At 46.2% G+C, this 57671-nt stretch carries 49 protein-coding genes, 1 tRNA gene, 1 CRISPR repeat array and 1 riboswitch (2 of these 52 cut by a window edge); of the genes, 24 read left to right on the top strand and 26 right to left on the bottom strand.

What is annotated here, in order from left to right; translation table 11 throughout:
- The 7 genes from uca to QUB13_RS14190 form a co-directional block, all read right to left on the bottom strand.
- A protein-coding gene (gene uca / locus QUB13_RS14220) for an urea carboxylase (RefSeq protein WP_333381818.1) crosses the window boundary here: on the bottom strand, positions 1-2623 show its 5' portion. 995 nt of this gene lie to the left of the window's left edge; the window shows 2623 of its 3618 coding nt (coding positions 1-2623); it begins with the start codon at positions 2621-2623; its stop codon lies beyond the left edge, outside the window.
- 145 nt (positions 2624-2768) lie between these two features.
- Positions 2769-3410 (bottom strand): urea amidolyase associated protein UAAP2, encoded by a 642-nt coding sequence (locus tag QUB13_RS14215; protein ID WP_333381816.1) that lies wholly within the window; start codon positions 3408-3410, stop codon positions 2769-2771.
- A 77-nt stretch (positions 3411-3487) separates the two neighbouring features.
- Positions 3488-4219, bottom strand: a complete 732-nt coding sequence (locus QUB13_RS14210; protein WP_333381814.1) for an urea amidolyase associated protein UAAP1 — start codon at positions 4217-4219, stop codon at positions 3488-3490.
- Positions 4220-4433: 214 nt separating this feature from the next.
- A complete protein-coding gene (locus tag QUB13_RS14205) occupies positions 4434-5210 on the bottom strand; it encodes an ABC transporter ATP-binding protein (protein WP_333381812.1) in 777 nt (258 codons plus the stop codon).
- A 59-nt stretch (positions 5211-5269) separates the two neighbouring features.
- Positions 5270-6121 (bottom strand): ABC transporter permease, encoded by an 852-nt coding sequence (locus QUB13_RS14200; RefSeq protein ID WP_333381810.1) that lies wholly within the window; start codon positions 6119-6121, stop codon positions 5270-5272.
- A gap of 107 nt (positions 6122-6228) precedes the next feature.
- The gene (locus tag QUB13_RS14195) at positions 6229-7296 is read right to left on the bottom strand and encodes an ABC transporter substrate-binding protein (RefSeq protein WP_333381808.1); all 1068 of its coding nucleotides are present in this window, start codon (positions 7294-7296) and stop codon (positions 6229-6231) included.
- A gap of 142 nt (positions 7297-7438) precedes the next feature.
- Positions 7439-7593: riboswitch (guanidine-I (ykkC/yxkD leader) on the bottom strand.
- A 126-nt stretch (positions 7594-7719) separates the two neighbouring features.
- Positions 7720-7968, bottom strand: a complete 249-nt coding sequence (locus tag QUB13_RS14190) for a hypothetical protein (protein WP_333381806.1) — start codon at positions 7966-7968, stop codon at positions 7720-7722.
- Positions 7969-8170: 202 nt separating this feature from the next.
- On the opposite strand from QUB13_RS14190, the gene atzF reads away from it, so the two are divergent.
- The 7 genes from atzF (at position 8171) to QUB13_RS14155 (ending at position 24106) form a co-directional block, all read left to right on the top strand.
- Positions 8171-10006 carry an allophanate hydrolase gene (atzF, locus tag QUB13_RS14185; RefSeq protein WP_333381804.1) on the top strand — a complete coding sequence of 612 codons (1836 nt, stop codon included), beginning with the start codon at positions 8171-8173 and terminating at the stop codon, positions 10004-10006.
- 402 nt (positions 10007-10408) lie between these two features.
- Positions 10409-16886: direct repeats of the CRISPR family, unit length 37 nt; unit sequence GTTTCAATCCCTAGAAGGGAGTGTGGTTTATTGCGGC.
- A 1083-nt stretch (positions 16887-17969) separates the two neighbouring features.
- Positions 17970-18707, top strand: a complete 738-nt coding sequence (locus QUB13_RS14180; protein ID WP_333088392.1) for a calcium-binding protein — start codon at positions 17970-17972, stop codon at positions 18705-18707.
- 589 nt (positions 18708-19296) lie between these two features.
- Positions 19297-20232, top strand: a complete 936-nt coding sequence (gene truB, locus QUB13_RS14175; protein ID WP_333381801.1) for a tRNA pseudouridine(55) synthase TruB — start codon at positions 19297-19299, stop codon at positions 20230-20232.
- Between the two features lie 16 nt (positions 20233-20248).
- A complete protein-coding gene (locus QUB13_RS14170) occupies positions 20249-20890 on the top strand; it encodes an NADPH-dependent F420 reductase (protein ID WP_333381799.1) in 642 nt (213 codons plus the stop codon).
- Positions 20891-20900: 10 nt separating this feature from the next.
- The gene (gene yidD / locus QUB13_RS14165) at positions 20901-21131 is read left to right on the top strand and encodes a membrane protein insertion efficiency factor YidD (protein ID WP_333381797.1); all 231 of its coding nucleotides are present in this window, start codon (positions 20901-20903) and stop codon (positions 21129-21131) included.
- Between the two features lie 491 nt (positions 21132-21622).
- Complete coding sequence (locus tag QUB13_RS14160) at positions 21623-22837, top strand: response regulator (RefSeq protein ID WP_228050060.1); 1215 nt, start codon at positions 21623-21625, stop codon at positions 22835-22837.
- 288 nt (positions 22838-23125) lie between these two features.
- The gene (locus QUB13_RS14155; protein WP_333381795.1) at positions 23126-24106 is read left to right on the top strand and encodes a glycosyltransferase family 2 protein; all 981 of its coding nucleotides are present in this window, start codon (positions 23126-23128) and stop codon (positions 24104-24106) included.
- 174 nt (positions 24107-24280) lie between these two features.
- Here the strand turns inward: QUB13_RS14155 and QUB13_RS14150 are convergent, their stop codons facing one another.
- From QUB13_RS14150 to QUB13_RS14135, 4 genes are all read right to left on the bottom strand, one after another.
- Positions 24281-24949 carry a hypothetical protein gene (locus tag QUB13_RS14150; protein WP_333381793.1) on the bottom strand — a complete coding sequence of 223 codons (669 nt, stop codon included), beginning with the start codon at positions 24947-24949 and terminating at the stop codon, positions 24281-24283.
- Between the two features lie 23 nt (positions 24950-24972).
- Positions 24973-25923, bottom strand: coding sequence for a PIN domain-containing protein (locus tag QUB13_RS14145; RefSeq protein WP_333381790.1), 951 nt, complete (start codon positions 25921-25923; stop codon positions 24973-24975).
- A 236-nt stretch (positions 25924-26159) separates the two neighbouring features.
- On the bottom strand, positions 26160-27686 hold the full coding sequence (locus QUB13_RS14140) for a site-2 protease family protein (protein WP_333381825.1): 1527 nt from the start codon (positions 27684-27686) through the stop codon (positions 26160-26162).
- Between the two features lie 443 nt (positions 27687-28129).
- Positions 28130-28203: transfer RNA gene (locus tag QUB13_RS14135), tRNA-Arg, on the bottom strand.
- Positions 28204-28289: 86 nt separating this feature from the next.
- Between QUB13_RS14135 and QUB13_RS14130 the strand changes: the two genes are divergently transcribed.
- From QUB13_RS14130 to QUB13_RS14110, 5 genes are all read left to right on the top strand, one after another.
- The gene (locus QUB13_RS14130) at positions 28290-28418 is read left to right on the top strand and encodes a hypothetical protein (protein WP_333381787.1); all 129 of its coding nucleotides are present in this window, start codon (positions 28290-28292) and stop codon (positions 28416-28418) included.
- Positions 28419-28509: 91 nt separating this feature from the next.
- On the top strand, positions 28510-28698 hold the full coding sequence (locus QUB13_RS14125) for a hypothetical protein (RefSeq protein WP_194009504.1): 189 nt from the start codon (positions 28510-28512) through the stop codon (positions 28696-28698).
- 164 nt (positions 28699-28862) lie between these two features.
- Entirely contained in the window at positions 28863-29537 is a 675-nt protein-coding gene (locus QUB13_RS14120; RefSeq protein WP_333088376.1) for an Npun_F0813 family protein, read from the top strand.
- Positions 29538-30091: 554 nt separating this feature from the next.
- On the top strand, positions 30092-31147 hold the full coding sequence (locus QUB13_RS14115) for a hypothetical protein (protein ID WP_333381782.1): 1056 nt from the start codon (positions 30092-30094) through the stop codon (positions 31145-31147).
- Positions 31148-31302: 155 nt separating this feature from the next.
- Complete coding sequence (locus tag QUB13_RS14110; RefSeq protein WP_333381780.1) at positions 31303-32262, top strand: hypothetical protein; 960 nt, start codon at positions 31303-31305, stop codon at positions 32260-32262.
- Positions 32263-32279: 17 nt separating this feature from the next.
- Here QUB13_RS14110 and QUB13_RS14105 read toward each other — a convergent pair whose 3' ends face one another.
- From QUB13_RS14105 to QUB13_RS14095, 3 genes are all read right to left on the bottom strand, one after another.
- Positions 32280-32555 (bottom strand): LapA family protein, encoded by a 276-nt coding sequence (locus tag QUB13_RS14105; RefSeq protein ID WP_333381776.1) that lies wholly within the window; start codon positions 32553-32555, stop codon positions 32280-32282.
- Positions 32556-32961: 406 nt separating this feature from the next.
- Positions 32962-34392 carry a phosphoglucomutase/phosphomannomutase family protein gene (locus QUB13_RS14100; protein ID WP_333381773.1) on the bottom strand — a complete coding sequence of 477 codons (1431 nt, stop codon included), beginning with the start codon at positions 34390-34392 and terminating at the stop codon, positions 32962-32964.
- Position 34393: 1 nt separating this feature from the next.
- Positions 34394-34744: a hypothetical protein gene (locus QUB13_RS14095; RefSeq protein ID WP_333381770.1), complete on the bottom strand. Its 351-nt coding sequence runs from the start codon at positions 34742-34744 to the stop codon at positions 34394-34396.
- A 541-nt stretch (positions 34745-35285) separates the two neighbouring features.
- Here QUB13_RS14095 and QUB13_RS14090 point away from each other — a divergent pair.
- Positions 35286-36380: a hypothetical protein gene (locus QUB13_RS14090; protein WP_333381767.1), complete on the top strand. Its 1095-nt coding sequence runs from the start codon at positions 35286-35288 to the stop codon at positions 36378-36380.
- Positions 36381-36457: 77 nt separating this feature from the next.
- Here the strand turns inward: QUB13_RS14090 and QUB13_RS14085 are convergent, their stop codons facing one another.
- The 8 genes from QUB13_RS14085 to QUB13_RS14050 form a co-directional block, all read right to left on the bottom strand.
- Entirely contained in the window at positions 36458-36850 is a 393-nt protein-coding gene (locus QUB13_RS14085) for a DUF423 domain-containing protein (RefSeq protein ID WP_333381764.1), read from the bottom strand.
- Between the two features lie 369 nt (positions 36851-37219).
- Positions 37220-37462, bottom strand: coding sequence for a DUF4926 domain-containing protein (locus QUB13_RS14080; protein WP_333381761.1), 243 nt, complete (start codon positions 37460-37462; stop codon positions 37220-37222).
- 1 nt (position 37463) lies between these two features.
- Complete coding sequence (locus QUB13_RS14075) at positions 37464-37793, bottom strand: DUF6883 domain-containing protein (RefSeq protein WP_333381759.1); 330 nt, start codon at positions 37791-37793, stop codon at positions 37464-37466.
- A gap of 605 nt (positions 37794-38398) precedes the next feature.
- Complete coding sequence (locus QUB13_RS14070) at positions 38399-39808, bottom strand: hypothetical protein (protein WP_333381756.1); 1410 nt, start codon at positions 39806-39808, stop codon at positions 38399-38401.
- A 134-nt stretch (positions 39809-39942) separates the two neighbouring features.
- Entirely contained in the window at positions 39943-40842 is a 900-nt protein-coding gene (locus tag QUB13_RS14065; RefSeq protein ID WP_333381753.1) for a S1 family peptidase, read from the bottom strand.
- A 121-nt stretch (positions 40843-40963) separates the two neighbouring features.
- Positions 40964-41815, bottom strand: a complete 852-nt coding sequence (locus QUB13_RS14060; RefSeq protein WP_333381750.1) for a S1 family peptidase — start codon at positions 41813-41815, stop codon at positions 40964-40966.
- Between the two features lies 1 nt (position 41816).
- Positions 41817-42254 (bottom strand): COP23 domain-containing protein, encoded by a 438-nt coding sequence (locus QUB13_RS14055; RefSeq protein ID WP_333381823.1) that lies wholly within the window; start codon positions 42252-42254, stop codon positions 41817-41819.
- Positions 42255-42284: 30 nt separating this feature from the next.
- Entirely contained in the window at positions 42285-42551 is a 267-nt protein-coding gene (locus QUB13_RS14050; protein ID WP_333381747.1) for a hypothetical protein, read from the bottom strand.
- A 578-nt stretch (positions 42552-43129) separates the two neighbouring features.
- Here QUB13_RS14050 and QUB13_RS14045 point away from each other — a divergent pair.
- Genes QUB13_RS14045 through QUB13_RS14035 form a run of 4 tightly spaced genes read left to right on the top strand, consistent with a single transcriptional unit; the run spans position 43130 to position 45862 of the window.
- Positions 43130-43621: a hypothetical protein gene (locus QUB13_RS14045; protein WP_333381744.1), complete on the top strand. Its 492-nt coding sequence runs from the start codon at positions 43130-43132 to the stop codon at positions 43619-43621.
- 4 nt (positions 43622-43625) lie between these two features.
- The gene (locus QUB13_RS14040) at positions 43626-45437 is read left to right on the top strand and encodes a tetratricopeptide repeat protein (protein WP_333381741.1); all 1812 of its coding nucleotides are present in this window, start codon (positions 43626-43628) and stop codon (positions 45435-45437) included.
- 24 nt (positions 45438-45461) lie between these two features.
- Positions 45462-45641, top strand: a complete 180-nt coding sequence (locus QUB13_RS30465) for a DUF6888 family protein (protein WP_442922167.1) — start codon at positions 45462-45464, stop codon at positions 45639-45641.
- A gap of 2 nt (positions 45642-45643) precedes the next feature.
- The gene (locus QUB13_RS14035) at positions 45644-45862 is read left to right on the top strand and encodes a DUF6887 family protein (RefSeq protein WP_194068052.1); all 219 of its coding nucleotides are present in this window, start codon (positions 45644-45646) and stop codon (positions 45860-45862) included.
- Between the two features lie 116 nt (positions 45863-45978).
- Here the strand turns inward: QUB13_RS14035 and bchM are convergent, their stop codons facing one another.
- From bchM to nagA, 3 genes are all read right to left on the bottom strand, one after another.
- The gene (gene bchM, locus QUB13_RS14030) at positions 45979-46665 is read right to left on the bottom strand and encodes a magnesium protoporphyrin IX methyltransferase (RefSeq protein WP_333381739.1); all 687 of its coding nucleotides are present in this window, start codon (positions 46663-46665) and stop codon (positions 45979-45981) included.
- Positions 46666-46761: 96 nt separating this feature from the next.
- Positions 46762-46911, bottom strand: coding sequence for a hypothetical protein (locus QUB13_RS14025; RefSeq protein WP_333381736.1), 150 nt, complete (start codon positions 46909-46911; stop codon positions 46762-46764).
- A 13-nt stretch (positions 46912-46924) separates the two neighbouring features.
- Positions 46925-48154, bottom strand: a complete 1230-nt coding sequence (gene nagA / locus QUB13_RS14020) for an N-acetylglucosamine-6-phosphate deacetylase (RefSeq protein WP_333381734.1) — start codon at positions 48152-48154, stop codon at positions 46925-46927.
- Positions 48155-48477: 323 nt separating this feature from the next.
- Between nagA and purE the strand changes: the two genes are divergently transcribed.
- From purE to QUB13_RS14000, 4 genes are all read left to right on the top strand, one after another.
- Positions 48478-49005: a 5-(carboxyamino)imidazole ribonucleotide mutase gene (purE, locus tag QUB13_RS14015; RefSeq protein WP_333381731.1), complete on the top strand. Its 528-nt coding sequence runs from the start codon at positions 48478-48480 to the stop codon at positions 49003-49005.
- Positions 49006-49081: 76 nt separating this feature from the next.
- Positions 49082-50680, top strand: coding sequence for an ammonium transporter (locus QUB13_RS14010; RefSeq protein ID WP_442922166.1), 1599 nt, complete (start codon positions 49082-49084; stop codon positions 50678-50680).
- Positions 50681-51097: 417 nt separating this feature from the next.
- Positions 51098-52012: an SGNH/GDSL hydrolase family protein gene (locus QUB13_RS14005; protein WP_333381726.1), complete on the top strand. Its 915-nt coding sequence runs from the start codon at positions 51098-51100 to the stop codon at positions 52010-52012.
- Positions 52013-52604: 592 nt separating this feature from the next.
- Positions 52605-54053, top strand: coding sequence for an ammonium transporter (locus QUB13_RS14000; RefSeq protein ID WP_333381723.1), 1449 nt, complete (start codon positions 52605-52607; stop codon positions 54051-54053).
- Positions 54054-54162: 109 nt separating this feature from the next.
- On the opposite strand, the gene QUB13_RS13995 is transcribed toward QUB13_RS14000, so the two are convergent.
- A complete protein-coding gene (locus tag QUB13_RS13995; protein WP_333381720.1) occupies positions 54163-54552 on the bottom strand; it encodes a GxxExxY protein in 390 nt (129 codons plus the stop codon).
- Between the two features lie 202 nt (positions 54553-54754).
- Here QUB13_RS13995 and QUB13_RS13990 point away from each other — a divergent pair, with 202 nt between their 5' ends.
- From QUB13_RS13990 to QUB13_RS13980, 3 genes are all read left to right on the top strand, one after another.
- The gene (locus QUB13_RS13990; protein WP_333381717.1) at positions 54755-55960 is read left to right on the top strand and encodes a 4-hydroxy-3-methylbut-2-enyl diphosphate reductase; all 1206 of its coding nucleotides are present in this window, start codon (positions 54755-54757) and stop codon (positions 55958-55960) included.
- A 591-nt stretch (positions 55961-56551) separates the two neighbouring features.
- Positions 56552-57133 carry a hypothetical protein gene (locus QUB13_RS13985; protein ID WP_333381714.1) on the top strand — a complete coding sequence of 194 codons (582 nt, stop codon included), beginning with the start codon at positions 56552-56554 and terminating at the stop codon, positions 57131-57133.
- A 203-nt stretch (positions 57134-57336) separates the two neighbouring features.
- Positions 57337-57671, top strand: partial view of an IS66 family transposase gene (locus tag QUB13_RS13980; protein WP_333381712.1) — the 5' portion only. 487 nt of this gene lie beyond the right edge of the window; only the first 335 of its 822 coding nucleotides appear in the window; it begins with the start codon at positions 57337-57339; the stop codon falls past the right edge of the window.

Below are 57671 nucleotides of genomic sequence, written 5' to 3'. Positions count from 1 at the left end.
GTTCCGCCTCCGCCGCAATCAGCGCCTGCATTAGCTGCTGTTGCGAAATCTGGCGGCCCTCAAAGTGAATTTGAAGCGATCGCATTCCCGGCACTAATTCGATAACACCCGGCAACGGATTTGCTTTCAAATGTTCCATCAATGCGTGCGCCCGAAAACGCAAATTTAAATCCAGCACCAACGGGCCGTATTCAACTAGAATATATTTATCCCCAGCTTGACGGTAAGTAACAGCAACCTGTCCCGGAGATTCGGGAATTTCGTGCAAAATTGGAGACGCGGGAACTGCGGGCAATTCCTCCGCATTTTCCCCAAAAACAGCCAAACAAAAAGTAGCAATTTGCAGATTTTGTGCTAATTCCCGCTGCAAAGCTTCAGCAAAACTCAAACAGTGAAAGCGAATGCTGTCCCCCGGTTTCAGTTGCCCAATTTTCCACAATTCCGACTGCACAATAGTAGCAGGACACACAAAACCTCCCAAACTCGGGCCGTCCAGACCGAGAATTACAGGCATATCGCCCGTAAAATCGATCGTGCCGATCGCGTAAGCATTATCGTGAATGTTAGACGGGTGCAAACCCGCTTCTCCGCCGTCTTGACGCGCCCAGGTGGGCTTCGGGCCGATCAGCCGAATGCCCGTCCGCGTCGAGTTGTAATGCACCTGCCATTCTGTGGAGAAAAACATTTCGATGTCTGACTCAGTAAAGAAATCCGGCGCGCCGTGAGGCCCGTACAAAACGCCGATTTCCCAATTATTGCTGTAGGTGGGAATTAGTTCCGGTGGCAAAGATAATTCCGCTTCCAGAGTGGCAGTTTGAAGCAGTTTCAACACATCTCCCGGACGCAGCGTGCGGCCCGCGTGTCCGCCAAATTTGCCCAGTACAAAAGTTGATTTGCTGCCCAAATAATCGGGGACATTAAAGCCGTGCTTTACCGCTAAATAAGTGCGGTAGCCGCCGCCTTGAATGGCTTTTAACTTGAGAATGCTGCCAGCTTTTACGGGAATTGCTGTCCAAAACGGCACCGATTCGCCGTTTAGCGTTCCCTTCATAATTGCACCAGTCAAACTAATAACTGTATCGGCATTAAAGCGCAGAGTTGGGCCTGTCGCTGTGAATTCCAATCCTGCTGTCGATTCGGGATTTCCTACTAAACGATTTGCCGATCGAAATGCCAGATGATCCATCGGCCCAGAAGGCGGCACGCCAACATCCCAATAGCCAATCCGCCCCGGATAATCTTGAATGCTGCTGTAGGTTCCCCCATCCAATACATCGATCGTTAAAGGTGCGTATTCAAAATAGTTTAAAAAGCGCGTGTTCAGTTCGCCTCGGTTGAATCTGGAATCGTCCAAAATCTGGCGGAGGTAATCTAAATTAGTTTCAATTCCCGCTATTTCACTGGCATCTAAAGCAGCTTTTAGTTTTACGATCGCCTGGGTTCGATTATCCCCGCAAACGATTACTTTGGCTAGCAGCGGATCGTAAAAAGGAGTTACCTCCGTGCCGGTTTCTATCCAACTGTCGCAGCGGACGTTTTCTGGAAACGCAACTTGATTGAGCAACCCGGAACTCGGCTGAAAATTCTTGCCGGCATCTTCCGCATAAATTCGCACCTCAATTGAGTGTCCCTGCGGCCGATAGCGGTACTCTTCTAGGGGGAACAAATCTCCCGAAGCCTGTTTTACCATCCACTCAACGAGGTCGATGTTGTTGACAGCTTCAGTCACGCCGTGTTCGACTTGCAAGCGCGTGTTGACTTCCAAAAAATAAAACTGTTTCGCATCGACATCAAAGACAAATTCAACAGTACCGGCTGACTGGTAATTTACCGCTTTTCCCAGCCGCACGGCTGCACGGTACAACTGATTTCGCTGTTCGTCGCTAATAGCAGGGGCGGGGGTTTCTTCAATTACTTTTTGATTGCGCCGCTGCACCGAACAATCTCGCTCGCCCAAGGCTATGACATTTCCTTTGCCATCTCCAAAGATTTGGACTTCAATGTGTCTGGCTGTTTGAATGTATTTCTCTAAAAAAACGCCGCTTTGTTTAAAATTGCTTTGACTCAAACGCTGTACTTTTTCAAATGCTTCTGCCAAATCTCGATCGCCAAAACAAGCCTGCAAACCGATGCCGCCGCCGCCTGCGGTACTTTTGAGCATCACCGGATAGCCGATCGCCCCAGCCGCTTTTTCCGCATCCTCTAAACTTGCTAAAAGTTCGCTTCCGGGGGTTAGCGGCACTTGATTTGCAGCGGCTATTTCCCGCGCGGTGTGCTTCAATCCGAAGCAGCGCAACTGACTCGGAGTCGGGCCGATAAATGCAATATTTTCGCTTGCACAAGCTTCGGCAAATTCAGCATTTTCGCTCAAAAAGCCGTAACCCGGATGAATAGCTTGAGCTTTTGTTTGGCGCGCAACTTCGAGAATGCGATCGAACCGCAAATAACTCTCGGCTGCGGCGGCTGCACCGATACAAACGGCTTCGCTGGCGGCGAAAACGTGCTTGGCGCGGGCGTCGGCTTCAGAATATACTGCTACTGAAGCAATTCCGAGGCGATCGAGCGTGCGGATAATTCGGCAAGCTATTTCACCGCGATTTGCAATCAAAACTTTGTTAAACATTTAGGGAATTGGGAATTGGGAATTGCTAATTGATAATTGGATAATTGCTAATGGGCAATCGATTCTTCAGTCCTCTAAAGAGGACTTTAGCTATTAGCCAGGGGTTTAAACCCCTGGCGGTTTCAGATGGGTATGCAGCTACAACCTATACGGCATCCCAAACAATCAACTGAATCGGCGTAGGATTGTAAGCATTGCAAGGATTGTTCATTTGCGGGCAGTTAGAAATAGCAACCAGCGCGTTCATTTCAGCTTGCAAATCAACTGTACTTCCCGGATCGGAGATGCCGTCAACAATTTCTAGCGTGCCATCTTCGCTAACCGGAACATTCATAAAGAAGTTGATGTTGCTGACTAAATCTCGTTTACCCAAACCGTGGGGAAGAATTGCGGCGAGGAAATTTTCAACACAGGCGTGCTGGTATTTTTTATCTAGCCCAAACCGCACGGAATTGCTCTCGCAGCTACAGGCGCCGCCGGAGGTATCGTGCCGCCCGCAGGAGTCAGCAATTATGGTCATCATGGCTCGCCCTTCGTTGGATATGAGTTGGCTGTTTGTAGTGACAAAGATGTTGCCTTGATTGACGATCGTATCGGGGGCGCTGTAGCGTTCGGAAGGGTCATCGGCATTGTAAACTAAAAAATCTACTGCTTGATTGCCGCCTAAATCTACAATCCGAAGAATCTGTCCTTTTTTGATGACGCGAGACCAGGGATGTCTGGCTGGTAAAACTTCGTTATAAATTGCTGTTTTTGGATCGAGGATTTGTTGAGTGGTTGCAGTCATGGTTCACTTTTTGTGATGGAATTGCATAATTTTTCACCGCAGATTGGTGCGGACAAGATTGAGTTGTGGAATCAGGTCTATTGCACGAACAAAGCATCGGTGTTGATGAAGCCGCGCACTGCTTCCGGGTTGGCGGTGCGGCACAAGTCGTCTGGTGCGGGTGCGGGGGTTTTCACAATCTGAATTTGGATGGGTTTTGGATCGTAAATTGAAGCAGGATGCAGGATGTGGGGGCAGTTAGAGATAATTGTCAATACGTTCATTTCGGCTCGCAAATCGATAAAACTACCCGGTTTCTCGCAGCCTTCGCGATACTCCATCGTGCCGTCTGGTTTGACGGCAATGCGAGTAAATAAGTTGAGGTTCGGCATGATATCTTTTTTGCCCAATCCCCACCGAGTTAGGGCTTTAAGGAAGTTGTCGCGGGAGTTTTTCCAGTCTCCTTCGCCGTATTTTTTGGCATTGCTAATGGCGTTGCTGCATCCTCCTAGCAAATCGTGACAGCCGGAGGTGTCTTGGGTGATGGAAAATAGGATGCGTCCCATGTCTGTGTAGAGCACCATCCCTTGTTTGAGAAAGGCGTTGAATTGAATTTTGGCCGTGTCTGCTGCGTTGAAACGTTCGATCGCATTATCGGCGTTGTAGCACAGCATGGAAACGCCGCGAGAGCCTTCTAAATCGGTGATTCGCAGGGTGTTTCCCCGCTTGATGACTCCCGACCAGTACGCGCCGCCCGGTACGGTTTCTTCGACTAATACGAGGCTTGAATCAATTTCTGAGTTTGTGTCGATGGATGATAGTTGCACCATAAGTTCCTCCTGATGTATTTAGGTAGGTTAGCAAAACAAAACAATAGTATTTTGTAGTGGCAAAACTCCCCTCTCCCAAAGTAATATTTATCTCCACTGATATCTTGCACCATTCTCAAGAACAGGCAAGATGCCTGTTCCACAAAGAGTGAGTTTTCTTGTGGGGTGGGCATCCTGCCCGCCCGTAAAAGTGCAACTGCAAACCTATTTCTATTTAAGCAGCCATTGCAACTGCTTCCTGTCCGTGTTTCCGCATCAAATCCATGAGTTCGTCGCGATAATCGTGGAATTTGGCGTGCCGTTTAACGCTGGGAGTGCGATCGGGCAAATTAATCGACATTTCCTTTCTCACTGTACCGGGACGAGCGCCCAAAGCATAAATCCGATTAGAAAGAAACACCGCTTCTTCGACATCGTGGGTAATCATAAAGATTGTAATCTGAGTGCGGCGCCACAAATCCAGCATGAATTCGTGCATCGATTCTTTAGTGTGGATATCCAAGGCGCCGAAAGGTTCATCCATTAATAACACTTTAGGTTCAGAAGCGAGGGCGCGGGCGATCGCCACCCGCTGTTTCATCCCGCCCGACAATTCCTTCGGTAGCGACGAAGCAAACTGCGTCAATCCTACCACACTCAAATAATAGCTAGCTTGTTCGCGCCGCTTTTTCTTGGAAACGCCTTGAAGTTTGAGGCCAAACTCGGCATTTTCCTGCACGTTCATCCAAGGATAAAGAGTGTAATGCTGAAATACCATACCTCGATCCGGCCCAGGCGAAACAACTTCTTTGCCTTCAATTTTCACATCCCCTGTTGTCGGCTTGTCCAATCCCGCAATCTGCCTCAACAGAGTAGATTTGCCCGAACCGGATGCGCCTACCGCGCAGATAAATTCGCCTTGCTTAATGCTCATATTGATGTCCTTGAGGACAACTAATTTACCCTTTTTGGTTTCAAAGTTTTTGTGCAGATTGTTGATTTGTAGAAACATGAGTTTATCCTCTGTATTGTAAGTAAAAAAATGACACCAGTCTGCCTTTTAACATCTGCTTACTGTTTCTGACTTGACCATTTACAAGAAACCCGCAGCAGATATTGAAAAAGCAAGTCAAAAGTCAGTCCGATCGCCCCAATGACAATCAGCCCCACAAAAATTTCATCTGTTCTGAGAAATCGACCGGCGACGCTGATCCGGCGGCCTAAGCCTTCGGTGGCGGCAATCAATTCCGAGACGATTACCAATTGCCAAGCCGCAGCTAGGTTGATGCGGCTAGCATCAAGAATTCCCGGCAAAACGTGGGGAAAAATAACTTGAGTGAGGATTTCCCAGCGATTCCCACCCAACATATAAGTAGATTCGATCAAGTCTTTTGGAACAAACTTGACTGTATCCATCACCATCAGCGAATTGAAGAAAAAGACGCCGATAAATATCAGCATTATTTTGGGTTCTTCGCCGATTCCCAAGTAGAGAATTAGCAGGGGAATGAATGCTGGTGCGGGCATATATCGCATCAAGCCGAACATGGGTTCTAGCAAGGCGCGAATGCTGGGAAAACTGCCCATCAGCACGCCAATTGGTATGGAAAAAACCAAGGCGAACAGAAAGCCAACTCCTACCCGCCACAAACTCGCTACCGTGTCTTTCAAAAGTTCGCGAGTGTTCCAAAGCCGACCAAATGCCTCTAAAACTTTGCCGGGGGAAGGCAAAAATTTGGGGTCTACGTTGGCGAAGGTTGTTACTAGCCACCACACCAGCAGCGGCAGTGCGATCGATGTTACCGTTAACCCAATATTGAGGGGTTGTGGTATCTCTTCTGCAATCCGCCAGAAAACGGTGGGATTGAGGCTTTTTTGCTTGAGGTGGGATTGGATCGATCGCGGATCGGGATTTGGTGGCATGATTTAATTACAGAACGGTTTGTCGAGTAATTGGAGTAGATTTTGGGGATTATAAAAAGTATTTTTTTTAAGGTTTTTTGTGTCTGCACCATCGTAAATTATACCTTTTAGCTTTTACCTTCGGCATAAGCTTTTATAAAACGATCGTCAAATAATGTGCTGATGTCTGGTTGGGTTTTTGCTAAATTTACATCGACGAGGAATTTAGTCATTTCTGCCGCGGCAAACTGCAATGATGTCATGTCATTTCCCGGTTGAAAGGCTTTCAAGTTTTCCTCGATCGTAAATATCTTAGTGCCGTTTTCATATTCTTTGTATTCCTCAACGCTGACTCCGGCGCGGTTGGCTAAAATTTGGTAAGATTTCTCTTTATTTGATTTCATGTATTCCAATGTTGCAAACCAGGAATTGACCAGGGCTTGCACTCGATCGGGGTGTTCGCCGATAAACTTTCGGGTGAACACCAAATGGTCGGAAATCGCCCCAGGAAAATCTTTTGAACTAAACAGTTCCTTGCTGTTCGAGCGTTTTAATGCCTGCGTGGTAAACGGCGCAAATACTGCCACCGCATCGACTTGCCCTCCTACAAAAGCTGCCGCAGCTTTGCCGGTTTCCAGCGGTACAAATTGAATATCTTGCACTGATAAACCTGCTTTTCTAAGCCCTAACAGCAATAAAAAGTGATCGACTGTACCTTCCTCTGCTGCAACTTTTTTACCTTTCAAATCGGCAACGGAATTGATGCCTTCGGCGACAATAATTTTGTCATTTCCTGTCGAGTTGTCGTTGACTAAAACAATTACTTGGTCGGCGCCGCCTGATATGGAGTTTACTGTATCGCCGAGGGTTTGACTGTTAGCATCTATCTGTCCTGCTGTGAGGGTGCTGATCGATTCTAAGTAGCCGTCAAACCATTTTAAGTCTACGGCAACATTGTTGGCTTCAAATATTTTTTGTTCTTTGGAAATTTGCCACGGAAACCAGCCGGGCCACGCGCTGAATCCAAGTCGAACTGCATCAGCACTTACTGAAGAAGCTGCTTCTGTTTCTGTCGTGGTTTTGATGTAAATTGCCGGGTTGACGCAGCCAACAGCGAAAAACAAGGTAATGAAAAATAGGGCGCAGCAGGATAAGGGCGATCGCGTTATTTTGGGGGAGCAATATCGGATATTCATAGCAGATTCTCGTTGCTGGTTAAAAGTGAATATGTCGATCGAGCTTTTGCACCTTTCTTGGCTTCCTTAGCTCCCGCAAACCCTTCATATACAAGGATAAAGCCCGAGAGTTAACGAATCGAGCCTTGCTGGTCGATCGCGTTTCTCCCGGGCTTTTATCCCGCCGTGTAACTGGCTAGTGTTTCCCTCAAATTAATATAATATTGGGATGACCAGTCTGCTTCTCTCGGACCAGCACTCGAACTGTCTAAACAGAGTTAGAAACTGATTCAAATCGGAACCCTAGAAGCGGTTAAATTTTTCGATTTTTGTCTGTATAAATCCTGTTTGCAACCCAAAGAGTTATGCGAGACTGTCGGTAACAGCAGTGCGCTTAGCTTTTAAAAAGGTAAGCATACCGTAGCGTGCAGTCTTACTAGATTGCTACGTTTCAAACGGTAACAGCAAGCTTGATGATAAACTGTGTAGAATGTTACAAAAAATGGTTTTTATCGGATTTGTAAAATTAAAGTTTTTGGAGGATAAAACCCGGCGGTTGGAAATCGCGAAGTTTACGGGCACACAGACTTGCACCAGCAAGGCCAGGATTGAAGATTTTTTGAGAAATACTTCGATCGCCCTAGACTGGATGCGAATACGATCGACAATATCGACAATGCGGTAAACTAACATTCTATTTGCAATAACGATCGCCAAACACAGCCTGTGATCTCAAATCCCTTAGCATGGGAACTATTCATCTCTCTCCGATCTCCCTCTGCGTTCTCTGCGTTCTCTGCGGTTAAATCATTCCCATATAACCGGAATTGATATGAAGTCAACTCTTCAATCGAAAATCTAAAATCTAAAATCTAAAATCGACTGACGGTGCATTATGGAAAAATTTAACTACAGCAACAGTCTCGACATTCATTCGCTGCTCGATCGCTACCGCACCGGCTCGATCGCGCCTGCAGATGTCGTCGCGAGCGTGTACGATCGGATCGAACGCTATGCAGATCCGGCGGTATGGATTTATTTAGCACCGCAGGCGGAAACCCTCGAACGCGCCAAAGCATTGCAAAACCTAGACCCGCAGCAGTTACCGCTGTACGGGATACCTTTTGCGATCAAAGATAATCTCGATTGGGCGGGCGTTCCCACTACGGCGGGATGTCCGCAGTTTGCTCGCACTCCAGCACGATCGTCCGCAGTTGTAGAGCGTTTGTGTGCCGCAGGTGCGATCGCGATCGGCAAAACAAACATGGATCAATTTGCCACGGGATTGGTGGGAACCCGCACGCCCTATGGAGTTTGCCGCAATCCGTTCGATCGGCGCTACATCCCGGGCGGATCGAGTTCCGGTTCCGCCGCAGCAGTCTCCGCCGGATTGGTGAGTTTTGCTCTGGGTACCGATACCGCAGGCTCGGGGCGGGTTCCCGCTGCTTTTACCAACATTGTCGGGCTGAAGCCGAGTTGCGGGCTGGTAAGCACTCGCGGGCTGGTGCCGGCAGTGCGATCGCTCGATTGCGTTTCTGTGTTCGCTCTCACCTGCGCGGATGCGGCCTCGGTGCTGCAAGTAGCCAGCGGTTTTGACGCTGAGGATGCGTTTTCCCGCCGCCCTGAAACGAAAGTTTTGCCTGATTTATCCCGCTTGCGGGTGGGGGTTCCCGGAGACGCGGAACTGGAATTTTTCGGGAATGCAGAAGCCGAACAGCGCTACAGAGAGGCTCTGGCGCGCTTGCAATCTTTGGGCTGCACGATCGCACCTATTGACTTCAAACCCTTTGCGGATGCTGCCGAACTGCTCTACGGCGGGCCTTGGGTAGCAGAAAGGTTGGCGGCGATCGGCGATTTCCTCGACGCGCACCCAGAGGATCTCGATCCGATCGTGTACGAGATTATCAGCGGCGGCAAACGCTACGATGCAGTATCAGCCTACCGCGCGTCGTACCGGTTGGCCGAACTCCGCCAGCAGGCAGAAATTCAGTGGCAGTCAATGGATGTTTTGGCGGTGCCGACGACAGGTACGATTTATACTGTGGCTGAAGTTGCAGCAGAGCCGATCGCGCTAAACACCAATATCGGGCGCTACACGAACTTTGCGAATTTGCTCGATTTGTGTGCGATCGCAGTTCCCAGCGGGTTTCAAAGCAGCGGATTGCCCGCAGGATTGACACTGATGGCTCCTGCGTGGCACGATTTATCCCTCTGTCGCTTGGGCTCTGCTTTCGGCGTCAGCTTGGGGGGAACTTTGGGCGCAACCGGTCTACCGCTGCCCACCGTCCCGGAACCCGCCAGCCCCGCCAAATTCCCCTCAGAAGAACGAGTCAAAATAGCTGTGGTTGGCGCTCATTTGAGCGGTGAGCCGCTGAATTATCAATTAATCGAGCTCGGAGGTATTTTGGTGCGCGCCTGCCGTACTAGCCCGATTTACAAGCTGTACGCTTTGACGGGGACTGCGATCGGCAAGCCGGGATTGGTGCGTCAACCAGCGGGCGGTAGGGCGATCGAGGTGGAAGTTTGGGAGTTGTCGATCGCGGCTTTTGGCGAATTTGTCGCTAAAATTCCTCCGCCCTTGGGAATTGGTACGCTGGTGTTGGAGGATGGCTCTACGGTGCAGGGCTTTTTGTGCGAGTCTTATGCTGTGGCGGGTGCGATCGATATTTCCGATCTCGGCGGCTGGCGAGCTTATCAGAAATCCTCTGAAAACCCTGGGAATTTAGTGTAGGGATGATATCAATTCCGGTTGCACTCAAACATGATTGTTGACTGTTGACTGTTGACTGTTGACGGGCGGGTCGAAAAACTGAATGGTTGAGTGTTAACTGTTGACTCGATTTTATGATTCCGATGCAACCGGAAACGATATGAAAGGGTCTATGAGGCTTTAGTCTCCGATTTAGATATTTACCAAATCAGCGTAAAATTGATCGATGTCGGTGGCACAAAATGTATGCCGCACAACAAGATGTATGGCATTTAACTGGGTTATAAAAAAACATTGTCTAGCAACTTTTCAGATTCTCAAAAAACCTGTTTAATGTCGGTATTTACGAAATTTGGCAACTGTATTTTAACGACAAAAGTGCGGTAAAATCTCCAGAATTGTACGCAATATCCTAATTTATTCGTTTCAATCCCTAGTAGGGAGTGTGGTTTATTGCGGCCTGTCCGGTGCTGTAGTAATCTATCCGCCTTAGTCGGTTTCAATCCCTAGAAGGGAGTGTGGTTTATTGCGGCTTAACTTTTTCAGTCGTGAATTTGTCGAAATCAAACTTTTCGTTTCAATCCCTAGAAGGGAGTGTGGTTTATTGCGGCTATTTGTGGATTGTGTTAGCTTGCGATTTAGCTGGTAGTTTCAATCCCTAGAAGGGAGTGTGGTTTATTGCGGCTTGAATGTCGATCGGCTGCGACGAGATTACAGCTAGTTTCAATCCCTAGAAGGGAGTGTGGTTTATTGCGGCTCATCATCATCGTCATGAGAACGAAAAACAGAAGTTTCAATCCCTAGAAGGGAGTGTGGTTTATTGCGGCCTCCGTAATTATTCCGCCCAGACCCCAAGGAGTAAGTTTCAATCCCTAGAAGGGAGTGTGGTTTATTGCGGCGTAGAGCGATTTTCCAATTTTCGTCAGGCATTTATGTTTCAATCCCTAGAAGGGAGTGTGGTTTATTGCGGCGTTAGTTGCCATAGTATGTTACTTCCTTCCTTCTTGGTATAAGTTTCAATCCCTAGAAGGGAGTGTGGTTTATTGCGGCGTTATCATCAAAGGCCGCCGTCCTCGGTTCTGGAAAAGTTTCAATCCCTAGAAGGGAGTGTGGTTTATTGCGGCTCAACAACAATTGCCTGCTTTCTCAGTATTTGGAGCCAGTTTCAATCCCTAGAAGGGAGTGTGGTTTATTGCGGCTCGCGGCAAATCAGTGGTTCGAGATGAGTATTTCCGTTATTGTTTCAATCCCTAGAAGGGAGTGTGGTTTATTGCGGCTCCGAGTTACGGGGCTGCAACCCTGTGACTGTTTCGCGTTTCAATCCCTAGAAGGGAGTGTGGTTTATTGCGGCTTCATTATTTAATAATTTGTACAGGTAAATAAAAGGGTTTCAATCCCTAGAAGGGAGTGTGGTTTATTGCGGCTTACTTCGATGTTTATTCATTGGATTTCGGCCGCCTAGATGTTTCAATCCCTAGAAGGGAGTGTGGTTTATTGCGGCAAGCGATCGAGCGCATTTTTAATCCCGTACCTGACAGTTTCAATCCCTAGAAGGGAGTGTGGTTTATTGCGGCTTTAGCTCCTACCGCAAAGCCAGTTAGATCGACTTTGTTTCAATCCCTAGAAGGGAGTGTGGTTTATTGCGGCGCGCAATTGTCCCCTGTACCTCTGGATGGAATCGCTTCGAGTTTCAATCCCTAGAAGGGAGTGTGGTTTATTGCGGCCTTTTTCAAATTTACCTTGTATTTCAGATAAATTTGGGTTTCAATCCCTAGAAGGGAGTGTGGTTTATTGCGGCGAGAATGAATACAAGAAGTAGAAGAATCAACATGAAGTTTCAATCCCTAGAAGGGAGTGTGGTTTATTGCGGCTTTAACTGGGCAAATATCAGCTACTAGAATCAAGTTTCAATCCCTAGAAGGGAGTGTGGTTTATTGCGGCAGGAACGGCAACAGAAAGAGTATCAATATTCTCGTTTCAATCCCTAGAAGGGAGTGTGGTTTATTGCGGCCCTAGGTGCTGGCGCTCTCGCTACATCTATGGTCATCGGCACGGGTTTCAATCCCTAGAAGGGAGTGTGGTTTATTGCGGCGTGGGGTTAGCCACAAACTCAGTGCAGCACAGGAAAGTACAGTTTCAATCCCTAGAAGGGAGTGTGGTTTATTGCGGCTCAAAACAGAATTGCAGGAATTGCGATCGCAACTCAGGTTTCAATCCCTAGAAGGGAGTGTGGTTTATTGCGGCTGATTTGCACAGTTGGTATCAAGCCTTTTGCAAATGTTTCAATCCCTAGAAGGGAGTGTGGTTTATTGCGGCTTAATTAACCCAACCGGACGGGTAAAGATTCCCAAGTTTCAATCCCTAGAAGGGAGTGTGGTTTATTGCGGCTTGAGTATCGCTTCGGCTGATTGTTGGCGTTGCTTCTGCGAGTTTCAATCCCTAGAAGGGAGTGTGGTTTATTGCGGCCAAAGCTGAAAAGTTTGCCCGGTCACAGTAAAAGTAGGTTTCAATCCCTAGAAGGGAGTGTGGTTTATTGCGGCAGAAAAGCTCGTACCGATGCTGATGGTAATATTCGTTTCAATCCCTAGAAGGGAGTGTGGTTTATTGCGGCTAATGAATTTATAGGTAGCTAGAATTGCGTTCTAGCGTTTCAATCCCTAGAAGGGAGTGTGGTTTATTGCGGCGTCTGTTGTCGGGTATCGCACCCGTTATCCATGTTTCAATCCCTAGAAGGGAGTGTGGTTTATTGCGGCACGAGCAAACCTTTGGGAGCGGTTCTCACTAATGAAGTCAGTTTCAATCCCTAGAAGGGAGTGTGGTTTATTGCGGCTGTAATCGTCTGGATGACGCTCTACTGTCGTGGAGTTTCAATCCCTAGAAGGGAGTGTGGTTTATTGCGGCGCGGGATTGTTCGCGACACGCCGGGAATGACAATCGAAGTTTCAATCCCTAGAAGGGAGTGTGGTTTATTGCGGCATGGCTTTCCCGGTACTCATCGAATAATTTTGCCGTGTGCGTTTCAATCCCTAGAAGGGAGTGTGGTTTATTGCGGCACTGTAAAAATTGAGAAAGCGATCGACGCTCACGAAAAAGTTTCAATCCCTAGAAGGGAGTGTGGTTTATTGCGGCTTGCCAAGATTTTGTAAACCTTGGCAACAGGATGGACTAGAGTTTCAATCCCTAGAAGGGAGTGTGGTTTATTGCGGCTCCCCGATACTCCTTATCAATTTAGAATTGCATATCTAATTGTTTCAATCCCTAGAAGGGAGTGTGGTTTATTGCGGCGCTTTTTCCAGAATTCCCAAAATCTTACGGGATATGTTTCAATCCCTAGAAGGGAGTGTGGTTTATTGCGGCTGATCGCACTCACCACTCCCAGTACCCCATTTTTGGTTTCAATCCCTAGAAGGGAGTGTGGTTTATTGCGGCAGGAGGGAGGAAGGCAGGAGCAGGCAATGGAGGCTCGTTTCAATCCCTAGAAGGGAGTGTGGTTTATTGCGGCTGAATTATCATCATGGCAAATTTTTCTGAGTTTCAATCCCTAGAAGGGAGTGTGGTTTATTGCGGCACCCAGATTTTGATAGATTCCCAAAAGATTAGTTGTTTCAATCCCTAGAAGGGAGTGTGGTTTATTGCGGCCCAAATAAAATTTATACAAATACTCGTGAGCTTCATCGTTTCAATCCCTAGAAGGGAGTGTGGTTTATTGCGGCCGGTGGTTACTCAAGCCACTGATACTATTCCTCTTTTGTTTCAATCCCTAGAAGGGAGTGTGGTTTATTGCGGCTGTCCAGAAATCGGATGCACCGGCCCCTATAACAGGTTTCAATCCCTAGAAGGGAGTGTGGTTTATTGCGGCCATCCAAAAGCTGCTGTTCGCGATCGCAATCCATAGTTAAGTTTCAATCCCTAGAAGGGAGTGTGGTTTATTGCGGCAATATTTTTGTCGTAAATTCTAACAAAGATTTCAGTTTCAATCCCTAGAAGGGAGTGTGGTTTATTGCGGCTCGATCGGTTCAACAACCAACTCCAACACCATGTTTCAATCCCTAGAAGGGAGTGTGGTTTATTGCGGCGGGATCTTGCCTTTCGGGTAAGCGAATAATATTTAGTTTCAATCCCTAGAAGGGAGTGTGGTTTATTGCGGCTCAAACAGTACACTGTCGCCGTGTCCTTTGATAGAGCATTCGTGTTTCAATCCCTAGAAGGGAGTGTGGTTTATTGCGGCCCGTCTAACGGGTCTGATAGTGTGCCGTCTAATTTGTTTCAATCCCTAGAAGGGAGTGTGGTTTATTGCGGCTAAGCGGGGGGATTAGTAGTCCAGTGCATGGTGGTGTTTCAATCCCTAGAAGGGAGTGTGGTTTATTGCGGCTTCCCAATCTTCTATGTGGAGTTTCTGCTCACCGGGAGTATGGTTTCAATCCCTAGAAGGGAGTGTGGTTTATTGCGGCGTTTTTACGGGTTAAGATTCTTAATCCAACTTTCTGTTTCAATCCCTAGAAGGGAGTGTGGTTTATTGCGGCGCCCTAATAAGGCTGGGGAAGCTGACACCCGCGTTTCAATCCCTAGAAGGGAGTGTGGTTTATTGCGGCTTGGGTTCACTTCAGTCTCCCAAATATGCCTGCTTAGTTTCAATCCCTAGAAGGGAGTGTGGTTTATTGCGGCATCATTTGCGGGTGGCGACTCGCTAGCTGGATATGTTTCAATCCCTAGAAGGGAGTGTGGTTTATTGCGGCAGAAGTAAGCAGTAATGTCTACATTATTTTAGGTTTCAATCCCTAGAAGGGAGTGTGGTTTATTGCGGCCCAACACTCAAGACATTATTGCAGGGCCCATATTATGTTTCAATCCCTAGAAGGGAGTGTGGTTTATTGCGGCTCAAAAGCTGGGCTTCTTCCTCCTCAATGCTCAGTTTCAATCCCTAGAAGGGAGTGTGGTTTATTGCGGCCTTTGTGAACGGTCGCGTCGGCTTCTTCGATTTGTTTCAATCCCTAGAAGGGAGTGTGGTTTATTGCGGCCAATACAGCGGCCACCGATTACCCCCGTATTTAGGTCGGTTTCAATCCCTAGAAGGGAGTGTGGTTTATTGCGGCCAGCAGCAACAGGTACTTCACTGCCACTATATCGGTTTCAATCCCTAGAAGGGAGTGTGGTTTATTGCGGCCGAACCAGCCGAAAGAGTGGATACCAGAGATGCGTTTCAATCCCTAGAAGGGAGTGTGGTTTATTGCGGCTCGGGCTGTTTCATGGTCTAACGGTTGTCTAGTTGTTGTCTGTTTCAATCCCTAGAAGGGAGTGTGGTTTATTGCGGCAATTGCAAACTGTGGCTAGAAGCCGATTTAGAAGTTTCAATCCCTAGAAGGGAGTGTGGTTTATTGCGGCTTTCTGAGGAAAGGTGTCTGTCTTTGGTTAAAGGAGGTTTCAATCCCTAGAAGGGAGTGTGGTTTATTGCGGCTGTTAGTTTACCCATTAAACAATTGTGCTCTCAGTTTCAATCCCTAGAAGGGAGTGTGGTTTATTGCGGCACTGATGCGGACATTCCAGAAACGATTGCCCGCGTTTCAATCCCTAGAAGGGAGTGTGGTTTATTGCGGCTAGAAAGCCCCATCTCTGAGGCTTGCTGCTTGAGTGTTTCAATCCCTAGAAGGGAGTGTGGTTTATTGCGGCTCGGCTTTATTATTGCCTTTGATTCGGATATTAATCCCAAGTTTCAATCCCTAGAAGGGAGTGTGGTTTATTGCGGCTCTAATGCTTTTAAAGCTGCGAGCAGCCCATCTAGAAGGTTTCAATCCCTAGAAGGGAGTGTGGTTTATTGCGGCTAATAAAATACAGCTCCAGGGGTTAAAATTTTTGTTTCAATCCCTAGAAGGGAGTGTGGTTTATTGCGGCTCGAACAATGGCAGTCTGCCTTGGGTGTTGATTACGGTTTCAATCCCTAGAAGGGAGTGTGGTTTATTGCGGCGCGAGAAACAGACTGATAAAAAAGTACAGGAGTTGTTTCAATCCCTAGAAGGGAGTGTGGTTTATTGCGGCTGTATATTTTAATCGAGCTAGAGTACGCTTACCAGTTTCAATCCCTAGAAGGGAGTGTGGTTTATTGCGGCCTGAAGATTACTGGTTTTTCGCCGAGCTCGCACTTGTTTCAATCCCTAGAAGGGAGTGTGGTTTATTGCGGCTCAAATTGCAAGATTGAGAAGGAGTAAATTCTTGCGGGTTTCAATCCCTAGAAGGGAGTGTGGTTTATTGCGGCAGGCGATCGACCCAAATTAACTCGATCAACCAGTTAGTTTCAATCCCTAGAAGGGAGTGTGGTTTATTGCGGCTTGTCTCGTCGATAATCGTCGTCAGTGATGTCGGCATGTTTCAATCCCTAGAAGGGAGTGTGGTTTATTGCGGCGTGATAGCGACACCGGAAGAGGGTATACCGATGTTTCAATCCCTAGAAGGGAGTGTGGTTTATTGCGGCGTTGTTGATAAAAATAATGAATCTAGAGTTATATGTTTCAATCCCTAGAAGGGAGTGTGGTTTATTGCGGCGGCTTAGATCATAGCTCAACAATAACTTAAGTGTAGTTTCAATCCCTAGAAGGGAGTGTGGTTTATTGCGGCCAAATGATTGGGAAAGGTATAGTAGCTCAGGAGGAATAGTTTCAATCCCTAGAAGGGAGTGTGGTTTATTGCGGCCTGAAAGTTCAACCTTGTCAGCCTTTAAAATTAGTTTCAATCCCTAGAAGGGAGTGTGGTTTATTGCGGCATAATTCTTTCGGGTATTGGAAGGGGGAGAGGCAAGGTTTCAATCCCTAGAAGGGAGTGTGGTTTATTGCGGCCTTGCAGCTTGCTGAAAAACTGAGCAGTTATCACCTGGTTTCAATCCCTAGTAGGGAGTGTGGTTTATTGCGGCCGCCGGTGTGTGAAACCATTGCTCTATTTGGTTTTCAAGGTTCAGTTTCGCCAACCTCCTCAGACAATACCATTTCAGCTTTCGCTCTGTCAATACCATAGATAGCACCTTAACTTAAAATCCTTATCCAGCAACAGTTCTAGCGATTTCGCCAACCTCATTTTCGGAGAAGGAGCATCAAACCCTTACTCTATATAGATTAGAGCCTAAAAATTTGACCCCCCAAATTTTACACCTACAGGTTGGCGAATTTTTACGCAAAGAAAATAGTTCGATCGATCGGAACTACCCCACCAAGGCGCTCAATTTTACCCTGACAGCAAGCGCACAACGGAAAAAATAGGATACTGTCCTCTGGGGGCTTGATGAATTTAGCCAAGCCCGATCGCAGCGCTGAACGTGCAGGTAGCCTAAATAAGAGTCAAAACCAACTATAGCATTTCTCCGTTAGGTAAGGTAGACTCCCGCAATCGGCAATCGGGAAAAAGGTAAGCGGTAATGAGTCAGAAATCATAGCTGGTAGCTAACCAGAACTCAAATTACCAATCCGGCCATTACCTATTAGCTATTACCGCTCTTAGAGCGTGCCTCATGTTACTAAAAACCGCTATATATAGCAGTTCGATCGCGTAGTGAGGTATGCCATAAGCCCGGTTTGGCATAAGCCCTGTTTGGCCAGCGGCACCGGATATGAGAACTCGAAATGCTATATATCGATCGCACTTTGGACATCGCGACGCAGCAGACTATAACCAAAATTAATCAAAGAACTCACAGGATGGCGAATCGATGTCTCCGTTGAAAAACAAATCCTTCGGCCCGAATAAGCTGTTTGAAAACTCCGAAACAAGCCGCACTTCCAGCAGATTCCTATCCTCGCAGAGAGTTGATATTCTCAGCTTTGTTTAGTTGGGCATCCTGCCGGCAATTTGACTTATTGCTGGTTCCAGCTTGAGTTTAGAATGATTGCGCTGTGTTTGAGACAAAGTAGTCCGACAATTTTTCAACTTACCTCAGATAAAGTCCAAAACTCCGGCTTTTAAGCTAAGTTAGAATGGCAAATTTCTACCATTGTGCCAAATCATGCCATCAGCAGTACCTAACATTATCATCATCACAACTCCAACCCCCTCCAGCGGTGGTACCAGCCCCGGAGGGTCAGTGAAGGCCAAGAATGGCACCAGCGGCCCCGACTCCCTCAGCGGTACTGGGGGCGCAGACTTGATATTCGGTTTAGGCGGGGCTGACAGCATTTTTGGCTTGGGGGGAAACGATTCCCTCTACGGCGGCGACGGCGACGACTCAATTACAGGCGACGCGGGCAATGATTTGCTGTTTGGCGGTTCAGCCCGCGACAGCGTTTTCGGCAACGCGGGCGACGATACTGTCTACGGCGGCAAAGGTGCTGACTCGGCAAGCGGCGACGAGGGCAATGATTTGCTATTTGGCAACCAAGACAGCGATACTTTGTTGGGCGGCGCGGGCGATGATACCCTGTTTGGGGGTACTGGTGACGACTCGCTGTTTGGCGGTATTGGCGATGATTGTTTGTCGGGCGATCGCGGCAGAGATACTTTAACTGGTGGCGCTGGAAATGATACTTTTGCGATCGGGCGTTTTGCAGATGGCGATGTGATTACCGATTTTACTGTTGGTACTGATAAAATTCGCTTGAGTGCCGGCCTCACCTTTGGCGAACTCAATATTTTCGCTGGATCTGGAACTTCGACGAGTACAATTATTCAAATTACAAGCAGCAAGGAAATTCTGGCTACTGTATTGGGAGTTACTTCTATCCCTAGGGCGGACTTTATTTTTTAATTGGGAATCGATAATCGGGAATTGGTAATTGGGAATTGAGCTTGCGGGTACTTTTGAATCTGAAGTTTTTAATGTTGAATTTTTCAACTCAGGTAAGGCTTGGGCGTTGTCAGTAACCAAGACATCTCAAAACTTTTCAACTTCCTTCTACCTTCTTCCATCTATTCCTGAAACTTGTCAAAAAATTCGTTGCCGAACTTCCTTCTCACCGATGACTGATGAATGGTGAATAGTGAATGATGAATTAGAGGGCAGGTTTCGCCTTTTTTTCTAGTTATTTGTATCATATATCATTAGCTAATATCACCCCTAAAAAATGCTAATATATATTGATTCCTGACTAATAAATAAGGACAGTTCTTGCTTTTTTGGGTCATCTTTATCATGTATTATTAGCTAAAACTGACCGCATAAAATGCTAATAATTGATAACGATCATTCGACTTCGCTCAGGCTAAAATAACTAACAACTGACAACTGCCAACTAACAACTGCCAACTACCAACTAACAACTGCCAACTAACAACTGACAACTGCCAACTGCCAACTAACAACTAACAACTGCCAACTAACAACTGCCAACTGACAAATGACTATAGACGGTTTTCTCAATCTTAACAAACCTGCGGGCATGACATCTCACGACTGCGTGGGGCGAGTGCGCCGAATATTGCAACTCAAGCGAGTCGGACACGGAGGAACCCTCGATCCTGCAGTGACTGGCGTTTTGCCGATCGCCCTGGGTAAAGCAACCAGACTGCTGCAATTTCTCCAACACCATAAAGCTTACCGAGGTACGATTCGCTTTGGTTTAACTACCGCTACGGACGATTTAGAAGGAGAAATTATCCATTCTCAACCTGTGCCGGATTTGAGTTTAGAAAAAGTCCAAGCTGCACTGCCGAATTTTCTGGGAAAAATTGAGCAGTTTCCGCCGAATTTTAGTGCGGTTCAGGTGGGAGGAAAACGTCTTTATGAGTTAGCTAGAAAAGGTGAAACTCTGGAAGTTACTGCTAGAAATGTTGAGGTTTTTCGGCTGGAAATCTTGGATTGGCGGCCGGGGGATTTTCCTGAGTTGGATTTGTCGATCGCCTGCGGGCCCGGTACTTACATTCGGGCGATCGCGCGGGACTTGGGTGCACTGTTGAATGCAGGCGGTACTTTGGCTTGTTTGACTCGTACCGAAAGCAGCGGTTTCTCGATCGACCAAAGTCTCACTTTTGCACAATTGGAACAGCAAATACAGGAGAATACATTCAGCCCGATTTTGCCCTCGGTGGTTTTGGGACACCTAGGCGCGATCGTCCTTTCTCCTGAATATACCAAACGCTGGTTTCAAGGACAGCGCCTCCCCATTCCCGAAACAATAACACCGCAGGAAACACAGAACAATTCCCCCGCAAACTTAATACCCCAACCTCCCTATCCCTTGCAAGTTTACGATACAAATGGTAAATTCTTAGGTATCGGTCAAGTAGCTTCCTCAGAAACAAGTACCATATTGTCTCCTCAAATTGTGCTTTAGTTATCCAAGAGGTAAAATGAAAATAGGTATAATTGGCGCGGGAAATGTTGGCGGAACTCTGGGACAAATTTTAAGTCAAAAAGGTCACTCAATTGTATTTGGTGTCAGAGATCCGCAGAGCGCAAAAGTACAGTCTGCTGTAGCTTCTACAAGAGGAAATGCACGAGCCGCTAGCCTTGTAGAATCTGCCAGTCACGGTCAATTTTTGATCTTAGCAACGCCTTGGAATAGCACGCAAGAGGCGATCGCCGCTGCGGGAGATGTGACTGGCAAAATTATTATTAACGCTACAAATCCGATCGAGCTGACACCCGCTGGACTTGCTGCAGGACTGACAATCGGACACACAACTTCGGCGGCAGAAGAAATTGCCAAATGGGCGATCGGATCGCAAGTTGTGAAAGCTTTTAACAACATTGGCGCAAGCTGTTTGAAAAATTTGCACTTCTGTTCGCAAACAGCAACCGCTTTTATTTGCGGAGACAATATAGATGCCAAGAAAATTGTCACTAATCTCGCGCAAAACATCGGATTTGAAGTTGTAGATGTCGGGGAACTCAAGCAAGCTCGATTGCTGGAACCGCTGGGGATGTTGTGGATTAACCTAGCTTTCAGCGGTATGGGACAAGATTTTGCGATTAACTTAATCCAGCGCTGAGGTGAAAATTGTGAAAGCATTGCCGATCGGATTAATTCGATCCTACAAAATGGTGATTTCTCCTTACTTGCCTAACGCCTGTAGGTTTCAGCCCACTTGTTCGCAATACGCGATCGAAGCCATAGAAAAATTTGGGACACTCCGCGGCAGTTCAATGGCCGTTAAGCGGATTTTGCGCTGTCATCCTTTTCATCCTGGGGGTTACGATCCAGTACCTCCCAAGGATAACGAGGAAAATTAATTTTTAGTTATCAGCATAATTTTAGCTATTAATTAGTGCGATCGAGAGGCTTTGCACCCTCATGGCTAACACTCCCGAGGGGAATTATACCATTTGAAATACTTCGACTTCCTTGGGCTAAGCTCCTCGGACAAGTCGCCCTCCAAGTTTGAAATTGAACAATTGAAAATGGCTGATGAATTAAGGGTTTCCAACCAGGGCAAAGGAGTTGCATTATTCTAGGGGATTGATACCCCGACCCGATCCTGGGTATGGTGTATTGATAACAACAAAATTGGAGCGGTGCCGACAAGAGTACGCTCGATCGGTTGCGTACTCTTCTAGGCACATATTCGTTTTGGTTATGGTCATCGATCTGACATGATATGATGCGGTTAAATTCGCAGCACCAAGTTTTTTTAAATGAATAAAATTCAGTAATATTACTGTTATTGTTCACAACTCAGCAGCTATATAATGGTACAAACAGAGTACAGGGGATGCGAGTTGATATGTCTGCTACCGCAATCGGATACAAAATGTTGTCCCATACTATGGCCGTGCTCGGCCAAAAACAAGCAACTGGGAAACTCCTGTTAGAACAAGGGGAACAACAGTGGCAACTTTACTTTTTTCAGGGTTGTTTGGTTTATGCCACAGGAGGATCGCACAGGGCGAGGCGCTGGTACAGGGCGATCGGGCAACACTGTCGCAACTTTCAAGTAGATCTTAGAGACCTCGATGCTGGGGAACTTTGGGAATATCAACTGCTTCAACGAGGGATAGCAGACAGCGAAATGAGTCTGGAACAAGCTAAGGCGATCGTCCGCAGCAGCATTTCCGAAGTGTTCTTTGCTCTGATCGGTCAATCGGGTTTGCGCCGGGAGTGGCGTCCCTCTTCAAAATATTTTTCTAAAGTTATCTCTACTTTGATGCTGTCCGTAACGGAAGTAGAGCAAATTTTGTGTTCTACAGAACAAATTTGGCAGCAGTGGAAAGCAATGGGTCTGTGGCTGGTAGATCCAGAACAAGCACCGCTTTTAAAAGCGTCCGCCGAATTGCAGAAAAATCGATTTAGTTCTAATTCTTTGATGGCTTTGGCTAACGTCTTTAACGGCGAAAATACTCTTTGGGATATTGCATTTAAGAAAAAACAGTGCGTCACAGTGGCAACTCGCGCTTTAGTTAATTACATCAAGCAAGGTTTAGTAAATTTCCGCACAGTACCAGATTTGCCATCGCCGATCGAACAGTGGCGCCTTGCCGCAGCGATCGCCCGCCCCGGTCGCCCTTTGATTGCTTGTATCGATGACAGTCCCACAGTCTGCGAATTTTTAGAGCAAATTTTATTGCCGGCAGGGTATCGAGTCCTAAAAATTCAAGACCCGATGCAGGGAGTGGGCATTATTGCCAAACACAAGCCTGATTTAATTTTTATGGACTTAGTGATGCCGAATACAAGCGGCTTTGCTTTGTGCAATTTTTTGCGAAAAACACCGGCTTTTCGCGAAACTCCGATCGTGTTTTTGACAGGTCAAGCCAGTATAATTGACCGCACGCGAGCAAAATTAACAGGTGCTTCCGATTTTTTGAGCAAGCCGGCGAGTCCAGAACAGGTTTTGCAAATAGCTGATAAGTATTTGAAGGCAAAAGGCGATCGCAGCCCTTTAGCCACGCGCCACCACGATTTACTCAATTCGCACCAACTTACCTTAGCAAATTCTTGAACCAAAATTCTGCTTAAAAAGTATCGATGCCGATCGCGCGGATCAGCCTCGGGCGCACTCTACAAGCATTTAGGCCGCAAGCAAGCTCTCAACCGTGACAGTCATCAGTCATGAGACTTGAGTTGCACTCAATCGCAAACAAAATTGAATGTATCTGCGTCCATCAGTGTTTGTAACCTTGAAATCTGCGGTTAACATCATCAGAGATTGACGGATTGAGGGATTGAGGAATCAATACCTTATTTTTCGCTGGAATTGCTATAATCCATCAAACTTAATATTTTAACTATGAGCGATCGAACCCCGCAGGTAAGCGTGGTAATTCCGGCTTACAACTGTGCAGCTTACATCTGCCAAGCCGTAGATAGCGTGCTGCACCAAACCTATACAGACTGGGAAATTATTGTAGTAGACGACGGTTCCCGAGACGACACCAGATTAATTTTGGAGCAATATGGCGATCGAATTCGTTACATTCACCAACAAAACCAAGGAGTTTCCATCGCCCGAAATCGCGGTATTGAGCTAGCCCGAGGAGAATTCATCGCCTTTCTCGATGCAGATGACTACTTTTTACCCCACAAATTAGCAGCACAAATCGCTGTATTTGCAGCGCAACCAAATCTAGGAATAGTCCACAGCGGCTGGCGTCAAGTCAACAGTACAGGCGAACCCATAAAAGATGTAAAACCCTGGCAAAACGTCCCTAAATTAGACTTAGAAATGTGGCTGCGGTGGAAACCAGTATTACCTAGCGCGATGGTATTTCGCCGCCATTGGTTAGAGCGCGCCGGCGGATTTGACCCTCGATTTCCCCCAGCAGAAGATACAGATTTAGTGCTGCGTTTAGCCTTAATGGGATGCGAAGCAGATTGGCTGCAGCAAATAACTGTTTGCTACCGCCAGCACGAACAAAGCGCCATGTACAAAGGTTTACCGCAGGCTAAATCCCTCGCCGCCGTCACGGACAATTTTTTTGCCCGCCCCGAATTGCCCGATAAAATACGTTTGTTGGAAAAGCAAATCAAGTACAGTACCTTAGTTTGGATTGCTTGGTATTTGTACCGTACCGGGCATTCTGTTGAAATGGTAGAGTTTTTGCAGCGTTCTTGGAATTATACGCCTTATTTGCCTGTGGAAACAGTAATTAATTGGGCGGACTGTTTTGCCGAATTTTCGCGGGATGTGGGGAATGAATTCGATGCAGATTTATTAGCTCAATCTGCTGAGTGGCAGCAGTTAATGCAGTGGACAATGCTGGCGATCTAATTTGGCTTTAAATTGTCTGTCAACAATCGGAATAGTCAATTCACTGTTAACAGTTAACAGTTAACAGTTAACAGTTAACATCATGTATGAGTGTTACCGGAATTGATATGACACACTAGGGCGGGTGAAACCAAGTTTTTCAGCGTTGTTAAAGACTAAGAACCCATATTTACTTCAACTCTCAACTGTTGAAGGTTTCTGTTCGTTAGCAGCCTGGATATCCTGCCACCAAACATAAACATAAGGCCAGATTGATTTCTCATCATCTAGCTTCACTGTCACCTCATAACGGTTAATATGCGTGAGTTCCCCAGTTCTGCCATTCAAATACAATTGTTTGGGATTGTCGGTGATAATTTCTACTTTTTGATTCAACAGCGGCTGCATCTGGGTAGAAGAACCATGAAACGGATTTTTGCCTTTGAGCACATAGCCACCAATCACAGATAAGTACATTGAAGCCATAAAAAATACCGTCAACAAACCCACCATTAGCAGAGTTTTTTGTGGCAAGAAATTGGTATAAACGCTCGCAACTCCTAGTATCATAGTTCCGAAAAACAAACAACTTGGCAGTACCAGCCCATCTCCCAGAAAGACGATACCAAAAAATATCAGTACGAGCTGACAAGCAAATAATGCAGCCACCCAACTCCACCCAGCTAGCAACGATGAAGACAGCAGCCAATTCATTGCTACAATCAGGACGATCGCCATTGCCACAATCCAAACCGGTGGCGTATCATACTGTGTGAAGGGAAGAAGCACAAAAAACACTAAAGCATAGGCACAACTCGCAACAATATAGGCAAATTGACCAATTATTTCGTTCCTGTTCAACATTGTTAAAATAGTTGCACTGTCGATTACTTAGGGTCTATAGACTTAACAAATTGTTGCACGGGCTGCGGTAGAGCGGGCACAAAAGTTTTTCTAAAACCCCTAACATCAAATACTCGCCACAAAATACCCACCGCCACCGTCAAGAAAAATAACGCTCCCAAAAAATTGAACGCACCAGACAAAAAACTGCTATTTCTTTTTTTCGGTGGCGTAATATTTTTCATCCGATATACAGCCGGCTCGTAATCTCTAGACTCCTCGCGAATGCGCGGCGGCTTTTTGGCCCGCGGAGTCGCACTGCGGTTTCCAGTGAAACCCGTGTGATTAGTTTTAGTAGAAGCGATCGGCGAATTCAACTCAGAAGTGCCGCGCATCCCCGTGAACTTGCTAGCAGAAGTCCCGGTTTTACCGACAGCAACATCCTGAATTCTGCTGTTAGAGCGCTGAGTCGATTGGCGATCGGCGAGGGTACGCATCAAGCTTTGCAATTGCTGAGTCACCGCCGGCGGGCGTTCCCCTTTCCTCGCCCAATTTAACAGCATCGCCCCGGTAATCCCGCAGAGATTCGCAGCCCCGACAGAAGCCAGCCGCTTCAGTAGAGGCTGGCTGTTTGACACAAAAATCAACAAAGCCTCCGGGTGTTCCTGAGCCAAACCGTAAACGCACTGAGCCGTCGCCACCACGAGCATCGCTTGCTTGCTTTGATTTTTGATCGAAGGTTCAAGACCTCGGTGCGTCTCTTGAGCGTCAGTTGCAATCCAGCCGCTTTCGGCAAAAAAGCGCATAAATTCCTTAGCGATTTGTTCGATAGCCGGTTCCACCGCTTCGCCGGTAAGACGATCTATTTCGTCGTACACTACTTCCGGGATATAGCAAGTTCCCACCTTGGCATATTCTTGCCACACTTGGGTTCTGCCAGCCATCAAAACATCTGCATCAAAAGTTACCAATATAGGAGGAAGTTGATTAGCCATGACTTTATCCTAGATGTTCAGATAAGTTATTTAAACTCGATCGAGTTTAAACAAATTTTGGGTTGTTCAAAAATCTACTTTCGGTAAAAGATAAATTGCTAGTGGCCGCGCCCTTAATTGGAAATTAGTAGTTAGGAATACCGTCGCCTTCAGTTCCCCAGTTCGATCGCCCAATTCCTAGATTTGACTAATTTACTGCAACGCCAGAGTCTGTTACCAAAGACCGGCGGCTGCTGTTAGTTCCCGATTCCCAAACGGCCGGCCAAAGCCGGAGTCAAGGGTAAAAGCGCAGCAATCATCAAAAACAAAGCTAGCAAACCCAAAGCCGCACGAGCGTCATCAGGCTCAGTCAGTTCGTTGAGGCTCGGCCGCTCCAGATTCCGCTGTAAAATCAGAATCACGATCGCCCAATATAGAGCCAAGGGATTAACTAAAGAAGCGATCGCCAGCACTACAAACGTCGCCAAAGTCGCGCGACTGGCAATTTTGCGGCCGTAGATTGCTTGTATAATTCTACCCCCATCCAACTGTCCTGCAGGCATCAAATTAAGCGCCACGATTACCAAGCCCAACCAACCGATAACTACCAGCGGGTGAACGTCAACAATCGGCTGCTGCAAAGCCGAACCCAACACCACTTTTGCCAAAGCCCCCACCAAAACCGAGCCCTTGAAATATTCTGCAGGAATTTGAAACAAACTGCCGGGGTGAGAAAGCAGCAAACCTGTAATCAGCATTAGGAGAGAAACTATTCCGCCAGCCGCCGATCCGGCAAAAGCGATATCAAACAAAACTTTACGGTTGGGAAGTAGCGACTCAAAACGTTCGATCGCCCCAAAAGAACCAATCTGCAAAGTTGGTATAAAAAACGGCCAACTCAAGCCAACATTGTATTTATTTGCTACCACTCGGCGAGCAATTTCTCCCGATCCTAAAACCGCCCAAATTCCCGCCGCCACTGGCAGAACTTCTAGATATCGATGCGGAGAACCAAAGAAATCGAAACCTAGCAGCAAACCGCCAGTTTCCAAGCTAGTAGCAATTGTTGCCAGCAGCAGCACGACTGCTAGGATTTTTTGAGATACGGTAGTTGGCTGCGGGTCATTTGTGCTTGGCAAGATAATAACTACCGGCTTTTCGTCCTGATTGTCTACTAAAAATAGGCGGTAGCGATCGTTTAATCTTGCTTGCAAACTTGCGGTCAAACGCGAGTGTACTTGTTCGGGGTCTCCCCGGAGATTGCCTTTCAAGATTACCCCATCTTGATAGGGAATTGTTTCTGTGGCAAAAAAAGTATCAATGCCAAAAATGCCTTGAATTGCCTTGAGGTCTTCAACAGGAACGGGAATTATTTCTACTTCATTGGTTCCTGGTGGCGAGGTGACGGTTTTAATCGTTTCTTTGGCTGATGTCGGCTGCGAGTCGGGGGGCGAGAAACCATCGGTTTGGGGCTTTTCTTGGGCAGTATCGCGCGACTTTAGCACTGCATCCAAGGCAGCCTGACGCAATTGCCGGCCCAGATAAATGTATAATCCTGTGGATGCCACCAGCAGCAACAATACTGCCACTAGATTGAGGTAAATCCCGGCGGCGAACAAACCAAAGAACAGCAGCCAAGGAGTCATCAGCGCCACTGACTGCAACCAAGCCAAAATTCCTAGTTTGCCTTGATCTCTGGCGCGATAAAATCCCCAACCCAGAATTCCCACAGAAAGCAATAAGAGTGCAATTGTTGCCGTATTGTCCGATGCAATTAGTGGCATTCCGGTTGCTTGGGCTAATAGGGGCTTTAATCGATCGATCGCGGTGTCGTAGGGCAATAGCATTAAATCTTGGGGAATATACAATATATTTGCTGGGATCATTATCCAAACCTGTCGGAAACTAGCCTGAACTAAGGATAACTCTTGAGGGCTACTCGGCCCACAACAGCCGTCGCTGTTTTAACTTTGCCAGCGACAGGCTATTGACACGATGGTCTTTTTATGATAATACACCGACGGCGACCAACAGATGCGGAGATGAGTAGTGTCGATCGGGAAGCGGGAAAATGGGTAGCAGTTGGGCCTGCGGGACTTTTTTACAGATTTGACTTAGTGCGGGATGACCGAATTCGGAACAAATGCAGGACAAATAAGGTTTGAACCAGTCTCGCCATTCAAATCAAAAACGGCTGAAAGTATTGCTGTGTATAGTGTTGTTTTAACGGGTACGGCAGGACTTGAACCTGCGGCTCGCTGCTTAGAAGGCAGCTACTCTATCCAACTGAGTTACGCACCCAACTCAAAAATCGTTAACAACATTATTGTATCGGTGCAGTGTGCGATCGAGCAAGTAAATATCTGATAATTTATCCAGAAATCGGTTTGAACTACGAAAATAGGGCATCGAGGGCGATCGCCCTCAATGTCAAAAACCGAGACGATAGGAGCGATCGTATTACCAAAAAACCAGATCTAGTCTCTGGATTTGAGTCACAAGTCGATCCTCAGTGACTAACTTGTCGCTCATGAGCGATGTTTGGTAACATTCGGCTCAACTTGATATTTGATCAAAATGTGGTAGAACTAGGAGTGAAAGACTCAGGTGCAAATCCCTGATGGTACGGAGCCAATATATAAGGTTCCTCTACGACATCAAAGCAAAATAGTCGATCGCCCGATCGGTACGATCGCGAAAATCAAGCGTTGCCAGTACAGCATTCCCTGGTGCGCGGGGAATTTTTTCCTTAGTGCATTAGTTGAAACGCCAGGGTTGAGAAACAATCTCAACTGAGAAATTTGTTAGCATTAGTTAGCAAAAAAAGGATCGCAACGCTTGAGGAGGGCAATCCTGCTAATGTAAGTGGACTCATTAAATCAAGAATCCCCAAACCTAAAGGCTAGGGGAACGTCACAAGCACAGCACCTCGGCCATGACAGGAGTCAAATCGCAGTGTCATGTTTATTCTGAAACGGCAGGACGTTGAAATAACCAATTATCAACATCCAAAACGGGATCAACAAATTCCCATTCTCAATTATCAGGGGCAGACTTTTCGCCTGATCAGCGCCTTCAACGGCAAACAAGCAGAAGACGCCAGAGCCTTGTGGCGGGACTTAACCGACAATCGAGGCAAAGCCTGCGTTCTGCTAGAAGAGCCGGATAGGTATAGCGTCTGGGGAAAAGTCCGTTTAGATCAGCTTGCGGGTGAAGAACAAGCAGGTACAGAATCTGCATCATCACCGCTGTTCGCGCAGGGTTGCCTGCTGCTGCTCCAAGCTGTTTACTTCGATGTAGAAGACCTCTTAGGCGCAAGGCAAGCCGCATCGTTTCAGAAAGATATCGCCAAGATATTTCAGCAGGGCAACTTCCCCCAGGCCGACTCGGCTGATGCGATCAAAAATTGGCTGACCGTTAGTCCCTTGCAAAATCATAAGGTGCCCCCTTGGCAAGAGCAACATCTCAAAACCTTATTGCAAGAACTCCACCGTTTGGGCAAATCATATTTTGGCGATACGGGCTTCGCTGAGGGAGTGAGCGATGTACTGCAAGATATGCCAGCACCGGAGCGCACTCAATTTTTAGATTGGCTGAAACAATCAGCCCTCAACAAGTTATGGATTGCAGCATAAACAATCTTTGACAATTGCTCAGACAATTGGCAGCAGATAATTAAGCTGAGATAATTGCACTGTAGGGGGTACGGGATATACAAGTGGGAATGCCAACTTGTACGAACAACCAAATTGTTGAGTCGGTTTTGGTGCCACCTACAGTCTGGCAATTTAACTAAATTTCGATCGCAGTCCCCACTCACAATAATCGATCTGATTGGGGTAGTGCGAAACAAAAAAAACAGAGACAGCAACATTTGAGGGTATGATTTCAGAGATGGATTTGGTACTGTAAAAGCCTTAATGGTGAAGACACAGACCTTACTTCTATCATTTATTATTATTTCCGGACAAAAGATCGACTAACAACTAATTCCTCGAATTAGTAAATAGATATTATTCTTGCTTAGTCTTTCTCTTAGTGTACGAGGACAAAAATCCCGACGGCACGCTGAGGACGCCAGTTTTTCCGGGAGCGTCAGACAAAGGTTATTTGGCGAAAGAATCCTCATCTACAATCACAAATTGAGATGGGGTGGGTTCAACCGCTAGTTAGGTTTCGTGAAATCCCTATGAGTAGCACTTCAGAAAAGTCATCTACATCTGCATCTTTACTGTCAGCTCAGACCCTAGTAATTGTGGGCATTATCTGGGCTGTAATGGCACTGCTGTTCTTTTTGCTGTTCAGCGTCCCCCTCTCACCAGAAGAGGGCTTACCTCTTTGGTACTCGATCGGCACCTATGTTTTTGAATGCGGAGCATACCTAGGAGCAGCTTTAGTTTGTTTTAGAAACTGGCAAAGCCCGCACATGGTCAGCGGGCGCAACGTTTGGCTGGGCATTGGTCTAGGGATGCTCTTCTATTTTATAGGCGGAGTGCTGTTCGGGATTTGGGAACTCTATTTCGAGTTAAACCCGGACGTTTCCCCAGCCGATGCCTTTTATTTGGGCAGTTACGTGCTACTGATTGGGGGCATGGTTGCCGCCGTGACATCAAAGCGGCTGAATTTAGAAATTTGGCAGTGGGGTTTGTTAGCAGGAATTGCAGCCTTCGGAATTGCCGTAGCTATCTGGGTTGCGGCACCAGACTCTTGGAGAGCGCAGCTAGGAATGGCTCCGCCACCGAGTCTAGAAATATTGACAGAAACCGATCCAGAAACCCAACCAACAGCCTCCGCCCCTGCTTTGGATTCGTCCAAGTCAAAGACAAAAGGAGCGGCTGCGGCCGCTGCTGTAGAGGCACCGGAAGAAGCAGTAGAACCAACTAAAGCTCCAGGATGGGTTGTAGCACTTGACAAAATACTGTCGCCTTACGCCTATGCAATCAATTTGTTTTACATCGTCGGGGACGTTTTCCTGCTGATTATCGCTACTGCACTGCTGCTGGCGTTTTGGGGAGGACGTTTTTCGCAATCTTGGCGAATGATTGCGGCTGCAACTTTTTCGCTTTACGTCGCAGATATGTACTTTAAATGGCGCGATACTCAGGCTGAGGGTAGTTATCAAAGCGGTAGTTTGCTGGAAGTCTTTTTTGTTTTCAGCGCCATCCTGTTCGGAATAGGAGCTATCTTGGAACATGACATCTCAACCCGTTCTCGCCAGAGCAGGCGGAGTCGCCGCGCTGCGTAGCGATTGGAGACTGGGATGCCCGAAACAAGAGATGGGGAGGCGAAAGCTTTTTTACGCTGGCCGGCCTCTCTCAACTTGAAATCACAAATGAAAAATCACAGTTCGCCGAGCGCACTTCCTGCGTTTTTTCACATTTTTTTGCTGGAAAACTTGGCATGACGCCTACAAAACTCTCCGATTCAGACAAACGGGAACTCCTGCGGCTGTACCGACAGTCAGACGATAATACTATCACTCTAGCAAAGCGCTACGGAGTAAGTAGTTCGACAGTCAGGCGCATCATTCAGGGCGCTTTGTCGGAGTCGGAATACGAATTTCTAGTCCAGCAAAAACAAAAGCGTTCCTCCGCCAGCAGCGCTGTTTCTGAACCGACAGATATAACTGCCGAGTCGGCGGCTGAGGGCGAAACCGATCCTGCAGGTGTCCCCCTGTCGGAGTCAGTCCCTGTCCCGAAATCAGCCTCAAATTCGAGGCCGACTCCGACAAAGCGTTCTTTATCAAGTGCCCAGTCGGATTTGGTTTCGGCTTTGCCAGATACTACTTTATCAACCGATGTCGATCGCAGCGACAGCGCTGCTGTGACTGGGGGACAGCAGCCTGTGCTGCTAGAAGCAGAAAAGGTGGCGGGTGAAGATTTTAGCGATTTCGAGGAAGATGAGGACGATTTAGATGAGGACGATTTAGATGATGACGACGGGGACGATTTAGACGACTTCGACGAAGATTTAGAGGATGAAGATTCTCTGTTTGAAGCCAGCCTGCTGGGTTCGATGTCGGGGGATTCGAGCGAGTTTCGGGCTACTGGGGTGATTCAAGTTTTGCCTTTAAGCCAAGCATCTGTACCCCAAATTTGCTATTTAGTAGTCGATCGGGCGTCGGAGTTAATCACTAGACCTTTGAAAGCTTTTGGCGAACTCGGTCAAATTCCGGCGATCGAAATTCGCGAAAAAACCCTGCCAGTATTTGACAATCACCGAGTAGCGCGCCGATTTGCCACTCGCAATCAAAGAGTTTTCAAGATTCCTGACGGCCGGATGCTGCAAAAAGCTGCGCCTTACCTGCTAGCTAAGGGAATTACTCGGCTGTTGATTGACGGTCAGGTGTATTCAATCTAAGCATTCAACAAATTAACTTAATATTCTGCCGTGTCGGAGTCCTGTGAATTTGCCTGAAAGTTGGAACGCGAACCTTGGGACTCAGAAAGGTTCCACAGCGGTTGCAGCAGCGCACCGCCGATCAGTCCTGCACTAATACTCGTCGCCAATACTAATCCTACGGGCATTTGTATGGATTTAAAAAAGATAAAGTTTAAGGATACTGGGGCGGCGTTCTGTACTGAGATTATGCCGATCGCGCTAGCCAAAATTGCTACTAAAAAACTAATGGCGAGCAGAGGAATTGTTTTCATAAAAGGCTTGACAAGCTAATAAATTAAGTGATATATTTATTTCATAATCGGAATCTGTGTCAAAATATTATTTTTGCAACCAGCCGATTATTAAATAATATACAACGAAATTCCCGGAAAAGTCAAGTAGATACTGAAAAAAATTAGGTTTTTTTAAATATTTAGAAAAATAAAAATAAACTTTAACAAGTGGGACTGTATTGCAATTATATAACTGGCCGAGCAGTATCGATGATTAATTTTAGTTGTTTTAAAAGGGTGCGTCAGTCGTAAAATCTTTGCTAAACACAGATCGGATGATTGCTGACGCACCCTACGGACTCAATAATACATAAGGTGCGCGTTGGGCGCACCCTACAATCTCAAGGCTGAGGGGAAAAAACCCCGCATAGGAATAGGTGGAAAATTAAGCAGGTTCTAATTTGGCAATGACCTTTTCCATGTATTCAGCAACTTTGGTTTCTTTTTCCACAGAATTGGTTTCCATGTAAACGCGCATCAAAGGTTCAGTTCCCGAAGGCCGAAGCAGTACCCAACCACCGTCTTCTAGATAAAGTTTAATGCCGTCTTTGCGGCCGATTTCCTTAACGCCAATACCCGCTATTTCCGTGGGGGGATTCTTGGTAAAAGAATCCAAAACGGCTGCTTTGTGGGCTTCGTCTAGGTGCAAGTCCAAGCGTTTGTTGTACAGGGGGCCGTCGGCTTCTTTGATGGCTTCTTCGACTAACTGAGAAAGCGGTTTGCCTTCGTAGGCGATCGCCTCAGCAACTAGCATATCAGCCAAAATCCCGTCTTTTTCGGGGATGTGACCCAAAACGCTCAAACCGCCAGACTCTTCACCTCCGATTAGTACCGCAGTTTCCCGCATTTTTTCGCCGATGTATTTAAAACCGACTGCGGTTTCGTAGATTGTTAAACCGTATTTGGCGGCCATATTGTCGAGCAAGTGGGTAGTTGCGACGGTACGGACGATCGCCCCAGTCAAGCCTTTATTCTTAACCAAGTGACGGCCCAACAGCAACAGCACAGTGTTTGGAGTCAACACATTTCCCAACTCATCAACAATACCAAAGCGATCGGCATCGCCATCGGTAGCCAAACCTAAATCAGCCGAATCCTTTTTAACAGCTTCCACCAACTCGACTAACTGTTCGCCCTTGGGTTCGGGCATTCCGCCGCCAAACAGCACGTCGCGGTAGGTGTGAAAACTTTCGACATCGCAGCCGCAGTGTTCCAAAACATCGTCGAGATAACCGCGAGAAGTCGAATAGAGAGCGTCGTACTTGACCTTCAACTTAGCAGAGCGAATCCGCTCCACATCGATCGAGGCATAAAGAAACTTCAGATATTCGGGTTTCGGGTCAAAACTGGAGATTTTATCGTTGTGGCTGCCGATTGCTGGCGCGTCAGAAGCACCAGCAATATTTGCCACAATGGTATCGGTAATTTCTGGGGTAGCCGGGCCGGCGTAGTCGGGGATGTATTTGATGCCGCAGTAAGGTGCGGGATTGTGCGATGCGGTGAACATCAAAGCGCCTGCGGAGTTTAGATGCTTGGCGCTGTAGGCGATGACTGGTGTTGGGCAATCTCGATCGACCACAAGCACAGTCCATCCCAAATCTGCCAATATTTCCGCCGACGTGCGGGCGAACTCGTCTGCCAAAAAGCGGGTATCGTAGGAGACTAGAACTGGACGGTCTTTTGTGTAAGCGGTTTCGAGGTAACTGGCGATCGCCCTAGTGACTTTTCGCACGTTGGCAAAAGTAAAGTCATGGGCAATCAGTCCCCGCCACCCATCGGTTCCGAACTTGATTTCTGTTGAATTGCTGGCGCTCATTTTATCCACTTCCTCTCGTCCTACTAATCCTACCCGAAGCCATAGCCTTAAAAATGCACTGGCTGTCCTGTTTGTAAGGATCGATCGCCCGTGAGGCATTGAAACCCACTCCTGTCGTTGTGGGGGGAAGGTACCTCTTCCGGCCGAGGACTGGAACCAGCCAGGGTTTGTAGAGTGTGGGAACGATCGGGCAAGTCGATCGTGATTCGGGTTTGTGAAGGGTGGTTGGGCGATCGAATGGACGTTCGATCGATTGCGGGTGATTCCCTACGGGATAGCTTCGCTTCACGGGAAAGCTAAAACACCGATCGCCAAAAAACCGCGCTGACAATGGTATTAATGAAACGCACATAAATTTTCTTCTAATGTTAAATTTAATTATTTATTTATACCATCAAATCGTTTAATGTGTTAGGGTTTCTTGACAACCACAAGAATCAAAATACACTTCTAATTTAGGTAGCGAAATAAATTCATCAAAATCACCGCTCGCTCGTGCTGTAGCCTAGCTTCTTTAAGAAATTAAAGAGCTCGACAAAAGCGCTTCCAAACCAATATAAAGTATTTCAAGGAGCCGTTTTTTTGAGGCAGACTTGACTTTTATTCTCAGCTTATAAGACAAATTAAATTTATTTATAGCCCTCTTTACAGGTCAAAAGAATAAATAAGGCTGGCGATCGCACGATGATTGTGTTCTAGCGCACATCCAATAGCGTTATTAACGTGTATCTTATAAAAGTAAAAGATGCAGGTATTAGAGCAAAAAGGCTGATAGCTTTAATAAGCACAATGGCAGATGACTGTCAGCTTACAAATGCAGAAAATTGTAGTTAACAACGTTAAAAATTAGGGGAATTGATAGATTGCGAGTTTATAAAAAAACGAGGTTTCTTATGACGGATATTTCACAAATATCTTCAAAGTCTTTACCAGCCGCAGGCGAAATTCAACAGGGCGAGAGTCTTGCGTCACAGGGTATTACCGGAGCGGACACTCACAAACTCCCTGAGACTAAAGGCGTCAGCGTTTCTTCCTTAGCAGTTAGCTGGGCAAAAAAATATTACAGTACAGTGGCGGCACGAGAAAACCAAGCCCCGCGACAAATTCCCCAAAGCCCAGAGTTTACTAATTTTGAGGGAAATCGAGCCAAAATAGTTGACAAATTGACAGATACCATAAAATTAGCCAGCGAGATAGCTTGGAGTAGAGTAGAAGCTGTTTTAGGGGAACAAATAGAGGGGCACGCGATCGATCCGAGCTTAATTAATCGTGAAGAAATTGTCGCCGACACTCGCGCATTATATCGCAAAGTAATAGAGGCTTACGGCGATAGAGAACCAGCTTATCGCTTGTCAGTGCTGGTGGGAAAAGATATTGTCAAAGTGAGGCGGAAATACTCACAGAGAGATTCGTTATTGCTGGGATTTGTGACGTTGGAGTTTCAATATACTAGCAGAATCTTGTTAGGATGTCTTTCGGAGTCAGAGCGATCGGAATTTACACCCTACTTAAAAGTTGTAGATGACTACCTGCACAGTCCCTACGGAGAGATTAACGAGGCTGCAGCGAATCAGCCACCGAATTCAAAAGCTATCTTAGCGGTTCAGCATTTGTTGCAGCACGCGACTCAGATTGCTAGTGCAGTGTACGATCGGGCTAGTTCCCAGCATCAAGGATACCGCAGCAGCAGCGGTTATTTGAGCGATCGCGATGTAAAAATTTCTAGTATGCGGGATGTCGAGATTTTTCAAAGCTATTTGTGTTGGTGCGTTTTGGAAGAAAGCATTGGCCCGGTACAGCAAGAATTGTTTCCAATGTGCGTGATGCTTTACCCAAAACTTCATGTAAGTTGGGAGTTAGTGCAGGATATGCTGCTGATTTTGTTTTGGGAAATATCCGATCGGCTTCCTGCTGAAGATTTAATCGTATTTTTACCTTATTTGCGGACTGTGACAGAGATGTTTTCCAGCGATGTCTTTGATAATTAGTCAGTTGTTAGTTGGCAGTTGTTAGTTGGCAGTTGGTTGTTGGTTGTTGGCAGTTATTGTCAAAATTTAGCAACAGGTTATTTGAAAGAGAAAGCTGCGACGGCCAAACATCCCCAACCGACAATAAAAGCAACTCCGCCCAGCGGCGTAATGGCACCCAGCCATTTGATGTCAGTCAAACTCAGGGCGTACAAACTTCCTGAAAAAACGATCGTGCCGGCAATAAAAGCCCATCCAGCCACTGCAAAAAAGGTTTGAGACTCTTGGGCGCGGCTTAATAGTAAAGCTACGAGCAATAGAGCTAGGGCGTGGTACATTTGATATCGGGCTGCAGTTTCAAAAATTGCTAAAGCTCGATCGCTCAATTGACTTTTCAAAGCGTGGGAAGCAAAGGCACCGCCTGCAACGGATAAACCTCCAAAGACGGCTGCGGTTGCGAGGAAAATGCGCGTTAAGATTAGTGATGACATATTTTAACCATCGTTGAATTTTATTTAGGGCTTGCTGAATAGAACTAGAAGTTATGAATGCCAAGGGTTTCAAGCTTTTTAAACACAAAAAAGTGCTCTCGTTATGACCTTTGTTGGCTCAAAATCCTTGCATTTCGGTGGACAATTGTGGAGTTAATTTGGGAACCCATCTCCGAATCTCCCATTTTTCAAGCTGTTTGGCGCCTCGATTCGATTTGTGGACTTTTTCAGCAAGCCCTATTTAAGTTTACGTTTAGTCCTAGACGCATTGGGGCCAAAAAACCGGGTTTTTTTAGGAAAATACTTCGTTGGAACATCGCAGATTTGGTAACAAACCCGGTTTCTGACCACCCGTGCGTCCAGGACTGTTCATGCAGCCTCGGTCAAAGTCCTGACACGCAAAACTTCATTAGACATCAACGGTTCAATTTGCGACTCAGCTAAGGTAATTACAGCTATAGTTTCACCTAAAGCATTAAAAACTTCGAGACTGTAGCCATCCTCATCGGGGTGGGGATGATGCTCAACAATAGTGGCAATATCTCCTCGACAGAGTTTGTAGTTGGGTACATCTGTTCGTAATGCTACTCTTTTAAACAAGGGAAATTTCATTTTATACCTCCTTATTGGGATATAGGGTAATAAACTTGGTTTTTTGGGATGGAAACTCAGTCATCCAAATAGTTACTACTGGCAGACCTCTTCCGTTAGGGCCAGTTAATGTGCCACGAATTTCATACTTATTACCATAGCGCGTTTCTTCGGTTGGTGTAGCATCCAGAGGCAAAATTTGTTCTCTTAAGTCTTTTTCTAGTTGTTGCCAGTTGTCTTGGGTATAGTTGGCTTGTGCAAGAAACAAAGATTTATCATCTTCTACTAAGAACTTGAGCAAATACTGAGTTATTTTTGCTTCAGCAATAATGGTATCATTAGGTAGTTTCATTTACTGGTTTTTGTAAGATTAGTACGAGCGACTAAAAATTATATATTATTTTTAGCAAGACCTGAATTGGTAATTACAAAGATTATTTATTGAATTTAACGGTGAGGTGGGAATGGTCGTTCGGGGTTATCGGTTAGGTGGGGGCGGGTTTATTAAGGTGATTAGTGGGTGGCAAAATATTTCGGTGAACCCGCCCCTACAGATTTTATTCAATAAAGCGATCGCTTTTTTTTTGAAAGGGCATGAAAAGAGCGATCGCGGTTTATTTTACCCCGAATCGGCATGGCAATTGAGTCAAAAACATTTTTATTCCAGTGGCCAGGCGTAACAACTCCAATAATCCTGCGACCCAGGTTTATGTTTAACTGTGACTGGAGGACTATAAGCTGATAATGGAGGGCTAGTACCAGATACGTTGGCATTAAAAACATTTTTATATTCTCCACATCCGTAGCTATTATCCCCAATCCTTCCTACGATAAAGCTAATAGTTCCACCACACGCTGATGCTGCTGGGATTGGTTTTTCAAGTCTGGGTAATGCTAGAGACGGAGGCCAAAGCGTAACACTTGTAGCTCTACAAGCTGGATCTACAGATTTTACTTCTACGGTAGTTTTTCATTGAACGCGATAACATTTTGCCCAGTAATGGTAACAGTTATTGAGGGCTTTTGTGCAGTTTGTTGTGGTTGGGGAGTTTGTTCTACCTGCTGTGAACATTCCTTCTTTTTTTCGTAATAACCTGAATCTATAGAGTTCATTAAATCATCCTTGAGAACTGTCGATGCCAATGAAAAAGATTTATTGGCAGCTTCTTTATATGATTCATTAGTTGCTGCTCCAAGGTAATCAGGGAGAGAGTGATTTTCAATCATACTTGCTTCATCGAATTCACCTCTATTATTTACCTTTTTCAAAGACGGCAAATTAGAGATTATAGGTGTTGGTAAATTCAAGTTTTTAGAAAGTGTTTGTAAGACCTGAAAAGGTAGTGTTGAAATATCATTTGATCTTGATATAGCTTTAACTCTAACCCCTTGCCTCTTTGCCTCTAAATATCCTGTAAATGTAGAAAAACCAAGAATGGCCGTTCTCTTGGCAATGTCTTTCGGTAAATTTGCCCCAATTTCGTTAGCAAAGTAGTTACCTTGAGAGTGAGCAATAATTAAAAATTTTGATTTTGGAGACTTTTCACAACTCTTTTTAGCTTTATCACCTTCTTCTCGATCTATTTTTTGAATTATATCTGTAACTTTTTTGACCAGAGATTGACCATCAGGAGTAGCAACATTAGAAGACAGCGTTTGAACCAGAGATTCCATTAAATCTGCTACAAAACTGCGGGATTTTTCTTCCCACTCAGTTAGGATCACACCTACAGTCAACGCCTTAAATATTGGATTAGGTAGTCTGCTATTGCGCTCGCGATTGATTTTTTCCATTTTGTCGGCTGTCTCCTCCAATAATCTTCCATTAGCCTTTGAAGAAAAGTTGTACATATCTGTGTAGAGCTTAGGTGGATTAACCCCAGCAGAGTTCAACAATTTTTCAACTAATGGTTTTGTATTTTCATAGGTAATACGATCAGTTTGTATACCATTGATATAAAAACTGTAAACTTCCCTGCCTTTAACGTCTGCGGCTGCCTGATCGGAAGCATCTTGTATCGCATTATCAAAATCAGGACGCACGGGCTGATTCGGCCCCGGATCTTGAGGAAACGGCGGCGCCAGCGGATTACTCCCAGACGGTACACTCGGTGCATCATCAAATTCCCCCGGATCTCGCACCAACCAATCCCCAATATTCCTTTCCACAGCAGGCGGAGTCGCCGCCACCACCCGATCGCCCGACTGAGCTAAATTCACCGTGCAAATAGTAGAATTAAAACTAAAAACCGTACAAAGTGCAGCCGATAAAGCTCTATTGACAAACGTACCAGGAGCCAGCAAAGCACTCATTAAAACAGCAATAAAACTGACAATACCCAGAGCAAAAATACGAATACGATGCATAATTTACCTCAACTCAATGATTAAATAATGTTCCGATTAACCTTGTAAGGGCGGGTTCACTAATAACCCTTGAATATTACAGACAAAATAAATAAACCCGCCCCCACCCGTGAAAATGCGATCGCCCTCAAGCCCTAAAACGGCAAAATCCTCCGAATTCCCCTCTGAATCACATCCTTAACTATGTCTTTACCAAAATCTCCAAACCAACCCTGCGCCTCCCCAGGTTTTACCTCTTCCGCATCCGCATTTTCCGCAGGTTTCTCATCTACCTTCAAAGCAGATTTCTCCATCCCCACCTGCGACATCATCCCCACAAAAGTATTAATCGGAATCGCTGAATTAAACCCCGTTTTTACTTCTTCTTGCCTTCCCCCAGCCTCATTTTGCACTCGACCAACTGTATCTCCCTGTCCGTGAATTCCAATCACTCGGCCGCTAACATCAAAAACTGGCCCGCCACTCATTCCCCGCCGCGTCACTGCGTCGTAACGCATCGTATATCCTTGATCGTTACTCGATCGCACATTCGTAACTTGCCCATTCGTAAACTGATATTCCCGTTCTTGACTTCCCACACCCGCAGGCAAAGGATACCCCGAAATATAAACCCCTGAACCGATTTCGGCTTCATCGGAATTGCTAATCGGTGCAACTGAATATTCCTCGTCACTCTCGAACATCACAACTGCTAAATCCGGCCCGCTGTCATTATTCTGAAAACCTTTCACTTCCGTCACTTTATGCTCTTTCTTCTTAGAAGTAACAATCACGTACTCGGAATTAGGATTTATCACCACATGATTCGCCGTCAACACCGTGTAAATCTTGCCTTTCTTAGCAATGATTACCCCAGAACCGCCTTTATCACTAGCTAAGGTATTATTAATTTGTACTGTAGTAGGAACGGCAATTCGAGCTACTTCTCTAGCCGTTTTTGCCATTACGGGCTGACTGATTAAAACTGTTGCTACCACTGCCGTTCCGGCTATAATTCCCGGAAGGTAATTAGACCGATTAAAACCTAAATTCATAAACCTACTCCGTTGATAAGGTGAAACTAAATATCTTGCAATTTCTCACCGCTCCGCCAGCGATTAAAATCCCTGTCTCAAAGCAAAAGTCCACTTAAGTGGACTTTTGCCACTTATTTTCTTAGTCCGCGCAGGCGGACTTTGTTTGACAAGAAGCGATTTTAATCGCCGATTGACTATTAGCCTGGTAATTAAACAATGAACTGTAAGGCGAAATAAACCGCAAATAGGTACTAATCGGAATTCCCCAACTAGAATTAACCATTTGCTCTAACATTCTCCCTGACGGTTCTGTTCCATCTTCAAACGCATACACTCCAAAATCTGGATCGCGATTTTTTACCCGCCCATTAATGCCAATTAATAACCCCTGACTGTTAAAAATTGGCCCGCCGCTCATCCCGACAGCAATATCATTTGTGTAACCCAAACGATAGCCTTGAGCGAGTGATTTTGGCGGCAGCACTGATACAACGCCTTGAGTAAACCGAAATGCCAGAATTCCTTGCTCGAATGTAGTTGTTGAACTACCTCCCCGATACATCGGAAATCCGGCGGCAAATACAGGTTCTCCTACTGTTAATAAATCGGTGCTAATTCTGGTTACTTGATACTGAATGGAACTGCGAAATTGGACGATCGCCAGATCCGCATTTCCCAACTGCAACGGCGCTCCCAAAAGCCGATACTTCTGACCGTCGGGCGCAATAATGGTATGCTGCTGGCTGAACGCCACAACGTGCCAACTCGTCAGCACTGTATAAACTTGCCCCTGTCGCCGGACGATCGCCCCGGAACCAGAAGCAGTCGGTGTTAAAATTCGCACCGTCATCAACCTCGCCAACCGCTCAATATTGGCACTTTGACTCTCAGCAACCCCATAATTCGCCATCACAGGTTGAGCGGCGATTCTTAGTGGAAAAAGACTCGCCGCGATCGCACAAATTGCCACCATGCGTAGCAAATTGCTCACCTTAAAGCTCCCGCATTCCACCGCCAGTGGGCTGTTGAGGTGCCGGCTGATTGTTAGCCGGTGCGGGTCGATTGTTAGCCGGCGCAGGAGGCGCTACAGAGTTGCCGCCTTCCTCCCCTAACCGCGGGCGCGCGTCAATGTAAGGCATCGCATCGCTTTCAGACAGCGCAGGCGCACCCGCTTGCCCCTCGCGCAACCCCATGAATTGATACAATGTACGAACTGCGTCTTGACCTGGTTTGAGTGTATAAATCAAGCCGTCGCAGCGTGAGTTGACTTGACTAGCGGTGCAAATCACTCGCTGTCCGTTCATGTAGCCAACTGTCACAAACTTTAGCTGTTTGTTCTGGCGGAAGGTTTCCAAGCGCCCGCTGACTTCGCGGCAGCGCGTCATGGGATCGTAGCCAGAGTCGCGGAAGTAGTCGGAAACCCAGTTAATCCAAACCTCCCGTACCCCTTGGCGGTTTTGCTACACCGTCGCGGGCGAACCGGATGAAGCATCGCACATAAACCCTGACGCTGATTGGCTTTGGCTGGGTTTAGGGCTCACAGCTAAGCTGCCGATCGCGATCGCCCCCGCTAAGACAGTCAGAAATTGCCGTTTAATCGAACTCACCATCAAATTTACCGCTGAAGACATATCTGTTTCCACCTTCTGAATTGACTTAGCTTTGCTGTTGCTGTCGCCTGCTTTATCAGCCCGATCGCCTGCTGTATCCTCTGACAAAAACCTCATACCTTCTTACTCCCTAAATTCCAGCCTTTATTTACATTGCGGAAATAGCTTGATGTTTTTACGCATAGTTCCAGCTTTTGTAACAATCATTTACACGATCGCTCCCAAAGCCACAGACAGTGAAGCACCTATTACCCGCGATCGCACAACAAATAGCAGCCTTGCATCCGCACAATCCCCATCCGCCAGAAACTCCATAGTTCTTACCTCCAAAATGGTGTTTGCAAAAATTTAATTATTGAATAACTTTTAACCCGTAACTCAGTGTAAAATCAATGCACATTCAAAACTCACAATTGTGCAGTCACAGGCAGCAGTCACCAACCTCTGACATCAAATCAGGTTGCATCGGAATGATATAGAGGACACGGCAGTGCCGTGTCCCTACAATTGATCGCCGTAGGGACACGGCACTGCCGTGTCCTCCGTTTTTATAATTCCGATGCTAACGGATTTGATATGACATTTCGCTGCCCTACGCGATCGCACTTAAGACATCACACTTTTTCAAACATCCCAGGGGTTATCCCCCCTAAATACACCGCGCGATCGTACTTATACCTATAGGTAAACTACCGATGAATCAAGCAGAGTTTATCACCATTTACAACAATTTAGGCAATAAATGCAAGCAAGTTTTGCAGCACAAACTAGCTATAACACCCAACAAACAAATCGCCCAACTTCTCGAAATCAAAGCAGAAGCAACTGTTCGCCAACATTTAACAAAAGCATATCAAGCCTTTGGTTTGGGAGACGACAAGCGCTCAAGCTGGTCAGATTTGCAGTCATTGTTTTTTCAATTCATGCCAGAATTAATCCCGGCGCAACCTGTAGAAACACAACCATTAAATTCTCGCTGGGTTGAACGAACTTCAGATATTACTAAACTCCAAAAATGGACATCAGAAAATTTCAAAATTTTGATAATAGTAGGAGAAGGCGGGATCGGCAAAACTACCTTGGCACAGCAATACTTAGCAAGTTGCCAATTTGAAAAAATCTTAGATATGAAAATTGCCCTAACTCCCGAAAACTTGCGGAGTGCCGATTCATTTGTACAAACTTAGCTGCATGCAACAAGATTTTCAAGAAGATGCACCCAGAGATTTTAGCCTCAGTTTAAACTTGCTAGAAAAAAAGCTGCGTCAAATCAAAGTCGCAATTTTCATAGACAACTTAGAACCTGCCTTATGCAACGGTATGTTTTTACCTGAATACCGCAATTATGTAGAATTACTGCGGGTACTCAGCGATCTGAGAATCAAAGGAGTCACCCTGATTACCAGTAGAGAAAAATTAAAAGAACCAGATATCAGAGGCGTTCAAACTCACAGTTTGACAGGCTTGAGTCCAGAAGCATGGCAACAATATTGTGAATATCCCAAAACTTCGGAAGATTTACAAGCTCTGCAAGAAATGCACGCAGTTTACAAAGGCAATGCTCTGGCAATGGAGGTGGTGTACAATGATATTCACAATAATTATGATGGAGATATTGCCGAAGCTTGGCAACAAAACCGCCAGGAATTACAGCAGCTAGATCCATTTTCGTTTCTTATCAACAATCAGCTAAATCGCCTCAACGCTCACTCTCAGCAAGCTTACCGCTTGCTATGCCGTTTGGGAGCTTGTCGGTATCAAGAAATTGAATGGTTGCCAGATACTTGTATCAAGGCTTTGCTGTGGGATGTAACGCCAGCAGAACAATTGAAAGTAACGCGGCAGTTGTGCGACTATTCCTTGCTACAATTACATCGGGGCAAATACCGAATGCACCCAGCAATTCGGGCGGCGGGTTTGAATCAGTTGCAAAAGAGCAGCGAATGGGAACAAACTCAAAGGGCGATCGCAAAACATTGGTTTTCTAGTGTAGAACACATTCAATCCCCTCAGTTAGGTTTGCAAGTTTTAGAAGCTTACTATCATTTTCGAGAAATTGATGATTGTGATTCAGCCTGGGATGTATTGTGCCGCCCTGCTATACCTATTTTACCAGAAGAATTGTTTCTATATTTTTTATCTTGGGGATACATTGGTCAAACTCTAGAATTAGCAGAAAAACTGGTAAATCGAGTTTTGCCTAACCGGGAAGCAAGTCTGTATCGCTGCATCGGCGACTGTCACGCCTATTTACTAGCAGATGGCTTTGAGGTAGCTCTAGAATATCACCGCCAAGCTCAATTTGCTGCTAAGCGTGAAGGCGATAAATGGACAGAATTCAACTCATACAGTGATATGGGTTTGTGCTATATTGCTGCTGGTGAATACGAGTTAGGATTAGCTATTTATCAAGCCAAACTCGATCTAGCTTTATCTCCAGTATCTCCTGCAATTCAATCTCGGTTAAATAGTTGTTACTGCGAAGTTGCTCTCCTGCACTCTTATTTAGAACAAGGAAGTGAGGCAAAGGCAGCATTGAAAGAAGCTACAAGACACTTGCAACAACCTTTAGAAAGCGTTCCGCCTTGGCAAGCTTGTTGGGATTTGAATATGGCTGGTTTAGCACAAAAACATATTGGCGAGTACGAACAAGCTAAGCAAACTTTAGAGCAAGTTGTGGCGATCGCCCAAAATTGCAACTTTACATCAGACATCGCCCGTGCCTGGTACATTTTGGGCGACGTTTTTCGGCAAAGCAATGATTTTTCAGCTTCTTTGAAATATCAAAACCAAGCTATTGAATTTTATACTAAAATTGGTGCTAAGTACGAATTAGGTATTAGCAATTATTACCTCGGCTTGACTTACCGGGATTTGGGAGAATTAGAAATAGCTCAGAATCACTGGCAGCAAGCTATTCAAATATTTAATCAAATGAAAACGCCTAAACAAGTGAATAAAGTTCAAGATTGTCTGAATGGCAATTTTAGCCAAAAAGTCTAAAATGAAAAGTGGTGAGTTTCAGGAGTGCAAGCTATTCCCACGACAGCACAGATATGGCAAACCTTCGTTCTTTGTTGCTGGGCAACAAAATTGTATCGGAGTGTTCACTTAGTCCGTATAGATGAGCGGACAGGAAATGTGTTCATCTTAGTTGGTGAAGAAATCGAAATCGAAATTAAACCCAATGGAGAATGGATTAAATAAATATGAAACCCAACTTCAATGAAATGAGCAAAAAAGAGTTACGCGCTTATGTACTCGCTCATCGAGATGATAATGAGGCATTCTATGCTTATGTTGATAAAATCAACGCAGAAGGGAACCGGGTAACGCATCCACCGCTAAAATCCTTAGAGGATATGGAAAATTATCCAGAGTTTATAGAAAAACTCCGGGGCGATCCGGGCCACCAAGAATCAGCTTAGATGTAGTTGGGGCGGGTTCACCTAAATCTTTGACACGGATCAACAAATTGTATAAACCCGCCCCAACAGCCAACAAACGATCTAAATTGACCTCGGAATTTGCTGATATTTTTAACCTATTTCCGCACGGCTTCCAGCAAGCGAGAATAGTAAAAGCTAGTGCTATTCATGGCTGTTCTGTTAATCGAAAAACCGTTGCTTTCTAGGATTTTGATAATATCTGCTTCGCGGTGCTGGTAAGCGCGGGTAGTTTTGCTCGGGCCGGGGAAAAGTTCGCCAAATTTTTTGAGGGCGGTAAGTGCTACAGTTTTGGGGGCAAAACTGAGAATAAGTCGCGATTGGGCGATCGAGCTTAAGTGAGCGATCATTTCCGCGGCTTTATTTTGAGGATAGTGGATCAGCACGTCCAGACAAATAACCGTGTGAAATTTGCCGGTTAAGGCTTCTAAATCTTGGGTTGCGAAGGATATGTTGTAGAGCTTGCCGGGAACTGCTGTCGATCGATCGTAGGCTTCTGCTACCATCTTTTCAGAGATATCGCTAGCGCAAACAATTGCACCAGCCTCAGCTAGGGGAATGCTCAAAGATCCCACACCGCAGCCGGCATCGCAGACAGCCAGCCCCCGCAAATTGCCGTCAGCTTGCAGCCATTCGATGACTGTATCCACTGTTTTCTGGTGCCCGGTACGGATGTCTAGCTGCACTTTATTGACTTTGCCGTCGCCGTAAATTCGCTGCCAGCGATCGAATCCCGTCGAGTTAAAATACTGTCTAACTATAGTCTTGTCGTCTACCAAATTCATCGATCTGCCTGCTGCTGAGTTATTGCCAACGGTTAGATATTATAGCAGAAGTCATTAGTCATTAGTCATTAGTCATAAGTCATCAGTCATCAGTCATCAGTCATTAGTCATTAGGAAAAATTCCCATTCCCAATTCCCCATTCCCAATTCCCCATTCCCAATTCCCCATTCCCAATTCCCCATTCCCAATTCCCCATTCCCAATTCCCAATTCCCAATTCCCCATTCCCCATTCCCCATTACCCATTACAATCTAAAATCTAAAATAGTCTGTGCCAAGTTAATTCTTTTGTCGCTGCATTCAAATTCCAGCGCAAAAGTTGAACAGCAGGTTGGCCGATAATTCCCGAAAGTCCGATCGCCTTTCTGGGAGATTCAGTTGCTAGGGCGATCGCACTTTCGGGTTCGCAAATCCCCCACTTCACCAAATTCTGCACTCCCGCCAACAGCGGCAGAGTTGTACCTGCCAAAGTAGCAGATTCCAGGGGCGTGTGGTAATCCAATCTTACCCAAGCCGTACCTTTTCTGACTTCAATTTGTCGGGAATCCCAAGGATAAACACCTTCAGGCAAACCCAAAGGAGCTAAAGCATCGCTGACCAAAAAAATGCCTTTTTCGTAGCCGCCTGCGCGAAGCAAAAAATCGATCATTGTGGGAGAAACGTGCTTTCCGTCAGCAATTAAACCGCATTTTGCGCCCGGACAAACGATCGCAGCGCCCAACAAACCCGGTTCTCGGTGGTGCAAACTCGGCATCGCATTAAAAGCGTGAGTTACCATTGAAGCACCGCTGGCAAATGCTTGCTGCGCTTGCTCTGCCGTTGCTTGGGAGTGTCCGAGACTGACGGTAATTCCCAAACTTTGCAAGTAGGGAATGACTTCGCCGGTGCTGTCTAATTCAGGTGCTAAAGTAATTATTTTGACAACTTCGGCACAATCTCCTAAAACTTGTTTGACATTTTCTATAGTTAGCGGTAGTAAAAACTCAACTGGGTGAGCTCCTCGCTTCTGTGGGTTGAGAAAAGGGCCTTCGAGGTGAACGCCGATAATTTCCGCTATTTTTGTATTATTTGTTGTTGGAGCAGCGTTTTTTGTACTGCGGATATAATCAGCTACCGTCGAGAGCGATCGCCTAAACTTTTTCAGCGAAGTTGTTACCAAAGTCGGCAAAAAAGCATCAACTCCCTGACACCATAAAAATTGACAAATTTTAGGTAAAATTTCAATTTCTTTGCTTTCTAAATCGGGAAAAGCAAAACCGAGAGCTCCGTTAATTTGCAAGTCAACACCGCCCAGGGAAATCCAATCGCCTGCTGCATCAACCACTTGCAAATCTGGAGGACAAATCCGTTTAAATACTGCATCCATCGGGCAAACTTCTTGAATGATGCCCGCTTCGTCAACAGCAAGCATTTGCAAATCCTTGCAACCGGGGATGCGAGCATTGAGAATATTGATAGGGGCTGCTGTTGGGGTTGTGGCTTCAGTCATCCGATTTTAAATTTTAGATTTTAGATTTTAGATTTTTCGGCTGCGCCGTACAAGTTTTAGATTTTAGATTTTAGATTTTTCGGCTGCGCCGTACAAGTTTTAGATTTTAGATTTTAGATTTTTCGGCTGCGCCGTACAAGTTTTAGATTTGCTCGCCTCGATCTGGGGGTTGGTGATGAGGATGCGGAGCTTTTTGTTTTCTGCACTTTTGGCTTGTGACTAAATTGCTCTCCTGCATCAGTTTGGCTACAAAATATCTAAATTTTAGTTGACGCGATAATTTAAAATTACCATTATTCTGAAATCTCACATCTGAAAATTGCATGAATCAACCGATAGTTGGAATTATTATGGGCAGCGATTCGGATTTGCCTACCATGTCTGATGCGATCGCCATTTGCGAAGAATTCAACATACCTTGCTCTGTGGCGATCGTCTCGGCCCACCGCACTCCCCTACGCATGGTAGAATACGCCCAAACCGCTCACCAACGGGGCTTGAAAGTCATTATCGCAGGTGCTGGGGGAGCGGCACATCTGCCGGGAATGGTAGCATCTTTAACTCCTTTGCCAGTGATTGGCGTGCCGGTACCGAGCCGCCACCTGCAAGGGGTAGATTCGCTGTACTCGATCGTGCAAATGCCAGCCGGGATACCGGTGGCAACAGTAGCGATCGGCAATGCTAAAAATGCCGGCTTGCTGGCAGTTCAAATATTAGCAGTTTCTCAGCCAGAATTGCTAGATCGAGTCCTCGCATACCGCAAAAACTTGTCCGAATCTGTAATGAATAAACAAAATCAGCTAGAAAATATAGGTTATCAGAACTATCTCAATCTGAACAATAATCTATAAACTTCTGTAGTAGAATTGGAAAGTTTTCGGGTTCTTACCGATCGGAACAGTTATAAAAAGGGCAAAAATGATCAAAATGACTGTCGGGAAAAAAAAATCGAAACAATTCAGGCGGGAGTCTTTAGATTTACCAGCGAAATCTTTTACAAAAGTTAACAGGTTCCAGAAATTACAAAGGGCGATCGCCCGCCTGAGCCCGAGTTGGCAAGCCTGCATACCCTTAGCTGTACTCGTATTCTCGCTTTGGGGATATGCCGCAGTAGCCCAAACGCCTGCCGCCCCAACCACCGAGGAACAATTGGCAAGCCTCAAAGTGGGCATGGATACCATGTGGGTGATGGTGACTGGAATGCTAGTGTTCTTTATGAACGCGGGTTTCGGTATGTTGGAAACCGGTTTTTGCCGTCAAAAAAACGCGGTTAACGTGCTGTCCAAAAACTTGATTGTTTTTGCACTGTCAACGATCGCGTTTTGGGCGATCGGCTTTGCGTTAATGTTCAGCAACGGCAACGGTTTTATCGGCAGCAGCGGCGGATTTTTCCTGTGGAATGTGGCTGACAACAGCCCCGCCACAGGAGATGCTTATCAAGGCATCTTCAACGCCTTAAACTGGACGGGAGTGCCCCTCAACGCTAAATTCTTTTTCCAATTAGTTTTTGCGGGAACTGCTGCCACGATCGTTTCTGGGGCAGTTGCAGAGCGCATTAAATTTCTGGAATTCTTAATTTTCTGCTTGCTGTTAGTAGGCATTGCTTACCCGATTACCGGACACTGGATTTGGGGTGGCGGCTGGCTGGCAACAGCAGGATTTTGGGATTTTGCCGGTTCGACGGTGGTTCACTCGGTAGGCGGTTGGGCTGCTTTGATGGGAGCGGCATTTCTCGGGCCGCGGCTGGGCAAGTACCGAGACGGCGATACTGTGGCGATGCCGGGACACAACATGAGCATTGCTACCCTGGGCTGTTTGATTCTGTGGTTGGGTTGGTTCGGGTTCAATCCCGGTTCGACAATGGCACTCGATCCAAACGCGATCGCCCACATTGCGATCACCACCAACACCGCCGGTGCTTTCGGGGGAGTTGCCGCCACGATTACCGCTTGGCTTTACCTGGGCAAACCCGATCTTTCGATGATTATCAACGGCATCCTCGCCGGCTTAGTCGCCATAACAGCGGGCTGCGCTTGGATCAACATACCCAACTCTGCCATTATTGGCACGATCGCCGGCATCCTGGTAGTTTTCGCCGTAACTTTCTTCGACAACTTGAAAGTTGACGATCCTGTAGGGGCAACTTCAGTTCACTTAGTCTGCGGTATTTGGGGAACTCTGGCAGTTGGTTTGTTTGCTGACGGGCCTACAACTGGACTTTATACCGCAGGCCCGACAGCCGGATTGCTCGTGGGCGGAGGTTTCGGTCAACTCTGGGCGCAGTTTGTAGGCGTGATCTCAGTAGGCGGGATGACCGTGTTGCTGAGTTCGATTTTTTGGGTGGCACTAAAAGCTTTGCTGGGTATCCGCGTTTCTCCTGCTGAGGAGGCTGAAGGTTTGGATATCGGCGAACACGGGATGGAAGCTTACACGGGTTTTGTGAAGCAAACTAGCTTGGAAAACAGAAGTGATGCCAGCTACGGCAGTTATGCTGGAGGCTCTGGCGACAGGACTACTAAACTTTAGACCAAACTTGAGAGGGTGCGATCGATCGACTTTCTTCAGCTTTCTGGCCCTAGATTGGCGATTTGTACGTGAATCTAGGGCTGGATTCACCTTAACAAACCGGGTTGGTGCGTCCAACCCTCTTTCAAAAAAAACGCACCTCTAAAACAGCCCTCAATCCTTATGTAGTAACTCATACCCCAATTTCAAATCTCAAATCTCATATCTCAAATTGTCGGATTTGTGTGCCAGAAAGTTTGGCAGCCAGATTTTTTATGATAAAGTAGTGCCAAAAAGCAAAGTTCTGCATCGCCGTCGCGCCCTCCCACAGTACAGTGCTTGATTCTTACCAGAATTGAGGCGAAAATCGAGCGGTCAAATTTGATGCAGCAATTAGTGCTAATGATTCAGTGTGGTGTCTGCAAATAGCTTGAGTTTATGGAGAAGTTTGGAGGAGTTAGCAGAAGTAGAACTCATAAATCCCTCTTAGGGATGGAAGTTAGGCGATCGAAAAGAATTCCGGTTTGGGCTTTCTTATCTCTGGTGACAAACGCGCTACTAATCGCCGCGATCGCTCAAATGCTCGCCAGGGGACACAACATTACAGAAAGCTCTACGGAGAGTGCTGCGGTTGCAGGAGGCACTGAGGAACTAATTCGCTCTGTGACGGCGACAAACTCTACAAAAACATTGCTAGACGTACCCGTTCCGGGACAGCGACACAAATGGACTTACCAGGAGTGGGTGATGCAGTTGGGCCGGGAAGCTGAGGCGATGGCGGCGAATCGACCCCCAAAACTCAGTGTTTTGGCTGGGGATTCTTTGAGTATGTGGTTTCCAGCAAAGATGTTGCCGCCCGATCGCATTTGGCTCAATCAAGGGATTTCGGGGGAGACTTCCGTGGGTTTGCTCAAGCGCTTGCAGTTGTTAGATCGCACGGCACCCGATACAGTGTTTGTCATGATCGGGATTAACGATTTGCTGCGCGGGGCCAGCGACGAAGGGATTTTGGACAACCAGCGGCAGATTATTCGCGATTTGCGGTGGGCTCACCCGAAAGCACAAGTGGTGGTGCAGTCGATTTTGCCGCACAGCGGGGAACAAGCAACTTGGGAAAATCGCGATCGGCTGCTGGCGATTCCTAACAGTCGAATTCGCTCCATCAATCGGCGGCTCAAAGAAATTGCTAGTTCTGAAAATGTTTTGTATCTCGATTTGCAGCCGCTGTTTGCGGATGCTGACGGCAATTTACCAATCGAACTGAGCACAGACGGCTTGCACCTTAACGATCGAGGTTATCTGGTTTGGCGATCGGGCTTGCAAATGTTTGCTCTGATGCAGTTAAAAAATTAGTTAGCAGTCATCCGTCAACAGTCATTAGTCAGCAGTCATTAGTCAGCAGTCATGTTTTGCTGTCCCTCCCGATCGAACGTTATTAGTTATTAGTCAACAGTCATCCGTCAACAGTCAGCAGTCAGCAGTCAACAGTCATCAGTCATCAGTGAAAAAGATGAAGGATGAAGTCATATTCTCCCGAACACTCCCCCTCTTTACCCGATCGCGACTTGTCAGCCAGCTTCGCCGAAGGAAGCCTTTATAGCTTTCTTCCCCTGTCCCGTTTCCGCTTCCACGGGTTATGTCAAATACCACGGAATAGATTTAAAAAATCCAATTTTTGAAATATCTAGTATACGTTGATACAGAATAATACTTTCTACAAATGGTGCAATCCAAAAGGCATAGGCTATTAGATTGATAGTTGACCAATTTAGATCGATCCAGTTGTGTGTAGTCGGGCAGTTGAGGACTAGGGAATTATCTATTGAAGATTGGTTCCGCTCAAACAGGGACTTAAAACCAAATAACTATTGCATCTAAAATCCTCGCATCTAAAATCGGCTCCGTCTTCCCTAAAAAATGCTGAGTATTAGAAGGTAAAAATAACGTGTTCAAAAGAAGTTTCACGATCGGCATCCTCGCACTGTGGCTGTTAAGCGGGCCACTGATGGACAATGCCTTAGCTCAAGATGCTCCTGCTGCTGTTCCTGCGGCGGCTGCGGTGGTGGCGAATCCGATCGACACCGGCGATACGGCATGGATGTTAGTCTCATCAGCACTGGTGTTGTTAATGACACCAGGACTAGCGTTTTTCTACGGAGGGCTGGTGCGATCGCGCAACGTCCTCAATACCATGATGATGAGCTTAGTCATGATGGGACTGATCGGAGTCACATGGACGCTGTGGGGCTACAGTTTGGCCTTTGACGTTTCCACTCCAGCCTCCCAAGGCTTTGCTAAAGGGATCGAAAGCTTCATTGGCGGCCTGGACTGGATGTTCTTAAACAACGTCGTCGCAGACAAACCAGATCCGATCGGCTACGCACCTACAATACCCCACCAAGTATTCATGGTTTACCAGATGATGTTCGCCATCATCACTCCCGCCTTGATTTCCGGGGCGATCGTCGAACGGGTAACATTCAAAACCTACTTCTGGTTCGTGCTGCTGTGGTCAACCTTCATCTACTCACCTTTAGCGCACTGGGTTTGGGGTAGAGGCTGGCTGGGAGCGATCGGAGCTCTAGACTTTGCCGGCGGTACAGTCGTCCACATCAGTTCCGGCGTATCAGCCGTAGTCGCAGCTTGGGTAATCGGGCCCCGCAAAGACCACTTAAACAAGCCCCACACCCCCCACAACGTACCCTACGTCTTGCTAGGAATTGGACTGCTGTGGTTCGGCTGGTTTGGCTTCAACGGCGGTAGCGCTTTGGCATCCGGTTCCTTAGCCACAGTAGCTTTTGTCACCACCATGATTGCTACCGCAGGCGGCGGCTTAACTTGGACAATCATCGAATGGGTACTCAGAGGCAAACCGACAGCAGTCGGAATTGCTAGCGGTTTCCTAGCGGGATTGGTAGGAATCACACCGGCGGCTGGATTCGTGCTGCCAGTGGGGGCGCTTTTGATCGGATCGATCACTTCGGTTTGCTGCTTCTTTGCCGTTAGCTGGCGCGCTAAGCTGGGATTTGACGATACTTTAGATACCTACCCGATTCACGGCCTCGGCGGGACTGTAGGGGCGATGCTGACTGGCGTATTTGCGACTAAAGCCGTTAACGCTGCCGGAAATGACGGGCTGTTTGCTGGAAATCCGGGGCAAGTCGTGACCCAGTTTATAGGTGTTCTGGCTACTTACGTGTTTGCGGCTGTCGGCACTTTTGTGATTTTGAAAATTTTGGGGCAGTTTATGGAACTGCGAGTATCCTCATCTGCTGAAGACAAGGGTTTGGATATTGACCTGCACGGGGAAGAAGCTTACGGTGAGGATTTTGCCGGCGGTTTCAGTTCCTTTGAATCTGGTTCTCCTTTTGCGCCGAAGAAGGTGGGAGGCTGATTTTTTCGGGTAAGTGCGATCGTGTAGAGATGCAGTTATCTGCGTTTCTACGCTTTTTTTAACGAACCGCGAAGGCGCAAAGAGCGCGAAGGAAGAGGAGGAAGAAGGGTTAAGATGAGAGAATTATTCGTTTGATGCCTTCTTTGAGGATGGGAACGTTGAAGTTGATGAGAATGCCTAGGGTTTTTTTTGTCATTTTGAGATAGGAGATAACTTGGGCTTCGTGGATGGGAGCTAGCTTTTCGACAGCTTTTAGTTCGACAATCAGGATATCGCCAACCAGAAAGTCTAATTGACCTTCGCCGACTTGATGACTTTTGTAGGTGATTGCTACTGGCTTTTTAGGCTCACAAAGTATCCCCCGTATCCCAAATTCAACTTCTAAGGATTCCTGATACACTGATTCTAAAAATCCTGGGCCCAACAGCCGATGCACCTCGATCGCGGCCCCAATCGCTCTATAAGCCAACTGTTCTACCTGTTCGCCCAATTCTCTCATTCTTCTTTCTTCTTCCTTCGTGTCCTAGCGCTTACGCGCGGCTTCGCCTAACGCGTCTTCGCGGTTCATTCCCTCTTCCCTCTCACTGTGTCGATCGCACAAATAGCATATCTCCTCCCTCCCTACTGAAGCAAATAATCCCGATCGCGCCCAGGCCTTCTAAAATCAAAGGTAATTCACCTAGATTTGAACTCAATACCGCATGGATACTAAAGCTTTTAAACGATCGCTCCAACAGTCTGAAAACTACCACCGCAAGGGTTTCGGACACGAAGCTGAGGTAGCTGACGTGATGCAGACTGCTTATCAAAGCAGTCTGATCCAGCAAATTCGCGACAACAATTACAGGCTTGAGCGCGGTGGCGTCACCATCCGGCTGGCTGAGGCTTTTGGCTTTTGCTGGGGCGTGGAACGCGCTGTGGCTATTGCTTATGAGGCTCGCCAGCATTTCCCCACCCAACGGATTTGGATTACTAATGAGATTATTCACAATCCTTCTGTCAATCAGCATTTGCGCGATATGGAGGTTGGTTTTATTGCTGTTGAAAAGGGACAAAAAGATTTTTCGGTTGTCAGTAGCGGCGATGTGGTAATTTTACCGGCTTTTGGGGCTAGCGTCCAAGAAATGCAGTTGCTTAATGATAAAGGCTGCAAGATTGTTGATACTACTTGTCCTTGGGTTTCTAAGGTTTGGAATACTGTTGAGAAGCACAAGAAGAAAGATTATACTTCGATTATTCACGGTCAGTACAAGCACGAAGAAACTGTTGCTACCAGTTCTTTTGCTAATAAGTATTTGATTGTTTTGAACTGGGCAGAAGCTGAATATGTCAGCAATTATATCTTGCACGGGGGCGATCGTGCTGAGTTTTTGGCTAAGTTTAGCAAGGCTTATTCTGCTGGTTTTGACCCGGATTTAGATTTGGAGAGGGTAGGGGTTGCCAATCAAACTACTATGCTCAAAACTGAAACTGAGAATATTGGTAAGTTGTTTGAAAAGACGATGCTGCGGAAGTTTGGGCCGTCCAATCTTAATGAACATTTTCTGAGTTTTAATACTATCTGCGATGCAACTCAGGAACGGCAGGATGCTATGTTGAGTTTGGTTGAGGAAAAGTTGGATTTGATGCTGGTGATTGGCGGTTTTAATTCTTCTAATACTACTCACTTGCAGGAAATTGCGATCGACAAAACTCTTCCTTCTTATCACATTGATTCTGCCGAGCGCATTTTACCTGGAAATCGCATCGAACACAAGCCTTTAGGGGGAGATTTGATTGTCACCCAAAATTGGCTGCCTGATGGTAATATTGTGGTGGGCGTTACTTCTGGCGCTTCGACTCCAGATAAAGTAGTTGAGGATGCGATCGATCGCATTTTGACAATGAAAGCCGCTGTTATTGCCTAATTATCTGGTTCGGACACTGCACTCAAAATCATCATTTTCTCCGTGCAGTGCGATCGTCTACTTCCCAGACTATAATTTCGATACCAGCGGATTTGATGCCATACCATTTATCAAAAGTCGTGCAGCAGTAATCCTAGGGTGCGCCGTCATTAAAAATCCTTAAAAAAATCGACTTTTAGGGTAGCGACGCACCCTAGGATTACCCCTAAAAATTATCCGCGTAAATCTCCGTTTATTTGCGGTTCGCTTCCTACCAATTTCTTCCCTTTTAAACAATATTTTTTGAATAAAAAATTTAAAAATCGCCTTTTTTTTGAGTAAAAAGCTTGACAGACTTGAATTTATAAAGTATATTTTAAATAATGGAAGTGGTGGCAATTTTAAAATTAGACTTTCCACTTCTATTATTTAAAATATACCACAAAATTTAAGTATCCGCTCAATAAGTAGGGGTAGCAGAGCAAAAAAAAGTAAGCAGAGTACACAAAGTGTCATAAAATAGGAAACATGACGCCAAAGATTATTTCACAAAACAAGTCATCCTCCAATATACTGCAAACCATCGACCCAAAAAGGATTGCAGACGAATCAATGCGTCAGACAGTAGAGATATTACTGAATCTAATAGAGCAATTACAATTAAAAGTCAAAGACTTGGAGTCAGAGAATCAACGGTTGAAAGATGAAAACAACCGATTGAAGGGAGAACAAGGAAAACCAGACATCAAAGCTAACTCCAAAGGATTCAAAAGTCAGCACTCATCAGAAAAAGAACGAAAAACGCCAAAAAAGCACAAAAAAGGCAGTAAGAACGCCACGATTAAAATAGATCAAGAAGAAATACTAGAATATCCCACAGACCAACTGCCAGCAGATGCAGAATTTAAAGGATACGAACAAGTAATCATCCAAGATATCAGCTTGGCAACCGACAACATATTATTCCGCAAACAGAAATATTACTCGCCCTCAGTTGGGAAAACTTATGTAGCAGAATTACCATTAGGCTACGAAGGAGAATTTGGACCAGGCATAAAAGCCTTAATCATCAGTTTGTACGCTAGGGGGCAATATGACCCAAGGCAAACTACTAGAATTTTTAGCAGATTTAGGTATTTCCATCTCAGCCGGTTATTTATCCAACCTGTTAATCAAAAACCACTCCGGTTTTGAAACCGAGAAAAAAGAAGTTTATGATTCAGGACTAGCGAGTAGTCCTTGGCAACACTTCGACCAAACAGGTGCGCGTGTAGGTGGAGTCAACCATACCACAAATATCATCTGCAACCCTTTATATACAGTCTACTCGTGCGTCAGCCAATAAAGATAGACTGACGGTACTGAAAGGATTACAGCCCGGACGAGAATTAGAATTTATGCTGAATCCACTCACATTCTCACTAATTCAGGACTTCAAAATCCCGATTAAATGGCAGAATGTTCTCAAGCTATTACCTCAAGAAACCGTGTTGAGTGAGTCACAGTTTAATCACCTACTCAATAAGTATGTACCCAAACTGGGTGCTCAACAACTGACCCGGATTAGGGAAGCAGCAGCTATTGCTTTCTATCATCAGCAAACTGATTACCCAGTCGTACAAACTCTTTGTTGTGATGATGCTCCCCAATTCAAGTTAATCACTACTGAGCGAGCGTTATGTTGGGTACACGAGGGAAGACATTACAAAAAATTAAGCCCAGTATTCGCTTG

The sequence above is a fragment of the Microcoleus sp. B4-D4 genome, assembly GCF_036705185.1.
Lineage (GTDB): Bacteria > Cyanobacteriota > Cyanobacteriia > Cyanobacteriales > Microcoleaceae > Microcoleus.
This window is presented reverse-complemented; position numbering and strand designations above follow the sequence as displayed.

Coding starts and splice junctions, on each gene's coding strand:
- QUB13_RS14215 (WP_333381816.1), bottom strand. CDS start 3,410: ATGACTGCAACCACTCAACAAATCCTCGATCCAAAAACAGCAATTTAT.
- QUB13_RS14210 (WP_333381814.1), bottom strand. CDS start 4,219: ATGGTGCAACTATCATCCATCGACACAAACTCAGAAATTGATTCAAGC.
- QUB13_RS14205 (WP_333381812.1), bottom strand. CDS start 5,210: ATGTTTCTACAAATCAACAATCTGCACAAAAACTTTGAAACCAAAAAG.
- QUB13_RS14200 (WP_333381810.1), bottom strand. CDS start 6,121: ATGCCACCAAATCCCGATCCGCGATCGATCCAATCCCACCTCAAGCAA.
- QUB13_RS14195 (WP_333381808.1), bottom strand. CDS start 7,296: ATGAATATCCGATATTGCTCCCCCAAAATAACGCGATCGCCCTTATCC.
- QUB13_RS14190 (WP_333381806.1), bottom strand. CDS start 7,968: ATGTTAGTTTACCGCATTGTCGATATTGTCGATCGTATTCGCATCCAG.
- atzF (WP_333381804.1), top strand. CDS start 8,171: ATGGAAAAATTTAACTACAGCAACAGTCTCGACATTCATTCGCTGCTC.
- QUB13_RS14180 (WP_333088392.1), top strand. CDS start 17,970: ATGCCATCAGCAGTACCTAACATTATCATCATCACAACTCCAACCCCC.
- truB (WP_333381801.1), top strand. CDS start 19,297: ATGACTATAGACGGTTTTCTCAATCTTAACAAACCTGCGGGCATGACA.
- QUB13_RS14170 (WP_333381799.1), top strand. CDS start 20,249: ATGAAAATAGGTATAATTGGCGCGGGAAATGTTGGCGGAACTCTGGGA.
- QUB13_RS14160 (WP_228050060.1), top strand. CDS start 21,623: ATGTCTGCTACCGCAATCGGATACAAAATGTTGTCCCATACTATGGCC.
- QUB13_RS14155 (WP_333381795.1), top strand. CDS start 23,126: ATGAGCGATCGAACCCCGCAGGTAAGCGTGGTAATTCCGGCTTACAAC.
- QUB13_RS14150 (WP_333381793.1), bottom strand. CDS start 24,949: ATGTTGAACAGGAACGAAATAATTGGTCAATTTGCCTATATTGTTGCG.
- QUB13_RS14145 (WP_333381790.1), bottom strand. CDS start 25,923: ATGGCTAATCAACTTCCTCCTATATTGGTAACTTTTGATGCAGATGTT.
- QUB13_RS14140 (WP_333381825.1), bottom strand. CDS start 27,686: ATGCCACTAATTGCATCGGACAATACGGCAACAATTGCACTCTTATTG.
- QUB13_RS14120 (WP_333088376.1), top strand. CDS start 28,863: ATGTTTATTCTGAAACGGCAGGACGTTGAAATAACCAATTATCAACAT.
- QUB13_RS14115 (WP_333381782.1), top strand. CDS start 30,092: ATGAGTAGCACTTCAGAAAAGTCATCTACATCTGCATCTTTACTGTCA.
- QUB13_RS14110 (WP_333381780.1), top strand. CDS start 31,303: ATGACGCCTACAAAACTCTCCGATTCAGACAAACGGGAACTCCTGCGG.
- QUB13_RS14105 (WP_333381776.1), bottom strand. CDS start 32,555: ATGAAAACAATTCCTCTGCTCGCCATTAGTTTTTTAGTAGCAATTTTG.
- QUB13_RS14100 (WP_333381773.1), bottom strand. CDS start 34,392: ATGAGCGCCAGCAATTCAACAGAAATCAAGTTCGGAACCGATGGGTGG.
- QUB13_RS14095 (WP_333381770.1), bottom strand. CDS start 34,744: ATGTGCGTTTCATTAATACCATTGTCAGCGCGGTTTTTTGGCGATCGG.
- QUB13_RS14090 (WP_333381767.1), top strand. CDS start 35,286: ATGACGGATATTTCACAAATATCTTCAAAGTCTTTACCAGCCGCAGGC.
- QUB13_RS14085 (WP_333381764.1), bottom strand. CDS start 36,850: ATGTCATCACTAATCTTAACGCGCATTTTCCTCGCAACCGCAGCCGTC.
- QUB13_RS14080 (WP_333381761.1), bottom strand. CDS start 37,462: ATGAAATTTCCCTTGTTTAAAAGAGTAGCATTACGAACAGATGTACCC.
- QUB13_RS14075 (WP_333381759.1), bottom strand. CDS start 37,793: ATGAAACTACCTAATGATACCATTATTGCTGAAGCAAAAATAACTCAG.
- QUB13_RS14070 (WP_333381756.1), bottom strand. CDS start 39,808: ATGCATCGTATTCGTATTTTTGCTCTGGGTATTGTCAGTTTTATTGCT.
- QUB13_RS14065 (WP_333381753.1), bottom strand. CDS start 40,842: ATGAATTTAGGTTTTAATCGGTCTAATTACCTTCCGGGAATTATAGCC.
- QUB13_RS14050 (WP_333381747.1), bottom strand. CDS start 42,551: ATGAGGTTTTTGTCAGAGGATACAGCAGGCGATCGGGCTGATAAAGCA.
- QUB13_RS14045 (WP_333381744.1), top strand. CDS start 43,130: ATGAATCAAGCAGAGTTTATCACCATTTACAACAATTTAGGCAATAAA.
- QUB13_RS14040 (WP_333381741.1), top strand. CDS start 43,626: ATGCAACAAGATTTTCAAGAAGATGCACCCAGAGATTTTAGCCTCAGT.
- QUB13_RS14035 (WP_194068052.1), top strand. CDS start 45,644: ATGAAACCCAACTTCAATGAAATGAGCAAAAAAGAGTTACGCGCTTAT.
- bchM (WP_333381739.1), bottom strand. CDS start 46,665: ATGAATTTGGTAGACGACAAGACTATAGTTAGACAGTATTTTAACTCG.
- QUB13_RS14025 (WP_333381736.1), bottom strand. CDS start 46,911: ATGGGTAATGGGGAATGGGGAATGGGGAATTGGGAATTGGGAATTGGG.
- nagA (WP_333381734.1), bottom strand. CDS start 48,154: ATGACTGAAGCCACAACCCCAACAGCAGCCCCTATCAATATTCTCAAT.
- purE (WP_333381731.1), top strand. CDS start 48,478: ATGAATCAACCGATAGTTGGAATTATTATGGGCAGCGATTCGGATTTG.
- QUB13_RS14010 (WP_442922166.1), top strand. CDS start 49,082: ATGACTGTCGGGAAAAAAAAATCGAAACAATTCAGGCGGGAGTCTTTA.
- QUB13_RS14005 (WP_333381726.1), top strand. CDS start 51,098: ATGGAGAAGTTTGGAGGAGTTAGCAGAAGTAGAACTCATAAATCCCTC.
- QUB13_RS13995 (WP_333381720.1), bottom strand. CDS start 54,552: ATGAGAGAATTGGGCGAACAGGTAGAACAGTTGGCTTATAGAGCGATT.
- QUB13_RS13990 (WP_333381717.1), top strand. CDS start 54,755: ATGGATACTAAAGCTTTTAAACGATCGCTCCAACAGTCTGAAAACTAC.
- QUB13_RS13985 (WP_333381714.1), top strand. CDS start 56,552: ATGCGTCAGACAGTAGAGATATTACTGAATCTAATAGAGCAATTACAA.